The sequence below is a fragment of the Pelagibius litoralis genome (genome assembly GCF_011683915.1).
Taxonomy (GTDB): Bacteria; Pseudomonadota; Alphaproteobacteria; order Kiloniellales; family Kiloniellaceae; genus Pelagibius; species Pelagibius litoralis.
This window is the reverse complement of sequence record NZ_JAAQPH010000006.1, coordinates 226,463-280,231: the sequence shown is the minus strand read 5'-3', so window position 1 is coordinate 280,231 and position 53,769 is coordinate 226,463. Positions and strand designations below refer to the sequence as shown.

Here is a 53,769-nt window from a genome sequence, read left to right as displayed (position 1 = left end):
CGTCCCACTTCCAGCCGGCGCCCCCAAAAAAGTCAGGAGGCTACGGCCGAAAATCCCGTTTTGGCAGACCAGGCTTTAGGCCTGGATGCTGCCCAGTTCAACGCGCAGGCCCGGCCCCATGGTGGACGAAAGAGCAATGCGCTTGATGTAGGTACCCTTGGCGCCGCTTGGCTTGGCCCGCGAAATCGCCGCAACAAAGGCCTTCACGTTCTCAACCAGCGCGTCTTCGCCGAAGCTCGCCTTGCCGACGCCGGCATGGATGATCCCCGCCTTCTCGGCGCGGAACTCCACCTGACCGCCCTTGACGGCCTGGATGGCGGCGGCCACGTCGGCGGTCACGGTACCCAGCTTGGGGTTCGGCATCAGGCCGCGCGGGCCCAGCACCTTACCGAGACGACCGACCACCGGCATCATGTCCGGCGTCGCGATGCAGCGATCGAAATCCATCTCGCCGGCCTGGATCTTCTCCGCCAGGTCCTCGGCGCCGACGATATCGGCGCCGGCTTCGCGGGCCTCGTCCGCCTTGGCCGCACGGGCAAAGACCGCGACCTTCACGGACTTGCCGGTGCCATGGGGCAGCGAGACAACGCCACGGACGTTCTGGTCCGCGTGGCGCGGGTCAACGCCCAGGTTCATCGAGATCTCGATGGTCTCGTCGAACTTGGCCTTGGCACTGGCCTTGATCATCTTCACCGCTTCGTCGATGCCGTAAACCGCATTGCGGTCAATACCATCGTAGGCTGTTTTCAGCCTTTTTCCCTGAGATCCCATGGCCCTACTCCGTCACCTCGATACCCATCGAGCGCGCCGAGCCCATAATGATCTTGGCGGCAGCGTCGATGTCGTTCGCGTTCAGATCCTCCATCTTCGCTTCCGCGATTTCCCGGACCTGAGCCATGCTTACCTTACCGATCTTATCGCGGTTCGGTACGGCCGAGCCCTTGGCGACCTTGGCTGCCTTGCGCAGGTAATAACTGGCCGGTGCGGTCTTGGTCTCGAAGGAAAAAGAGCGATCCGAATAGGCGGTAATGACCACCGGCGTCGGGGCACCCTGCTCGATGTTCTGGGTCGCCGCATTGAAGGCCTTGCAGAACTCCATGATATTCAGACCACGCGCACCAAGCGCCGGCCCGACCGGCGGCGAGGGATTCGCCTGACCCGCCGGAATCTCCAGCTTGATGAAACCTGATACTTTCTTCGCCACTTTCTATCCCTTTCCAACATCTAGGGTTTTGCGGTACGGCGCGACCTGTGGACTTGGTGCGGCAGCGCCTCCCGCAGGTCCGGACAATTCGGCCCGGACGGTTAAAAATCGTTACAGCTTCTCGACCTGCGAGTACTCCAGTTCGACCGGCGTCGCCCGCCCGAAGATCGACACCGCCACCTTGAGGCGGGCGCGCTCCTCGTCGACCTCTTCCACCAGGCCGTTGAATGAGGTGAAGGGCCCATCGGCCACCCGCACCTGCTCGCCGATCTCGAAGATGATCGAGGGCTTGGGCCGCTCAACCCCTTCCTGAACCTGGCGCAGAATCCGCTCCGCCTCTTTCGAGGAGATCGGCGTCGGCCGCCGGTTGCCGAGGAACCCGGTCACCTTCGGTGTGTTTTTCACCAGATGCCAGGACTCATCGGTCAGTTCCATGCGCAGCAGTACATAACCGGGGAAGAACTTGCGCTCTGCATTGACCTTCTGGCCGCGGCGCAGTTCCACCACTTCTTCGGTCGGCACCAGCACCTGCTCGAAGAGGTCTTCCATGCCCTTCTGCCGCGCCTGCTCGGTAATCCCCTCGGCGACCTTCTTTTCGAAGCCGGAATAAACGTGCAGCACGTACCAATGCATCGCCATGGCCTTAACCCCCCAGCCCAAGAATCTGCTTCACCCCAAAGGAAAGCACCTGGTCGACCAGGAAGAAGAAAATCGCCGTCAGGAACACCATGATGAACACCATGATCGTGGTGACCACGGTTTCCTTCCGGGTCGGCCAGGTCACTTTCTTGACCTCGCCGATGACCTCGCGAACGAACTGTGCCGGGTTAATCATTGCCATCAGTTGGAACTGCTTCCTACTACGCCTAAACCGCGCCGATAGCGCGGTTGTAAAAATTCTGCCTGCCTGCCTGCCTTGCCGGGGCAAAGCCTGCGGGCGGCTGCTTATGACCCGTGCCGCCGCCTGCGCTGGCAGGAGTGGAGGGACTCGAACCCACAACCCCCGGTTTTGGAGACCGGTGCTCTGCCAATTGAGCTACACTCCTTCGCGCCGCCTGCCGGGCCTTGGGACCTGATGTCCGGCCGGCCTGGCCTCCGGAGTGTCGCCGGCGGGCCCCTTTTTCAAGGAAGCCCGCAAACGACCCGCTTACGCTACCGTCTCTCTTTACTTACTAATTCCGGCGACGACGCCGGCACCGACGGTTCGGCCGCCTTCGCGGATGGCAAAGCGCAGGCCTTCATCCATCGCGATCGGCGCAATCAGCTCTACCGTCATCGACACATTGTCGCCCGGCATCACCATCTCCGTGCCCTCAGGCAGCGTCACAACACCCGTCACGTCCGTCGTGCGGAAGTAGAACTGCGGCCGGTAGTTGGTGAAAAACGGCGTATGACGCCCGCCCTCTTCCTTCGTCAGGATGTAGGCCTCCGCCGTGAAGTTCGTGTGCGGCGTGATCGACCCCGGCTTGGCCAGAACCTGGCCGCGCTCAACGTCCTCACGGCCCACACCGCGCAGCAGCGCACCGATGTTGTCGCCCGCCTCGCCCGAATCAAGCAGCTTGCGGAACATCTCAACGCCCGTGCAGGTCGATTTCTGCGTATCGCGGATACCCACGATCTCAACTTCGTCGCCAACCTTCACGATCCCCGACTCAACACGGCCCGTAACCACCGTGCCGCGGCCCGAAATCGAGAATACGTCCTCGATCGGCATCAGGAACGCCTTGTCCTTGGGCCGGTCCGGCTGCGGGATGTAGCCGTCAACCTGCTCCATCAGCGCCAGGATCGAGTTCTTCCCGATCTCATCGTCCTTGCCCTCAAGCGCCGCAAGCGCTGAGCCCTTCACGATCGGAATGTCGTCGCCCGGGAAGTCGTAGGACGACAGAAGCTCGCGGATCTCCATCTCCACAAGCTCAATCAACTCCTCGTCGTCAACCTGGTCGACCTTGTTCATGTAGACCACCAGCGCCGGAACACCGACCTGACGCGCCAGCAGGATGTGCTCGCGCGTCTGCGGCATCGGACCATCGGCCGCCGAAACAACCAGGACCGCGCCGTCCATCTGCGCCGCACCCGTGATCATGTTCTTCACATAGTCAGCATGGCCCGGGCAATCAACGTGCGCGTAGTGACGGTTCGCCGTCTCGTACTCAACGTGCGCCGTCGAAATCGTGATCCCACGCGCCTTTTCCTCAGGCGCCTTGTCAATCTGGTCGTAGGCCGAAAACTCAGCACCCCCAGACTCCGCAAGAACCTTCGTGATCGCCGCCGTCAGCGTCGTCTTTCCATGATCAACGTGGCCAATCGTACCTACGTTGCAGTGCGGCTTCGTCCGCTCAAACTTTGCCTTCGCCATTACCTTACCGTTCCTGTCGTCGTCTCAGGCGCATAAATGCATCTGCGTTCTACACCGGACCGACCGAGGCCGGATTCCGTTCGCTCTTGGAGCGGGTGGCGGGAATCGAACCCGCGTAGCCAGCTTGGAAGGCTGGAGCTCTACCATTGAGCTACACCCGCAACGATCTCTCGCACCCGCCCTATTGCGCGCTCCGCATCCCGCCAGAAGGGATCTTGGTGGAGGGGGTTGGATTCGAACCAACGTAGGCATAGCCAACGGGTTTACAGCCCGTCCCCTTTAGCCACTCGGGCACCCCTCCAGCCGACGCAACCGGCGGTGCGATGGAGTTGCGAAATATGTTGATTTAATTCAGCCTGTCAACTTCTAAACACGGCAAAAGCGCCCCTTTCGACCATTTTGACCGGGTGGTCGAGAGGAACGCAGATGGATGTCGCTGCTCGTTCTTATGATATTAGGTCTCCAAATGACGAAACGCAAGACCAAGCACTCTGGAAGCCAACAGGGGAAACAACCCGTCCGGACGGGCCGAAACGACCGAAATCCGCGGCATTCCGCGCCCAGCGCCGGCCTTTGGCTCTACGGCGTTCACCCGGTTCTGGCGGCCCTGGCCAACCCGCGCCGCCGGATCCGGCGGCTGCTGCTCAGCCCCGAGGCGGCCCAGACCTGGGGCCAGCGGCTGCGTCAGGAACGCGATCCGCACCACGACAAGATCAATCCCGAAACCCTCAGCCGGCGGGAAATCGACGATTTACTGCCGGAAGGCGCGGTTCATCAGGGGCTCGCCCTCCTGTCACAGCCCCTGGACCAGCCGGCGATCGAGGACATCATTGCCGATAAAACGCACCATGAGCTGGCCGAGTCGCCGCCGGGCCGCCGGGTCATCCTGCTGCTCGATCAGGTGACCGATCCGCACAACGTGGGGGCGGTTCTGCGCTCCGCCGCCGCGTTCGGCGCCCAGGCAGTGGTCGCCCTGGACGCCGGAGCCCCGGAGGAAAGCGGCAGCCTGGCGAAATCCGCCTCCGGCGCGCTCGAGGTCATGCCCTATGTCACCGTCACCAACCTGGCGCGGACCCTCGATAGCCTTAAGGAAGCCGGTTACTGGTGCCTGGGCCTGGCTGGAGAGGCCGATCACAGCCTCGCCCAAAGCAATCCGGCAGAGGCCGTCGCCCTGGTGCTGGGCGCCGAGGGCAGCGGCCTGCGCCGCCTGACCCGGGAGCGCTGCGACCTGCTGGTGAAGCTGCCGACCCGCCCGCCGATTCAGGCCCTCAATATCTCCAACGCCGCCGCCGTGGCTCTCTACGAGCTGCTCGGCCGCGGCTGAAATCCCTACTTCCCCGGGCTTTTCCGGCCGTTCCCGCCGCCGGCCGGCTAACTCAGCCGCCTTGCCAGCCGCGCGAACGGCGTGTTAGCGGTTTGCCCACATCAACACGCAGGTGATTATGAGCTCCGCCATCGAAGCCTTTCTGAAGGAAAACAGGATCGACGAGGTCGAATGCCTCGTCCCCGACATGGCGGGCATCGCCCGCGGCAAGATCCTGCCGGCCAAGAAGTTTCTGGAGGGCATGCGCCAGCGCGGCCTGCGCATACCGGAGGATGTTTTTGTCCAGACCGTGAACGGCGATTATCCGGAAGACCCCACCCCGGTGGTCAGCGCCGCCGCCAGGGATGTCTATCTGACCCCCGATGCAGAGACCATCCGAATTGTACCCTGGTATTCAGAACCGACGGCGCAGGTCATCTGCGATGCCTTTCAGTTCAGTCATGAGCCGGTGGAGATCGCCCCAAGACGAATCCTGAAAAAGGTGCTGGAGCTGTACGCCGAGCAGGGCTGGACGCCGACCGTGGCGCCGGAGCTGGAGTTCTTCCTGGTCGATGTGAACACCGATCCCGATTACCCGCTGGAACCGCCGATCGGCCGCTCGGGCCGGCGCGAAACCAGCCGCCAGGCCTACGGGCTGGACGCGGTGAACGAGTTCGATCCGATCTTCGAAGAGGTCTATGACTTCTGCGAGGCCATGAACATCGACATCGACACCCTGACCCACGAGGGCGGGGCCGCCCAGATGGAGATGAACTTCAATCACGGCGACGCCCTGCTGCTGGCCGACCAGGCCTTCCTCTTCAAGCGCGCCGTGCGCGAGGCCGGGCTGCGTCACAAGGTCTATGCGACCTTCATGGCCAAGCCCATGCAGGGGGAGCCGGGCAGCTCCATGCACATCCACCAGAGCGTGCTCGACGCCAAGACCGGCCGCAATCTCTTCGCCACCAAGGGCGGCAAGGATACCGCCCTGTTCCGCAACCATATCGCCGGGCTGCAGCGCTACCTGCCCGCGGTGATGCCGCTGCTGGCCCCCAACGTGAACAGCTATCGCCGGCTGGTGCCGGACTACGACGCGCCGATCAACACCCACTGGGGCTACGACAACCGCACCGTGGGCCTGCGCGTTCCCAATTCCGGGCCGGAGAACCGCCGGGTGGAAAACCGTCTGGCCGGCGCCGACGCCAATCCCTATCTGGCCATTGCCACCTCTCTGGCATGCGGTTACCTGGGCATGATGGAGAAACTGAAACCGCGCCAACCGGTCGATGGCAGCGCCTACCGCCTGGCCCGCACCCTGCCGCGCACGCTTTACGATGCGCTGGAGCGCTTCAACGGCGCCAAAGCGCTGAAACCCGTCCTCGGCGCCCTCTTCATCCAGGCGGTCACCCTGGTGAAATACGCGGAGCTGGATGCCTACCAGCAGGTGATCTCGTCTTGGGAACGCGAGCACCTTCTGCTAAATGTATAGGCCTTGATCGACTTCTTGGATCCATTTGGAACGGAATCGAACAGCCGGCATGCACAAGACCGCCAATACCATCGCAGAAGACTTCGCGGCCGCCGACGCGGCAAGCCGCCGGGTTTCGCTGCGTTGCCGCCTGGCTGAGCTGCTGCTGAACTGCGCCAGAATCGGCTTCAATCCCTAGTTCGCGGGGCCCTTCACAAGGCAAAGGAAACCCTTCCTTCCCCCAGCGAAACCGACAGGATTGAAGCCATGACCACACAAACCATCCGCAATTCCACGGCCGTTTGGCGCGCCGCCGACACCCGCCACCACCTGCACCCCTTCACCGACTTTCAGGGCCTCGCCGCCGAGGGCGGCAGCCGTATCATCACCAAGGCCGAGGGCGTCTGGCTGGAAGATTCGGAAGGCGCCCGCATCCTGGACGGCATGTCCGGGCTGTGGTGCGTGAACGTCGGCTACGGGCGCGAGCGCCTGGCCAAAGCCGCCTATGAGCAGATGTTGGCGCTGCCCTACTACAACACCTTTTTCAAGACGGCGACGCCGCCCTCGATCGAGCTGTCCGAAAAGCTCGCCGCCCTTACGCCCGAGGGCTTGAGCCGGGTGTTCTATGCCTCCTCCGGCTCCGAGGCCAACGACACCATCGCCCGCATGGTCCGGCGCTACTGGCAGTTGGCCGGCCAGCCGGCGCGGCGCAACATCATCAGCCGTCACAACGGCTATCACGGCAGCACCATGGCCGCCGCCAGCCTGGGCGGCATGCAGCCGATGCATGAACTCGACGGCCTGCCCCTGCCCGGCTTTCATCATGTCCGCCAACCCTATTGGTTCGGTGAAGGCGGCGACATGTCCCCGGCGGATTTCGGCATCGCCGCGGCAAAAGCGATCGAAGACAAGATCCTGGAGCTGGGGCCGGAGACGGTCGCGGCCTTCATCGGCGAACCGATCCAGGGCGCCGGCGGCGTCATCATCCCGCCGGAGAGCTACTGGCCGGAGGTGCAGCGCATCTGTAAGGCCCACGACATCCTGCTGATCGCCGATGAGGTGATCTGCGGCTTCGGGCGCACCGGCCATTGGTTCGGCAGCAATCTCTATGACATAAAGCCCGACATGATGACCCTGGCCAAGGGCATCACCTCCGGCTACCTGCCGCTTTCCGCGGTCATGGTCGGCGACCGGGTGGCCGATCTGCTGTGGTCGGAGGGCGGAGAATTCGCTCATGGCTTCACCTACTCCGGCCATCCCGTGGCCTGCGCCGTGGCGTTGGAAAACATCGCCATCATCGAGGAAGAAAAGCTGGTTGAGCGGGTGCATGACGACACCGGCCCCTACCTGCAGCAACAACTGGCAAGCCTGGCCGAGCACCCGCTGGTGGGCGAGGTGCGCGGGGTTGGCTTCATCGGCGCGATCGAGCTGGTGACCGACAAAGCCAGCCGCGGCCGCTTCAATCCCAAGGGACGCGCCGGCACCCTCTGCCGCGATCACTGCGTGAAGATCGGCGTGGTCTCGCGCGCCGTCGGCGACACCATGGTGGTGGCGCCGCCGCTGACACTGACCCGCGAAGAGGCCGACGAGCTGGTGAAACGCCTGCGCCTGGCCCTCGACGGGGCGGCGGCAGACCTGAATATCAAGTGACCTGAACGGGAGGCATGCCGCAATGCGCCAGGTGACCGTCGCCGCCAGCCAGATGGCCTGCAGTTGGGACCGCGAGGCCAATGTCGCCGGGGCCGAGGCCCTGGTGCGCGAAGCGGCCGGTCAGGGCGCGCAGATAGCGCTGATCCAGGAGCTGTTCGAGACACCTTACTTCTGCGTCGACCAGAAGCAGGAGTACTTCGCCCTTGCCCACCCGGTAAGGAACCATCCGGTGCTGGCGAAGATGTCGGCGCTGGCGGCGGAGCTCGGCGTGGTGCTCCCGGTCAGCTTTTTTGAGCGGGCGAACAATGCCCACTACAATTCCCTGGCCATGATCGACGCCGACGGGACCAACCTGGGCGTCTACCGCAAATCCCACATCCCCGACGGGCCGGGCTATCAGGAGAAGTTCTACTTCAATCCCGGCGACAGCGGCTTTCGCGTCTGGCAGACCCGCTACGGCACTCTGGGTGCCGGCATCTGCTGGGATCAGTGGTTTCCGGAATGCGCCCGGGCCATGGCGGTGATGGGGGCGGAGATCCTGTTCTATCCGACCGCCATCGGCAGTGAGCCACAGGACCCGGCGATCAACTCCCGGGACCATTGGCAGCGCACCATGCAGGGCCATGCCGCCGCCAACCTGACTCCCCTTGTCGCCTCCAACCGCATCGGGCGGGAAGAAGGCGAGGCCGCGGGCATCACCTTCTATGGGTCCTCCTTCATCGCCGATCCGACCGGCGCCAAGGTGGCGGAAGCAAACGAGACCGACCGGGCGGTGATCACCGCCACCTTCGACCTGGATGCCGTTCAGGCGCAGCGGGCTTCCTGGGGCCTGTTCCGGGACCGGCGGCCGGAACTCTACGGCCCGCTGCTGACCTCCGACGGCCGGACTTTTCCCGCCTGATCGCCATGCCCCGCCCGCAAATCCGTCTCGCCGAGGAAGCCGACAAGGCACAGATCGAGGCCATCGTCGCGGCCGCCTATACCCCCTACCTGCAGCGCATGGACCGGCCGCCGGGGCCGATGGTCGACGACTATGCAAAGCGCATTGCGGCCGGCCAGACCCATGTGCTTGAAAGCAACGGCAGGATCGTCGGGATTCTGGTGCTGGAGCCGGGCGAAGACTTCCTGCTGCTGGACAACATCGCGGTCGACCCGGCCGCCCAGGGCGGTGGCTATGGAAAGATCCTGATGGCTTTTGCCGAGGCGGAAGCGCGGCGCCAGGGCTACGCCGCCATCGTGCTCTATACCAATGAGGTGATGGTGGAAAATATCGCCATCTATGCGCGTCTCGGCTATGTGGGGATCGAACGCAAAGCGGTAGCCGGCTACGACCGCGTCTATATGAGAAAGCTACTTTAGCGCCGCCTTAATCCCGACCGCGCCGGCCCTCCCCTAGTCGAAGTCCTCGCCTTCGGTCAGAACCAGATAACCCTCGGTATCGACCTCGAGCCCCAACTCCTCGCTGCCGCGCAAAACCAGATCGTCCAGATCAAGACGAACGGCCGGCGCGCGATGCTGTATCGCGGCCGCCTGGAAATCAATAACAGTCATGTCCCTCAGCCCTTCTTGTACCCGCCGTGCTGCCGCAGGTCGACGGCACGACCGGAACCTTTGCCCATCGTGGCGTTAAACTTAGGGCCGGAGACAAGCTCCGCGTGCGTCAATGCTAAGGCAATTTCAGCCCAAAAGGGGCCCGGCGATAGAAAGGATCAGGCGGCAAATTCGCGCATGGATAGGCGGCGCGGGCAGCGGGAGAGAGCCTTGCAAATTCCATAAAAAACGGCGGGGTCCGGTAAGACCCCGCCGCAGCAACGAAAGCTGTTTTAGTGCTTACTGAAGATCGATCCAGATGGTCTTCACTTCCGTGTATTTCTCCATGGCATGCAGCGACTTGTCGCGGCCGAAACCGGACTGCTTGAAGCCGCCGAAGGGGGTGGAGATTTCCCCGGCGTCGAAGCAGTTCACCCAGACCACACCGGCACGCAGCGCCTTGGCGGTCTTGTGGGCCTTTTTGATGTCGCTGGTCCAGACCGCACTGGCCAGACCGTAGATCGTATCGTTGCCGATCCGGATCGCTTCTTCCGGATCGGAAAAGCTGATGGTAGAGAGCACCGGCCCGAAGATCTCCTCCTGGGCGATGGCCATGTCGTTCTTCACGTTGTCGAAGATCGTCGGCTCGATGTAGTAGCCACCGGTCTCGGCCATGATGCGTTCGCCGCCCATCGCCAGCTTGGCCCCTTCGGCCTGACCCTTTTCGATGTAGCCCAGCACCCGCTCCATCTGGGTATCGTCGACCATGGCGCCCATCTGGGTCGCCGGGTCGAGGGGGTCGCCGACCCGCATCTGCCGGCCGACCTTCATGATGCGCTCCAGCAGCTCGTCCTTGATGGTCTCCTCGACCAGCAGGCGGGAGCCGGCGTTGCAGACCTCACCCTGGTTGAAGAAGATCGCCCAGGCGGCGGCGGTCGCCGCGGCGTCCAGGTCCGGCGCATCGGCCATGACGATGTTCGGGGTCTTGCCGCCGCATTCCAGCGACACCCGCTTCATGTTGGACTCGCCGGAGTACTTCAGGAACAGCTTGCCCACCTCGCCGGAGCCGGTGAAGGCGATACCGTCGACATCCATGTGGCGGCCCAGGGCCTGACCCGCCGTCTCGCCGAAACCGGGAACGACGTTCAGCACGCCCTCCGGCAGACCCGCCTCGACCGCCAGTTCGGCGACGCGGATAACGGTGAGCGGCGACTGCTCGGCCGGCTTCACGATCATCGAATTGCCGGTGGCCAGCGCCGGGCCCATTTTCCAGGCCGCCATCATCAGCGGGAAATTCCAGGGCACCACGGCGGCGACAACGCCCACCGGCTCGCGCACCATCATGGCGACCGCATCCGGGCCGGTCGGGGCAATCTCGTCGTACATCTTATCGATGGCCTCGCCGTACCAGCGGATGCAGTTGGCGACGCCGGGAATGTCGATGCGCGTGGAATCGCCGATCGGCTTGCCCATATCCAGGGTCTCGAGCAGCGCCAGTTCGGTGGTATGGGCATCGATCAGGTCAGCCCAGCGCTGCAGCACCTTCTTTCGCTTGGCCGGATGCATGTTACGCCAGCGGCCATCCTCGAAGGCGGCGCGGGCGGCCTTTACGGCACGGTCGACGTCTTCCTGATCGCCGGCGGCAACCTGGGTCAGAACCTTGCCGTCGACCGGCGAGACGCAGTCGAAGGTCTTGCCCGAGGCGGCATCGGCGAACTTGCCGTCGATGAAAGCCTGGTTGCGGAACGACAGGCCCTGGACCTGATTTTTGAGGGTTTCGATGGAGAGGGCCGCTGACATGGCGTTTGTGCTCCCTGGGCCAAATTGCTTGTGTTGGCGTCTTGAGGTTGGCGTTTTCCCGGGCCGGAACGCCGCCAGAGACCAGGGAAACAGGTCTTCAGGGGCGAACCGCCGTTTCCCGGACCTTAAGCCCGCCCGGACAGGCAAAGCAAGCCTTGGCGACAAGGCGCATAACCGCCCCGCAGCCCCCGCATAGGCAGGCCCGAAGCCCAAACTTGCAGCGCGCCACCAGCCGCCCTATCTTGCGCCCTGATACCCCTTGGCGCCCAGGCCGATTGCCTGCCGCCGCCGGGCGCACGGTATCCAGGGCCGGCTTAGCTCAGTTGGTAGAGCACCTGATTTGTAATCAGGGGGTCGCGGGTTCGAATCCTGCAGCCGGCACCATATCCTCCACGGTATTCTTCGCAGCGGTGTCATCGGCCCGTTTGGCGAGGCCTCTGTCCATCAGCCGGAGGCTTTCCGGACTTCAGTCGATCAGCGCAGAGTCTGGGGCTCCCAGTCTGGAGCGCCCTACCTCAGCGATAGAAGCTGATTCCACAGAGCGACAGGTCAGCCTGAAAAGCGCGGCCGATGGCGACAAGGCCTACGCGCCGCAACCGGGTCACGTCCAAAGCCGTTTCCAGGCGATGGGGAGCAAAATCGGCAAACGGCAGATCGATGGTCTGCAGCGCCTCTTTGGCAAGGAACGAGGCGCGATAAGATTGCCAGGGCTTGTTGATGTCGGCGCTGCGCAGATGCAGCGCATAGACCTCGCCATTGCCGCGTACCGTTATCCGCAGGCCGGCATAGGCCGATGCATCGAGCACTTCCTCAGAGGGCGACAGGTCAAGCGCCGCCTGGATGAAACCGCCGTTGTTGTCCAATCGCACCGGGCCGCCGAGATGCAGGCAGTCGCTTTGCCCGATCTGCCGACGCTCGACCGAGACCTCGGAAACACCCCCCATCACCTGATCGCTGACGGCCCGCCAGCGGGTACCCAGCGCAGAGGTCAGGTCCGGTCTGGAGAAGTCGTCAATCAGCATCTGGCTATCCGCCGTTTTTCCAATAGCGGCATCCTGAAGCAAGAACAGGAGAGACGCCAAGCCAAGCGGATACCATAGCAAGCGGCAAGGCGATGCGACGCCGGACGCAGGAACGCAGGCGCCTATCCAGCGCCACCAACCGCCATACCGCACATCTGCCTTACGAGCCACCAGAGGGTGACTTCCGAAGTTTTTCCGGACTGGTCTCGACGACAGCCTTGGACGAAACGGGATTGCTTGAGCAAGGCCCCGTTTCTTCACAGACCTCTCGGCCTTTGCCACCAAAGGCGCCGGCCAGGCGCTGAAGCCGGGGGCGAAACCGCAAGAAGTAATCGTAAGACCCATTGATCAGCCAGGTCAAAGGCCAGAGGCTGAAGAGCCTGCCGACTGGGCGAAAGCCGGGCAGTGCCTGCCACAGCCGGGCAAAAGCTTCGCCCCCCGACACGATATCTCCTGCTTCATCGCGCACATGAAAGCGTGCCATCGCCTCATCTCTGAACAGTCCCGGCGCGACTTCACCGTCATCAGCCTCGCTCACGTCGACCCAATGCAGCGCTGCTGCACCTTTGCGGCGGCGGTAAAACCCGATCTCGCGTTCACAGAGGGGACAGGCGCCGTCGTAAAAGACGGTGAGCGATTTTGCGGGAGGCAATGAACAGCCTGTCAGCTTTGTGCGGCAGGGCGCGTGGTTGATTCCGACCGAGGCCCAGACAAGCTGTTCTCCCGTTTTTTGGTGCATGACCGCGCAGCGCCGACGGCCAGCGCACCGAAGGCGACACCGGCCAACAGGTGGACGCCGAAACTCAATCCAAGACGAACGATCAAGACGGACTCCTTTCGCCCCGGCATTTCCTGCAGCGCTTTGCCAGCGCCGCCATGGTGCCGCCGACCGCAATGCCGAGAACAAAGCCCTTTGCTGCGACAGAATATCCGATTACTGCAAACACGATCTCATTCTCCAGCGTCGGTGGTATAGCCCGCGCAGCAGACCCATAGGGGACTGTTCCTGCCCGGAGCATTGTTACCTTAATTCGCAAGTATACCGACGCCGCCAGATTTCAAGTCGCGCGGCCCTTTGGATGGCAGGGCCTGTCCTCCGGCTTATTGAACGCTGCTCAGATGACCGCCATTCGAAAGCGGAAGGAGCAGTGCCAGCACGACCGCGCAGGCAAAGCCCGTCATCATGGTTCGCTTCGCCGCTGCCCTGGCCCGGCCACCCCTGGAGGCAAGCGCCGAAACCACCGCGCTCAAAAGGGCCGTTATCAGACTGATGATATTGGCCAGCGGTATGGTCATAGCGGTCGCGTAGTTGGGGTCCAGCTGATTGTGCAGGACGGCAGCGGCCATCAGGCCCACGGATCCGGCCAGCAGAACAATACCCGATATCACGCCAAACATGGCACCTCTCCCAAAGCTGAGCGACTTCACCGAAAAGGAAACACCTTGGCCGTGCCGCAGGCCCGGACCAAGGTGTCCCATTTCCAAGGCGTCCCGATTCAATGACGGTGAGTCGTCTTTCACCGCCCTGTTTGCGGATCGCCGCTTCTTAGTTCGACGTCGTCGCCGGGGCGCTGGCATCGGGGGTGCTGGCAGCCGTGCTGCCGGCGGCCGGGCCGTCCACAAACGAAATCGAATGCGGGCTGCCGGAACCGTCAACCGTCTCGATACCGTTGCGGATGCTGCCGACCAGCTTCTTGATGCCGGGGTTCATCTGAACGGTTACCAGGCCACCGTCCGTCGTGGTGATCTTGCCGGCATGAACGGCCGCCAGACAGATGATGGCCTTCTGGGCATAAGAGTCCGTGCCGATCACGCGCCGCGGCTTCATGTCGGCGGGGGCGGCAGGGCAGTTGAAGGTGAACTGCTGGCCGACCAGCTGCTTGTGGGCGAAGCCGCTGCGGGAAAACCTGCTGTCCCATTTCAGGCGCTCGATATAGGGCGCCCGGGCCTCATCGGCCGCGGAGGAACCGGCGGCATCAACGAAGACCATGCTGCGTTTGGTGCCCGGCAAGCTGCCGCTATCGACATCATTACGGCTGCTTCCCTCGTAGGATTCCAGGCCGGGATTCAGCTGAACCGTGACCTTGCCGCCGTCGGTCGTAACTTTGCCGGCATGCAGCGCGGCAACGCAGATCGGATTGTTGCTGGGATAAACGTCCGTTCCGTAGATCGCGTCGGCTTTGTCTTTGATTGAAAGCGGCGGGCATACGGCGCTGAACCGCTGTCCGATAAACTTGTCGCTATCGAACTGGTAGTTCCCGAGGGTGGTGTTCAACTCGATTTCAGGAATCTGCTGGGCAGCGTCCTGGGCCGCAGCCTGATTGATCGCCACCCCACCCAGAGAAAAACCCGCAGCCGCAACCGCGGCGAGAAAGGTAATGTTGCGCTTAGTCATGTCTAGGTCTCCTAATATTTTGATTGGTTATGCTGTCGCTGCCCGGACGCCCGCAGGGACAGGACCGTGAAATTCCGGCCCTTTTTTGTCCGCAACGGACATGCAGCTGTCTCCGCAGATTCGGCTACACGAATTGCAAAGTCGCAGTGGTACGTGAATACGAAACTGAATGGTGATCGGCACGTGCCTCCTGTCCGGCCGCTCACGCGGAAACGCCGCGCAGCTACCTTCTGGTCGCTGCTGCCCGGGTAGAGGTTCAAAAGAAAATGATTTTCGTGCGTTTGCACGTCCGCAAAAGGTTGCGGATTGCCGTCGCCAAGCAGGCTCGATCTGCATGCGTTTCTCAGATAAGCTTATGCGCGGTCAGGCACGCGCATGATCCAGGCGACCGCGCTCTGCGTAATAAATTGCGTGTCCTCGGTCAAGAGGCGTCTTATGACTATTTGTGGGCAGGCTGGTGACGCGATGGTATATGGCCGTAGATATACGAGGATATGGGCTCCCCTACTCTTTTGTGCCTTCGCTGGCGGCGTAGCGGCGGCGGAAGAACCTTCAGCAGAGCAACGGCCGATAACCGCGACCTACGAGGTCTTCTTCGGCGGCTTCCATGTGTTGAACGCCGAAGCCCGGCTTGAAAACGGCGGTGAGCGCTACCGGGTCGCTGCGGCGGCGGAAACCCAGGGCATGCTCGGCTGGTTCAATCCCTGGAAAGGCGAAACCGAAAGCCGGGGCCTAGTCGCCGCCGACAAGATCATTCCCCAGCGCCATGACAACCGCGGCACGGCCGAGGAAGGCGAGCGCATCGTTGCCCTGCGCTACGACAATGCCGGCAACATCATCGAGGCGGACGTTATGCCGGAACAGGACTGGGAGGATCGCCACCCCCTGCCCGCCGATGCCGGCAAGGGCACGCTCGACCCCCTGAGCATTATCGCCGGGCTCGCACAACTGTTGCAGTCAGGCGGCGCCTGCGAGGGGCGCTTTGCCGTCTTCGACGGCCGCAAGCGTTATGACCTGACGGTCGCCGACGCCGGCACACGCAAACTGGAGCCCAACGACTACTCGATCTTCGACGGCGAAGCCCGGGGCTGCCGCCTGGACTATGAAATGCTGGGCGGTCACCGTGTCGAGCGCAGCAAGTACGCCGCGACGGCGCGCGAGCGCGTGATCTGGGTCGCCCGCCCGGCCGAGGACGCCCCGCTGATTCCGGTGCGCCTGCAGATCGAAACCGCCTACGGTACCGTCATGGGCCATCTGACCGGCTACAGCCTTGGCGATAAGGCCGAAGCCCTGCTGACCGACTGAACACTCGGTCGAAGCCATCGATAGGAAGCCTTCATTGCCGGTGTTAAAGCAGCTGGCCGGTGTTAAAACAGGCGTATGCTGCGCAAATCGATCACACCGCCTGCCCTGCAGTCCTACTATGACGACTGGTGCTTTTCACCGGCCATTGAATCCGATGGCCTTGTCTTCTTGTCCGGCTTCACCGGTGTCGCAGCGGATGGGTCGCTTCCGAACGACCCTGAGGGCCAATTCATTCAAGCCTTTGAAACCGTCAAGCTGGTCCTGACAGAAGCGGCGCTCGACTTTCGCCACGTGATCGAAATGACGAGCTACCATGTCGGCCTTCGGGATCACCTGGCGCTCTTTCGGCAGGTCAGAGAGCGTTACGTTACCGAACCCTATCCCGCCTGGACCGCCATCGGCGTCGCTGAACTGGCCGTCGAAGGCGCTTTGGTCGAAGTCAGGATAACCGCCTCTCGGACCGCCCTGGACTAAACAATCGCGGCCTAAACAATACTGATCTAAACAATACGGTTGGCAAAACCCTGGTATCGGAGGAGGATCGTTCCGGGACGGGGGAGCCGGGGATGGCCGTAGCGACGCAGGAACAAAAACCCTTTCAGGGCGTGGATCGTCTGGAAGCGGGTGACCGCATACGGCCCTTCAGCCTGCCGGACCCCGACGGCAAACTCATCAACCCACTCTTCGATCACCTTGCGGGCAAGCCGTTGGTGCTGATCTTCGAATGCGCCGGCAGCGGCCCTTCCTACGGCGACGAACTGTCGGGGCTGACCGAGACGCTGGAGAGCAGTGAATTTGCCCCCGGCGGACAGCCCCGCACTGCGGTGGTGCTGGCCGTTACCCGGCGCAGCCTTGCCGCGAACCGCGCCTTGCAGAACAGCCAGACCCTGCCCTTTCCCATACTCGCCGATGCTAAAGCCGAGGTCTATCGTGCCTGTGGCCTGGACCCGCAGACCATCGGCCGTTCCGCCGTCACCTTCGTGCTGGACGCCAACCTGCGGATGGTGGCGGTGATCGACGGCGGCGGCGCCACGCGCGGCGCCAAGATCCTGACGGCCCTGGAATCCGCATCGGAAGATCCCGCTACGACAGCGATGGCCGGTCACCCGCCGGTGCTCGTCCTGCCGCGCACGCTAACCGCCCGGGACTGCGCCGACCTGATCGACTACTGGCACCGCCCGGCCCCGGTCTGGGAGGCGGAGGGCCTGAACAGCCGGGGCTTCGAGCAGGAAACCGGCGACTTCATGGTGCGCAACAAGGATTACGGCAAAGTTCTGCAGCGGGTGGTGCGCGACGGGCCGCTGCAGAAGTATCTCGACGCCAAGATCCACCGCCGGGTGATGCCGGAGATCCGGAAGGCCTTTCAGACCAAGGTTTCGCGGCGCGAGGAATACCGCATCGCCGGCTATGACGCGGCGGAGGACGGCAGCCTGGGCCCGCACCGCGACAACCCGACGAAGGAAACCCGGCACCGCCGCTTCACCCTCTCGGTCGCCCTGAACGCCGGCGACTTCGAGGGTGGGGCCTTGCGCTTCGGCGAATACAGCCAGCAGGGTTACAGGGTGCCCACCGGCACCGCCATCGTCTGGTCCTGCACCCTGCTGCACGACATCCTGCCGGTCACGGCGGGCCGCCGCTTCATCCTGGGTACCCATCTGTTCGGGAACTAATCACGGCTCTCGCCCGCCTGCCCCGCACCCGCCATGCTCGGGCTTTGTCCCGAGCATCCATGGTTCGGCCGGTTTCGAACCGTCACCATCAAGACCCAGAGGGTGGCGCGATGGACCCTCGGGACAAGCCCGAGGGTGACGAACGGAAAACACCCCCGTCATGCTCGGGCTTTGTCCCGAGCATCCAAGGTTCGGCCGGTTTCGAATCGTCACCACCAAGACCCCAGAGGGTGGCGCGATGGACCCTCGGGACAAGCCCGAGGGTGACGAACGGAAAACACCCCCGTCATACTCGGGACAAAGCCCGAGGGTGACTATAGAAGAGCGCGGCGGTGAGACCGGCTCAGCAAGGCGCGGACCGGAACCGCTTAGGCCACTGGCTTCGCAAGGCAGACGCCGGGGCCGCCGCTGCCGTCGGCGTCGATCAGCAGCACTCCGGCGGAAATGAAGGTCAGGCGCAGCAGGCGGGCACCGGCCGGCTTGAGGGCGCAGTGACCGAGTTCGAAGTTGCAGAGGGTGATGTAGTGGATGCCGCTGCGCTCGGCGAGGTCCTCGCGGCTCCACTCCAGCATGGCCCGGGCGGCGCGGCACTGATGGCCGGTGATCCGGGTGGGCTCCGCCGGGGGCGGCAGGGTTGCGGCGCCGTTGTTGGAGGGCCGTTTGCCTTGAGAATGCGAATCCGTGATAAGGCTAGGCTTAGCCATGGCCTGACTCCTTTACAGTCGGGTTGTGGTCAGGCGCGGGCGGGTGTTCCACCACCCGTCTGCGCCGTCTAGAGAATACAAAGTTTTATGTATCGTAAAACTTTGTATTTAATACCAAGACTGTGTTGGACCGTCAAACGCTTTGTCGTATCAGGAGCCCATGAGCCTAACCCTGGAACAATGCCGCGCCGGTCGCGCCCTCTTGAATTGGTCGCAGCCCAACCTCGCCGAAGCCACCGGCTTAACACGTGAGACCATTGCCAACTTCGAAACCGGCGCCCATACGCCCCATCCCAACAACCGCGCCGCCCTGCGTGCTGCCCTGGAGAACGCGGGCGTGATCTTCATCGACGAAGACGACACCGCCGGCCCCGGCGTGCGCCTGCGCAAAACCTGACGCCCCTCACCCTCGGCACCCCAAAACCGTCATGCTCGTGCTCGACACGAGCATCCATGCTCCGGCCCGACCCAGACCTTCGCCGCCAAGGTTCGCGCGGCGGCGCGATGGACCCTCGTGACAGGCACGAGGGTGACGAACGGAAAACACCCCGTCATACTCGGGCTTTGTCCCGAGTATCCATGCTTCGGCCCGTCCCGGGCATTGGCCGCCAAGGTTCGCGCGGTGGCGCGATGGACCCTCGTGACAGGCACGAGGGTGACGAACGGAAAACACCCCGTCATACTCGGGCTTTGTCCCGAGTATCCATGCTCCGGCCCGGCCCGGGCATTGGCCGCCAAGGTTCGCGCGGTGGCGCGATGGACCCTCGTGACAGGCACGAGGGTGACGATAGGAGAGGATGGCCGTCTTACATCAATTCCCAAGCACCTCGATCGCCTCGCGCCGGAAGGGCGTTACGTCGGGATCGATAACCTCGCCGAAGTCGCGGGCGTAGCGGTGGCCGGCGAAGACGGCGGCGGCGATGGTGCCGGGGGCGCGGCCGTCGCCGATGCTCCCCAGCGTTTCGATCCCGATGTCGGTCCCGTCGCTCTCGCGGGCTTTCAGATCGAGATAGAGTTTTTCATTCGGCAGCCGTGATGTCACCGCAACCAACAGCACGCAGGCGAGCCTGTCTGGCGCGCCGGTGTAGCTGCAGGCCAGATCGACGCTATCGGCGCCGCGCGCCGTCATCACTGCGTTCAGCCTGATGCTCACGCCGCTCTCCACCAGCCGGCGGTGGATGCGCGGCTGATCCAGGGCGTGCTGGGTCCAGGCGGACACCAGGGGCGCGGGCGTTACCAGCGTCACCGCCCGCCCTGCCCTGGCCAGCACCTCCGCCATCAGGCCGCCCATCACGTAGCCCTCGTCGTCATAGACCACCACAGGCCCGTCGGGCAGCGCCTGATCGTCGAAACCTTCGGCCATCACATCGTCGGGGGTCAGCAGCGGGCCCCTATCCAATCCAGGAATCTCAGAGTGACGCGTGCGCCCGATGCCGTCGCGCCGCCAGACAGCGCCGGTCGCCAGGGCGACATGGGCGATGCCGTAGCTCAGGATGTCGTCGGCCGTGAGGTCGCTTGCCAAATACATCTCGACGTTGGCCAGCTTGTGCAACTGGCCGAGGCGCCAGTCCCGCACCCGGCCCCAGGAGGCGAGGCCCGGCAACTTGCATTCACGCGCCACGCGGCCGCCCCAAACCTCTCCTGCTTCCGCCAGCACCACCTCCAGGCCACGCTGGCCGCAGGCGCGCGCCGCTTCCAGCCCGGCGGGGCCGCCACCGACGATCAGCACCCGCTCGCGCTGTTTGATCTCGGGGATCACCTCCGGGTGCCAGCCGCGGCGCCACTCCTCCCCCATGGTCGGGTTCTGGGTGCAGCGGATCGGCGCCGCGAAGTTGTCGCCGGTGACGCAGATGTTGCAGCCGATGCATTCGCGGATGTCGTCGATGCGCCCGGTCTCGATTTTCTTTGGCAGGAAGGGATCGGCGATGGAAGGCCGCGCCGCACCGAGCATGTCCATGATGCCCTGCTTCACCACCCGCACCATGGCATCGGGCGAGGTGTAGCGGCCGACCCCCACCACCGGCTTTGTCGTCAAGGATTTCACGAAGCGGGTGTAGGTTTCCTGATAGCCCTCTTCGGCGAAGCGGGCGGTCTGGCTGTCGTTATCCCAGCCCGAGACATTCACATCCCAGAGGTCCGGCAGTTCGGCCAACATCGCGACGGCATCGTGCCCCTCGCCCCCGGCGGTGATCCCGTCCGCGCCCAGCAGCTCGTCGACGGCGAAGCGAAAGGCGACGCCACAGCGGTCGCCGACCGCCTCCTTGGTGTCGATCAGGACCTCCCTGATCAGCCGGACACGGTTTTCCAGGCTGCCGCCGTATTCGTCCGTGCGGTCGTTGTGGCGCCGCGAGAGGAAGTGCTGCAGCAGCGACATATCATGACCGGCATAGACGTAGACGATGTCGAAGCCGGCCTCTCTGGCGCGCAGGGCCGCGTTACGGTGCCAGCGCCTGAGGTTGGCGATGTCCGCCTTGTCCATGGCCCGGGCCTGCAGCGGATCGCCGGAATCGACGGCCCGGTGGGACGGGCCCATGGGTACCTCGCGGCTGTAGTGATTGGGGCTGTGCAGGCCATTGTGAACCAGTTCGATCCCCGCCAGCCCGCCCTGGGCATGCACCGCCTCGGTCAGCGCCGTCAGGTGCGGCAGGTCCTGGGCATCCCAGATGCGGTTCTCGACATAGGGGCTGATCTCGGCGGAGGGATGAATCTCGGCTTCTTCGGTACAGACCACGGCCCAGCCGCCCTCGGCCTTCATGCCGCGCAGGGCGGCATTGGAGCTGGGATAGCGGTAGCCCATGCCGGCGCAGTGCGGCACCTGGTAAAAGCGGTTGCGGGCGGTCACCGGCCCGATGGCCACCGGCTCGAAAAGAATGTCGTAACGGGGATCGCGCATGAGGGTCCTTCAACGTCTGTCTCTTGACAAGCAGGCTAACCGCTGCGGCCTCTTTCGCAACTTTTCTGGGACGGTCTCTTCGCAGATTGCAGTGGCCGGCAGCAATGGACAGACTAAGGACAACCGAGGATCAAAGAAGGATGACCCCATGCGTCTCGACCGCTCAGCCCCCCGGGGCATGCTTCACCGTCTGGTTCTCGATTCCACGCTGCTGCGCAATAACCTGCTGGGTGACCCGCACGAACGCGATGTTGTGGTCTACATACCCCAGGGACACGACGGCAAGGATCTGCCGCTGCTGATCGACATCGTCGGCTTTACCGCCGGCGGCCCGGCCCATGTGAACTGGAAGAACTTCGGCGAGAACGTTCCCGAACGCCTCGACCGGCTGATCGGCCAGGGCGAGATGCCGCCGGCGGTGGTGGCCTTTCCAGACTGCTTCACCCGGCTGGGCGGCAATCAGTACATCAACTCGGAAGCCATGGGCCCCTGGGAAGACGTGCTGATCGACGAAGTTGTGCCCCTGGTGGAGCAGCACTTCGGCTGCGGCGGCGACGGACGCCGTGGCCTCTTCGGAAAGTCCTCAGGCGGCTACGGCTCCATCGTCCATGCCTTTCGCCGGCCGGACTGCTGGTCGGCGGCGGCCTGTCATTCGGGGGACATGGGCTTCGAGCTCTGCTATCTCGGCGATATGCCCGCCGTGCTGCGCGCCATCGCCAAAAAAGGTTCCATCGAAAAGTTCATCAAGGATTTCGAGGCCGGGCCGAAATGGAAGGGCGGCGACATTCATCTGCTCATGACCCTGGCCATGTGCGCCACCTACGACCCGGACCCCGCCGCCTTCTGCGGTGTCCGCCTGCCGGTCGATCTCGAGACCTGCGAGTTGATCGAAGAACGCTGGCGGAACTGGCGCCCCTGGGACCCGGTCAACATGGCCGACGACAAGACGGACAATCTGAAAAAACTGAAGGCCTTGTGGATCGACTGCGGCGACGTCGATCAATACCAGCTGGTTTACGGCGCCCGAAGGCTGCACCGCAAACTGAAAGCCGCCGGGGTCGATCATGTCTACGAGGAATTCGCCGACGACCACTCCGCGGTCGACTATCGGATGGACCGCAGCCTGCCCTTCCTGGCCAAGGCACTGAGCTGACAGCCCCTCGGTTCAGACAAAAAAAAGGCCACCGTAACCGGTGGCCCAAGTTTAGGGAGGAAACGCCCGAAGGGCGTCCGGAACGGCGCAAAGCACCGTTCGCAGGTCTAATATGGGTATTTCAGCAGCAATCTACAAAGCAATTTTTTCATTTGCTGAAAAATTGACCAAACGTTCTAAAATATAGGCAGGAATAGCGGCAATTCCGCAACAGTCACCAGCGGTTTATAGACTTCGCAGACTGGAAGTCATTCCATGCCGTCACTCTTCTTGCAACGGATACTGGTGTGGGGATCAGCCTCAACAAGCCGTTCCTGGGAACCAGTCGTGGATAGTTTGCCGGTCCCGCAACGCCTGGGACTAGAGGCCCGAAGCTAGAGACCTGTGGGGTCGCCCTGCGCCACCGGTGCCTGGCCGCCGGCCAGCGGCGGGTCGCCCTGCGCCTCGACCGCCGGCATCAGCTCGCCCTCCTTAAGGGCGTTGAACTCACGGGTCAGCGCCACCGCCGCCTCCAGATCGTATCTCTGCAGCAGGCCCCAGACCAAATCCAGATTGGGACGCACCCTTTTCTCGCCAGCCAGGAAGGCACGGCCATACCAGCGATAGGCCTCGGCATAATCTCGTTTCACCGACACTCCCTGCGCATAGAGATAACCGAGGATTTCCATGGCCTGCGTGTCGCGGCGATCCAAGGCGCGGCGCTTGATGAAGGCAACTTCCTTCAAAGAGAGATCGGCTGGGTCGGTCTGCTCCAGAAACGCCAGCCAGGCCGCATCCTCGGCTGTGAGGGGCGGCCCCTGTTCGTCGGGGAGCGGCACATTCGACGGCAGCACTTGCGTCTGCGCGCACCAGGTCGGCGCCCGGCGGGCATGGGCGCAGATATAGACGCGCATCATCGTCGTCGCGCCGTTCCAGAGATCGTGTTCCCAGGGCGATGTATCTGCGTTTGATTTATCGGCGTGTGGTTCGCCTGTTTCCCCGGCCGCTGAAGGTACAGCAGGGGACTCTGCCTGCGCAGCGGCAAGCAGAAAGACCGGCAACAGGAAAGCGGCGAGAACGGTTCGTATCGCCAAGGTACAGCGATCAGGCCGTACAGACCGGGCGGACACGATGATGTCCGTTCAGCAGGCGTTGGCCGCGGCGGGCCGATGGGCTTCCAGGGCGCCGGGCAGGACCGAAAGGACATCTTCGATCAACTGTCCCTGTGCCAGGGGCTGCCAAGCGGCATCCAGGGCGTAGTACCAGCCTTGGGCCTTGCCGAAAGCGCAAATCAGGCATTGATGATCGTAGTCGAGCAAAGCGACCACCAGTTCGCCGGCCTCGGTTTCCACCGGCACACAAGCGCCGGCCAAACCGCGATCGACCATCTCGCAACCTTTGTTCAGCAGGACATGAATATCGGCCCGCGTAAACTCTGCATGACCAATGGGCAAAACCGACATGGACCTCTCCACGGTTCGGACGTTGCCTTCAGCTTCCCTTGAAAATGTAACCATGAGGTAAATGTCGCCAGTTCTTTCAATGATTGGCTAAGACATTGATCCTCAATAGTTAATAACAAATTACCAAACTGGATTCAGGCCTGTCCAATCGTCCGAACCTGGGGTCCAGGCGCCATCACCCACCAGATGTAGTGGGGTGGTAGTCGGCAACCGGATATCAGTCGCGGAAGTTCTCGTATTGCAGGGGCTGGTCGATCCCCAGATCCTTGACGAAGGCAATGGCGTCCTGAAGGTCATCGCGCTTTTTGCCGGTCACCCGCAGGCTGTCGCCCTGGATCGAGACCTGAACCTTCAGTTTGCTGGACTTCAGTTCCTTCACGATCTTCTTGCCGAGATCCTGTGCGATCCCCTGCTTGATGGTCACGGTCTGGCGGATGGAGTTGCCCGAGGCCTTTTCCGGCGTGCCGAGGTCGCAAGCACCTGAATCGATCTTGCGCCGCGTCAGGTAGGTGCTGAGGAGGTCGTGCATCTGGCGCAGTTTCAGATCGTCATCGGCCAGAAGGGTCAGAACGCCCTCCTTCCGCTCGATCGAACACTTCGATCCTTTGAAGTCATAGCGCTGCTCGATTTCCCGGCGCATGCCGGCAAGCGCATTGTCGACCTCATTGAGGTCCGTTTCCGAGACGATATCAAACGACGGCATGCTTTGGTTCTCCTCCAGCCTCTGCCTGAACAAGGTAGGGGCGATTTGCGCTCCCAATTGCCTCAACCGGGAACATCGCGCCCTGATGCGACCGACCTTCGGCACCGCGGACGGTTCCACCCTGCGGCCGATTCGACCAGCACATTATAGTCGCTCGGCAGGGTCGCCCGGATCGTTTCTTCCGGGAAGCGCGTCAGGGAAAGATCCCGACGATACGGTCTGCCAGCGTACCCCCTTCCCGTAAGATTCGAATCAAGTAATCGAGAATGTCCTGGCGCCCTATTCTACCAATAAGGCAGGCCGCCTTTTCTACGGAACATCAACCGGAAACCGGCCGCCGGAAGGTTCAAGCCGGCGTCGATCCTCGGCTCACCTGAGTACACCCTGCGTTTGCCACAGAATAATCACGCGCGATTTAAGGCTAATTACACGCAGGAAACCAATGAACCTGCGAAGTAACTTCTCCTTAACCGGTTTTATTCTGAAATCGCCTTTGTCGATTAGTATCTTGTTAATATCTTACCGATTACGATTAGAAAGGTTCCGTTAGTAAGTTTTTTTGGAGTTCCTATGAGCTCAAAAGTTGGCCCAGAGCATCTGCGTGATTTCGAGCGGCGACGCTCGTTACGCTTCGTGTTGCCGCGGCAGGAAACGATCACCTTGACCGCCGCAGGCAAATGCTACCAAGGCATTCTAGAGGATGTCTCGATCGGCGGCGCCAAACTGCGCTTTGCCGACGAAACGCCACCGCCGGTGGACGTAAGCGTCGAGCATGCCGAGGCGGGTGAGATCCTGGGAACCTGCATGTGGCATGACGGGGAATGCATGGGTATTGCGTTCACGCTGACCGATTCGGCCCTGCGGCTGATTTCCCACTGCCTGCGTCAGGGAATCCCCAACAACCGCGTCAGCGCCGCCTGACCCTGTCGCGCGGCGCCCGGTAAGCGGCCAGGTCAGCCAGAGATCAGCTGCCTTCGCGCTTGACGATATCCGTAATCTCAATGGCGATACGGTCTTCGACCACCACAACCTCGCCCTTGGCGACAAGCTGGTCGTTGATCCGCATTTCTATCTCGTCGCCCAGTCCGGTCTCCAACTCCACCACCGCGCCGCGGCCCATGCGCAAAAGCTGGCTGACCGGCATGGAAGCGGTGCCGAGGATCGCATAGGCCTCCAGCGAAACCTCGTGGATGGAGGGTATCATCTCAGAAGCGTCGTCGCCGGCGGCTGACCCGTCGTCACCACCCGCCGCGTCGTCTTCTTCACCCTCTTCGGCCATGGCCGCCCACTCAGCCATCATGGCCTCCTGGTCGGCGTCATCCGAACCGGCTTCTTCAGCAGATGCGTCCACTTCGCCCTCGGCGTCGGCGGAGGCCTCGGCGTTCTTCTCTTCGTCGTCGTCAGGCATTGCTCAATCCATGCCGGTTGTTCCGGGACCGCCCACCCAAACCCAGCCTTAGAGGGCACCTGGAGGTTACGTCGATCCTGTTGCTGCTCTTAGTCATATTTAACCATAATTGCTTAACGAAATGAGAGCAGCACGCAGCAATCCAGCGGCTTACCTTTCGGCGGTCCCTATGGCAAGTTCGGCGCATGAGCATCCACATCCTTCCCGCCGCAGGCTCGAACAGGCTTTTGTGGCGCTCCCTGTTGATGGCGGCCCTCACCCTCTGCCTTGCAGCGGCTGAGGCCGGGGCGCAGAAAAGCGCCCGCCAGGTATCGGGCCGCGGACCGGCCGTGATCGATTCCGCCAGCCTCGGCTTCGCCGGCCAGCGCCTCTCTCTTTACGGCCTGCGTGCCGTCGCACCGTCCCAAACCTGCGCAATCGGCGACCAAGTCTGGGCTTGCGGCCAGGAAGCGCGCTGGGCAACCCAGAACCGGGTCGGCAATCACTGGGTCGTCTGCGTCGAGCGTGCGCGCGGCGCCGGCGGGGACATCCTCGCGGTCTGCTATCTCGGCGGCGTCGGCGGGCCCGAGCTCAATGCCTGGCTGGTCGAACAGGGCTGGGCTCTGGCTGAACGAGACGACGTTACCGATTACCTGGCACAGGAAGAGACAGCCCGTGCGGCCGGCCGGGGGCTCTGGCGCGGCCGGTAACAAATCGGTCAACCGCCTAAACCCTGTTGTAATAAAAGACGCGATTATCCGATAGCAGTCGGTTAATTAACAAAACAATCTAGATAAACTAGGAAAAACAACTCCTATAAAACACACTGTAATTCATCAAAATTAATAGTTAACAGTTGTATTTATAAGAAATTCAAAATGAAAATAACGCCTATACATTAACATGAATAGTTAATTATTCGAATTTCAATTGATTCTAGCCCTTAGGGGTGATACCTTCTGATTACTGCTTTGCCAGTACTAGGTTCAATACGGCGTTAGCGACCTTGCCGTGGGACCTACCTTTAAGCCACGATTAGTCCTTACGGCCCCGGGTTCTTCCCGGGGCCGCTTTTCTTTGGACGGGCGTACGGCAATCAGCGATGCAGACCGGCGATATCAGGCAGGCTGCGCGAAAGCAGCGTCTCTTTCGCCAGCGCCTCTTCAAGCGCCAGGCCGAGGCGCAGCAGCTCCCGGTCCCGCCCCTTGCGGCCGACGAACTGCAGCCCGAAGGGCAGACCGTTTTCATCAAGACCGCAGGGCAACACAAGAACCGGGTGGCCGGTCAACGTCAGGACATAGGTAATCGCCACCCAGGAGATGTAGGTCGCCAAGGGCTGCCCGTCGATTTCCGTCGGGAAGAGCTGCGCCTTGTCGAAGGGCTGGACCGAAGCCACCGGGCAGACCAAGAGGTCGTAGTCTTCCATAAACGCCAGGAAGCGATGATAGAGCGCTGTCTGCGCGACCAGGGCCTCGGCCACATCCACCGCGGAAAACGTCAGACCGAGCTTCACATTGGCCGTGACATTGGGGCCGACCAGCGCCGGCGAGCGCTCGACCAGGCTTTTCAGTTCCCCCAGGAAGCCGACAGCCCGCAGCACCTCGAAACAGCGGTCCTGCTCGCCCAGTGCCGGGTTCGCTTCCCTGCAGTCGACAATCTCGCCCAGCGCCGCGCAGCGCTGGCGGAAGAGCCGGCGCACTGCCTGGCTGACCGGGGCCGCGCCGAGGTCTTCGGAGACGGCTACCTTGACGCCTTCAAGCGACGCAGGGCGCAGCCCGCCAAAGGCAGCGCCTTCGGTAAAGCCCGACAGCGGGTCGCGCCGGTCCTCACCGGCAATGGCGGAGAGGAACAGCAGGAGGTCGCCAAGGCTCCGCGCCATCGGCCCTTCGGTCCAGAGCGGCGACCAACCCATTGCCTTGCGCGCCGTCGGCACCAGGCCCGGGGTTGCCCGATAACCGACGATACCGCAGTAGGCCGCCGGCGTACGCAGCGACCCGCCGAGATCGGAGCCGCCGGCCAGGGGCAGCATCCCGGTCGCCAGGGCCACCGCCGAGCCGCCGGAGGAACCGCCGCAGGTCAGCGCGGTGTCATAAGGATTGGCCGTGGTCCCGTAGACCGCGTTGGTCGTATTGGCGCCGGCCCCGAACTCCGGTGTGTTGGTCTTGGCAGCGATGATCCCGCCGGCCGCCCGGACCGTCGCCACAAAGGCATCGTCCTTCGCGGGAACATGTTCGGCAAAGGCCGGCGAGCCGAAGGTCGTGCGCAGGCCCGCCGTCTCGTTCAGGTCCTTGATGCCGATCGGCAGGCCCAACAGCGGCGCTTGCGTTTCACCGCGCAGGATCGCCGCCTCCGCCTGCTTTGCCGCCGCCAGGGCCGCCGCACGATCTTCGGCAACGATGGCATTGACCGCCGGATTCACGGCATCGATGCGCTGGTGGCAGGCGGTCAGAAGCTCGACCGGCGAGACCTCCTTCGCCAGCAGCAGGCGCCGCAGCGACAGCGCGCTCATATCACAGAGGGAGGTCTCTTCGGTCATGTTTTCCTCTTTTGCCGAAGGCGCTCTCAGGCGACTTCCGGATAGCCCAGCGCCACCGCGCCGGCTTCCATCTCACAAATACAGTCATAGGCACTGGCAGGCTTCACCAGGATCTTGTGCAGCAGCAGCTCCGCCCGTAAGTCCTGCAAAGCCGGATCGGCAAAGGCGCTGCGCAGGCCGGCCCGCAGACGCTCCAGATCCGCCGCCGCGATGTCGCCGCGCGTGATGTAGGGCAAGGCCGGTGCCGCGGGACTGGCCACCAGGCGGCGCAGCCCCGCCACCGCAGCGGGCTGCGTTCCGGCCAGCAAACGATAGGTCACACAGTCGACGGCACAGACATCGGCCTCACCCGCGATCACAGCCGCCATCGATGCCCGGTGGCTGCCACTGAGACGCAGGGAGGCAAAGAATCTGCCATCCTCGGCCAGAGGCGCGACGGCCGCGCGCAGGACATTGTAGCCGCTCTGCGAACCCACCTCGTTCGCCACGGCACGCGCGCCCTTCAGTGCAGTGAGATCGCCATAGTCGGCGTCTTCGCGCACCAGGATCTCGCTGAAATAAAACCCACCCTCGCAACCCGGGCAGTCGTATTCCGGGGTCGCCAGCAGGGTTACCCTGCCCTTCAGCGCATGGGTCAGCGGATAGCCGCAGGTCTGGCTGAACAGCAGATCGGGAGACAGCCAAAGCGCCGCCGGATCGCCGCCGCGCTCCAGGATGTCGGGCACGTCCTGCAGCCCTTCGGCACGGAATGCCCGGGCCAGCGCCGCCCACCAGGCATCGGTCTGCGCCTGAAGGCCGGGCAGGTCGTACATCGGCAGGGATGCCCTCAGCATCAGGCCCCGTCCGGCCAGGGATCGTCCGGCCAAGGATCATTCTGGCCTGCGGACAGCCGCTCAAGACCGTCGCCGATCTCGTAGAAGTCGCCCTTGTCGGCGACATGGATATGACGATGAACGCGCAGGCCCGACGGTTGATCCAGAGCGCCTGCGGAGACCGAGACGAAATCGTTGTCCGCCTTGTCCCAAAACAGCGAGGCACCGCAGCCGCCGCAAAAGCCCCGGCGCACGCCGGGCGAAGAGCCGTACCAGACGACCGCCGCCTCGTTCACGATCGCAAGGCCGTCGCGCCGGACCGCCGAAAACGCCGCGAAGTTACTGTGTACCCGGCGGCACTGTCCGCAATGGCAGGCAATCACCGGGCGCAGCGGCCCGGTCACGCGAAAGCGTATCGCGCCGCAGAGGCAACCGCCTTCTCTTGTGTCGTCTTTCGTCATCCCCGTAATGCCCCTAATGCATTGCCGCTCCTAGCGCTTGGCGCCCTTCTCTTCCCGGCTCTCAAGCTCCGACAACAGGCCCGCCAGCAGCTTTGACACATCCGGCGGCTGCACCACGGCACCGCGGATCAGATTATCAAAGTGCTGGGTCAGCGCACGGATATGTTCGGTCGAATTGAAGACGAAATACATATTGCCGATATAGGCGGCGGCCCGCGTGGGCCCGAAGATGGTAACCGGCGCGGAGTAATGCTTCAGGCCATCGAAGAGAAACCAGCGGAAGGTCGGATAGAGTTCATCCAGCAGCGCGATCATCCAGGAGAGCTGCAGCTTGCGGTCGGACAGCGGCAGGGTCGACCAGATGCCCTGCCCGCGCGCAAACATCTCCAGCGATTGAAGGGAGGAACAGGCCTCCAGGTCGGTCTCCGGCCGCCGGCTGTAGGCCAGACGCGCCTCCGCCTGCTCCATGCGAAAGGCCGGCATCTCGCTGCCCTGCTGACGATACTCGAAGCGGATCACTTCCTCCCCCTTCAAGAGGTCCGGCAGGGTGGAGGGCACATAGCGGATCTTGTAGCCCACCGCCTCGGCCCGCCAGCGCGCCAGCCGCTCGTCAGCAAAGGTGGAAGAAGTCCCCTGGGCGATTTCCGGTGCCTCACTCAGAATGTTGGTGCCGACCTTCTCCTCCTGGATCAGCCCCAGCAGCCAGTCGGTGGAGACCTGCTCATGTTCGGCGATGGAAGCAATGGTCTCCGCCCGCGGCAGGCGGTCGTTTCCGTCGGACAGCAGCTGTGAGAGCGTCGAGCGGTCGAGACCGGCCTTGCGGGCGAAGGCCGAACGGCTGAGGCCCGAGCGGTCGATCACCTCGGTCAGGCGTTCGCGAAAGATTTCAACGGTTTGTCGGCGATCCATTAAGGTTTCCGTGATTATTAGCCACTTTGTTGATAATTCGCACATATTAGAGTGAATATGCGGCGATTGTAAACAATGCAGATAAGAAACTGCGATATGTGCGCAGTCCCGCATTGTTGTCCCCTACCCCTTTTTGGGAGAATGCCCTGGTCGTTATGTATCAGCCGTTATTCATCGGGGGATGAAACCACTTGAGTAATCGTTTTGTGTCGGGGCAGGCCTCTGCCCCCGTTCTGAGAAAACACGTTTCCAGAAAGTTCGAGTTCCCGACCCTGGCGGTCGTGGTTGTGATTTACGCTGCCTTCGGCGCCCTTACCTGGTTCCACGGCGCCCTGGCCTGGTGGGTCCTGCTGCCGGCCGGCACCTTTCTGGTGGCCTGGCACGGCTCACTGCAGCATGAGGTGGTGCACGGCCACCCGACGCCTTTCGCCTGGCTGAACGAAGCCCTGGTGCTGCCGAGCCTCTGGCTCTGGATCCCCTTCCGCCTCTATCGCGAAAGCCATCTGGCACACCACAACGACGACAGCCTCACCGATCCGCTGGACGATCCGGAATCCTTCTATCTTACCGCTGAGGCCTGGGCCACCGCCGGCCCCTTCGTCCGGACCTTCCTCTGGGTGCAGAACAGCCTTGCCGGGCGCCTGCTGTTGGGGCCGCTGCGCTGCTTCTGGCTGCTCTACGGTGCCGAAGGCAAGCGCCTGCTGCGGGGCGATTTCTCCCACGCCAAGGCCTGGGCGCTTCATGGGCTGGGTGTCGTTCTGGTGCTTACCTGGGTGCTCGCCGTCTGCGGCCTGCCGCTCTGGCAATACCTGCTGTTCTTCGTCTATCCCGGCATCGGCCTGACCCTGCTGCGCTCCTTCCTGGAGCATCGCGCGGAGCCGGTTCCGACCCACCGCTCGGCCATCGTCGAGGCCGGGCCGCTGATGTCGCTGCTGTTCCTCAACAACAACCTGCACATCGTCCACCACGCCAAGCCGGGCCTGCCCTGGTACCGCATCCCGGCGCTCTACCGCGAACAGCGCGCCCTCTTCCAGGCCGCCAACGGGGGCTACGTGTTCTCCGGTTACGGTACCATCTTCCGGCGCTATTTCTTCCGCGCCAAGGAAGCCCCGGTCCATCCGGGAACGGCATAACCACCCTAATCGGTTCTGATCGAAGAGGCACGGGAGCAGCTGCTCACCGTTCTACGCGATCGCCTAGGCGGACCAACACAGATAGCAGCATTTTTCGTTTTCTCTGGTCATTGAGAAGTCAGATTGGCTAACTAATCAGTGAACCAAAAAACTCAGGACACTGATGTCTACAATTGTATTCCATGGCCGCGTCATTCCCGAGAGAGCCGACTTTAATGCTACCGGTAGTGGGGGCAATCCCATCCAGAGGTCTATCGAAACACCGTTCGGTGAGATTGGCTGTCACTTCACGATTCTGAAATCGGTAATTTCGGTCCGATGCATAACCAACAACGTCGAAATCAATTTGGAAACGCTACGAAATCTTGTGGTCAACAGCCTAGTGTCAGTCTTCACTGATGCTCATGGAATTGCGAGCGGGATCGGCTACGATGTTGAGATCGTTTCAGCTCTCAACGTCGACTCTGGCTATTTACGAGTGTTTGGCGCTGACGAACGAATAGATACCACGGACCCGTTCCCGGAGCTTGCTCAGCTCGTTCAGCTAGCGGGATCAGATCTCCAGTTGCGATCAGCAATGGCCAATTTCCGGAGATCGATAAGAATGCCTATTGAAACAGCGTTTTATTGCTACCGAGCAATAGAGGCTGTGAAAGGATTCTTTCTTTCGATGACGTCTGGTAGAAAAGACATCGCAGCATGGAGAGAAATGCGCACTGCTCTGAATTTGCAGCAAAGCACCCTAGCAGAGTTCAAAGTAGCAGCCGATCAAATGAGACATGGCATTATCGTTGATCAGACATGGGGTCAGCGCAAAAGGCAGATGGAGATTGCGCGAGAGGTGGTCAGACGGTTCGCCCACTTTCTAGCTAACGACAAGACTAGACTCAGCAGCGAAAAGTTTCCCGAATATTAGGGTCTCATTGCGCCGCAGCCGCCTTCAACAGCCGCCGTTCGCGGTAGAAGGTGTAGATGCCCATACCGACCACGACGAGGCTGCCGACCAGGGTCCAGCCGTCGGGAACTTCGCCGAACAGCAGGAAGCCCAGGATCATCGCCCAGATGAGGACAGTGTAGCGGAAGGGTGAGATGAAGCTGACCTCGCCCATGCGCATGGTCCTGACACCGAAGATATAGGCAAAGAGCAGGAAGAAGGCGGCGCCCGCCGTCAGCGCGAGCGACGGTCCGCTGACCGGCGCCCAGTCCTCGGTCAGCGCCAGCACGCCGCCGACAACGGTAATCGCCAGGCCGGAGGTGAGCGCGGTGAACAGCGTGGGAACGCCGGCGGAAAGAAGCCGGGTTGAAAGATCGCGCAGCACGATGAAGGCGACAGCCGCCACGGCCCAGAGGGCGTAGGCGTTAAAGCCCTCCCCGCCCGGCCGGACGATAATCAGCACACCGATGAAGCCCACCGCGATGGCGCTGTAGCGCCGCCAGCCCACGGCCTCGTCCAGGAACAGGGCGGCCGCCAGGGTGACGGCCAGGGGCAACGCCTGAAGGATGGCGGTCGCGTTGGCGATCGGCATGTTGAAAAGCGCGGTCAGGAAACACAGCGTGCCACCGACCTCGCCCGTCGCCCTCAGGATCAGCACCATCGTGTCGCCGCGCGATGGCCGATAGAACAGGCTGCGGCGATGCCAGGCCAGCAGGGTGAGCAACAGGCAGGCGAAAACGCCGCGCAGCAGGATAATCTGAAACAGGCCGAGGTCCGCGGAAGCCAACTTGACGGTCGCGTCGTTCAGCGCAAAGCCCGCCATGGAGATGGACATGAAAAGGGCGCCGCGGAAGTTGTCGGATAAATTGTTCATGACGGGCCGAGACTAACCGACCCCGTGCAGAACCAGCTATGCTGCTTCTGCACCCCCCTCCGCCGTGCGGCGCGCGACGAAGTCGTCGAGCTCGTCCTTTATCGCCGGGTCGAGGGGCGGCGGCGTGAAGTCTTCCAGCACGGATTTGTACAGGCGGTTGGCGCGCTGGGTCGCGGTTTCGCTGCCGCCGTCCTGCCAGTTTTCGAAGTTGCGCCAGTCCGACAGGATAGGATCGTAGAAGGCAGTCTCATAGCGCTCCAGCGTATGGGCGGCGCCGAAGAAATGACCGCCGGGCCCGACCTCGCGGATCGCTTCCAGACCGATGGAGTCCTCGCTGACCTCCAGGGGCCGCAGGAACTCCGTCATCATCTGCAGCATCTCCACATCCAGCACGAATTTCTCGAAGGAGGCACAGAGACCGCCCTCCAGCCAGCCGGCGCCGTGCATCATGAAATTGGCGTGGCCCATGACCGCGCCCCAGATCGACATCTGGGATTCGTAAGCCGCCTGGGCATCGACGCAGTTGGCCGCGTTGGCGTTGGAGGAGCGATAGGGAATGCCCAGGTGCCGGGCCAGCTGTCCGCCGGCCAGGGCGGCGCGGCTGTATTCCGGCGTGCCGAAGGCCGGCGCGCCCGATTTCATATCGACGTTGGAGGTGAAGCCGCCGTAGATCACCGGCGCACCCGGGTTGACCATCTGGGTAAAGGCCATGCCCGCCATGGCCTCGGCATGCTGCTGGGCCAGGGCCCCGGCCACCGTCGCCGGGCTCATGGCACCCGACAGCGTGAACGGCGTGATGATCACCACCTGATTGCGCCGCGCCATTTCGATGATGCCTTCGATCATCGGTCCGTCGAGGCGCAGCGGCGAGGAGGTGTTGACGATGGTGAACAGGCAGGGTTTGGCGGCCAGTTCAGTCTCCGTCATGCCGTGACCGATACGCACGATCTCCAGGCCGTCGAGAATGCGGGCCCGGCCGAGGGAATAGGCATGGAAAGCCTTGTCGGTCAGCGTCAGACAATCCCGCAGCGCATCCAGGTGCCGGGTCGCAGGGTGCAGGTCGACCGGCTCCACCGGATAGCCGGCCACGAAGTGCACGATGTTGAAGGCCTGGGTCAGGCGCAGGAAGTTCTTGTAGTCCCGGTAGTTGCCGGGACGGCGCCCGCCGTCCATATCGGATGAATTGGGGGCCGAGCCGACGCTGCCGAACACGATCCTGCGCCCGCCGATCTCCAGATTGTGGGCCGGGTTGCGGGCATGCAGGGTGAAACTGGAAGGGGCCGAGGCCAGCGCCTCCTTCACCAGACCGCGGTCGAGGTAAACACGCTGGCTGCCCGGCTCCACCCTGGCGCCGGCCTTGGCGAGGATTTCCCGGGCTTCGGAGTGGAGGAAGTCCATGCCGACCTCTTCCAGAATGCGGAAGGCGGTGTCGGTGATCATTTCAACCTGATCGTCGCGCAGCACTTTTATGGGGTCGTAGGGGTTTTCCGGCAACACCCAGTCGAGCTGCTTCAGGCCGGCTGCCGGCCTGCGTTCCCCCTGCCCGCGCCGTCCGCCGCGGCGCCCCGTATCCCGTGCCATGGTACCTCCTCGGCCTTCATGGTGAGGCCTTTATGTTTGTGCGACAGGACAGCCTGCCCGGCGGCGTGCATCACGGGCTCCCGGCCCCGTTGCGCCAGAATCGTGGCGGGCCGCCGCGGCTGATCTGCTTCCCTATCAAATTGTATATACAAGTCCGGAAAGTCTCGTGTATAGACGACAGGTGGTGTCGTTTCCGGCCTAAACGCGCAGGGTTCTGGCGGTCAACAACCGCCCCGGCGGCACCCGAAAAGGGTCGGATCGATTCCGCCCGGCGCAGACGGGAAGACAGACGCGGTCTTCCTAGCGGGCCATACGGTCAAGGTGGGCGCCAGGGGGGAACGATCCGTCGATCAGACCTGACAAGGATACCACCACCATGACCGTACTTCCGGATTCAAAAACCTATGTCATCGCCGGGGCCGGCATCCACGGCCTCTCCACTGCCTGGCACCTGGCCATGGAGCTGGAGGCTCGCGGCAAGGGGTCCGGCAAAGACATCGTCGTCCTCGACAAGACAGCACCCGGCGCCGGGGCCAGCGGCATCGCCTGCGGCTGCGTGCGCAACTTCTACATGACCGAAGCGCTGCATCCGATCCTGCGTCATTCCGTCGACGTCTGGATGGAAGACCCGGTGCGCTTCGGCTTCCAGCAGGTCGGCTACATCTCCGTCGGCGAGGAAAACCAGATCGCCGACTACGAGCGCATGACCAAGAGTCAGAACGCCGCCGACTACCGCTCCGACGTTTATGTCGGCAAGGAGGCCAAGTCTTTCCTGAAAGGATACTGGCCCGACTTCAACACCGAGAACGTCGGTGTCGTGCTGCACGAAAAACCCTCGGGCTATGCCGGCACCCGCCAGGCCGTCGCCGGCCTGGCCGAGAAGTGCGTTCAGCACGGCGTGCAGATCCTCTCCGGCATCGAGGTTACCGGCTACGACGTCACCAACGGACGCATCTCCAAGCTGCACACCAACGAGGGCGACATCGCCTGCGACGTCGCCGTGCTCTGCTACGGCGCCTGGATCGGCAAGCACTGGGAGATGCTGGGCAAGCCCGACACCATCGAGGCCAAGTATCCCGACGGCGGCACCAACAGCCTGGACATGTGGACCTACTGGCGGCTGCTGGAGGGCGAGGTCTATGTCGATGAGCCCTACCGCGATAACCGCGACCTGGACCCGCCGGTACTCCACGTCGAGATGATGAACACCCCGGTGATGAACGAGGAAACCGGTGCCGAGATCTCCGACCATCTCTATGTCTACTGGAAGAACGGCGCCGAGCGGATGGAGCGCGCCGGCGTGCAGGGCGGCACCATCCCCATCAAGATCGGCCCCAAGGCCGCGGTCGATCCCTACGGCTGGGACAACAAGGACTACCAGGCCGACGACTGGTTCGCCGACTACCTGACCGCCGCCATGGGCTATCTGATGCCGCGCTTCAAAGGACACCGGAAGAACTTCAAGGACCGGCCCAACGGCGGCATCGGCGCCTTCACGCCGGACAACGTGCCGATCTTCGACTGGATCCTGCCCAACGCCTACATGATCGCCGATTCAAACCACGGCTTCAAAATGACCGGGGTCGGCAAGCTGGTGGCAAAGATCCTGGCCGGCGACAACCGGGTGGCGGAGCTGGAGCCCTTCGCCTTCACCCGCTTCGCCCAAGGCCGCACCTTCGGCGCCTCCAACAGCCACTGCCCCTGGGTTTAGCAAACGGCACGCTGGAGTAAACGAAAAGGCGGAGCTTTATGTGGCTCCGCCTTTTTTGCGTGCTGGTTAAGCTGTCAATATGTCAGCCACTAGCTGGCGGGCTGCGATTGAAAGAACTAACATTATTCCTCTGGAGGCTCTTCGTGAGGATTTGGCTCAATCGTCAGTCACCTCTCCTCCTACGCATGAACCAAGCCGCCCGCCGCCATCAGTGATACTTGATCAGCAGAACCAAAGGCACAGCGGAACCATCATCCCATTCAGAGGCAACATAGAAGTAGGCGCCCCGGAAGCCGCCCAGGGAGCAGCCCTCCGGCTTATCGCAAAGATGGTCCGCGACATCGCGCTTCCAAAAGTCGTAGCAGTCTCCGAGCGGTATGGCCTGCAACGGATGGCCAACGTCGGCGACGACGAAGCGCAGCCGGCCCTGGCGGATCAGATCTTTCACAACCGCCGTCGTGAGGTCCCGTTTTTCGACGGCATCGCCCAGAAGCGCCGCAATCTCATCATTGGGCCAGCGGGTGAGAGGCTTTGTTGTATTAATCAAAGCTCTTCCTAGAGCAGATCCCGGTCGGATGGAATCGTCGGAGGCGATCCATCGACCGGGTGAATCTGCTCTAACTGTTTGATGGCGATCGGATTCACATGTTTTGGCGCAACTACGAAGTGGTTCCGTCAAAACATGATCCGATCTAGGACAGCAGCGACTTCAATACGACGCGGTAGTTTTCCAGCACCTTGCGCTCGTCCCTGTGCGACCCTTCGCAGACGACCCAGTCGCCGCCGACCATGACGTCGCGCACGGGATTGCAGTTGCCGGCGAAGATCGTCGCGTCGAGCAGGCGCTCGACGGGCATCTGCGAGAGTGCCGGCGTCGCCGGGTCGAGGACCACGAGGTCGGCGCGGCGGCCCGCCTCCAGTGCGCCGATGGGACGGCCGAGGGCCTGGGCGCCGCCGGCGAGCGCTTCGCTGTAGAGGCGGTGGCCGAGCGCGGCAGCCGCGCCCTCTCCCGCCAGCACGTTGCGCCGCCGGGTGGCAAGGCGCTGGCCGTACTCGAACCAGCGCAGTTCCTCCACAGGGCTGACCGAGATGTGGCTGTCGGAACCGATGCCCCAGGCGCCGCCGGCATCCAGAAAGTCTGCCGCCGGGAACAGGCCGTCGCCCAGGTTTGCCTCCGTCGTCGGACAGAGCCCGACGACCGCGCCGGAGGCCGCCAACCCCTTCGTCTCTGCCGCACTCATGTGGGTCGCATGCACCAGACACCAGCGGCGGTCGGGCGGGCGGTTCTCCAGCAGCCATTCGACCGGGCGCCTGCCGGACCAGGCCAGACAATCCTCCACCTCCTTCACCTGCTCGGCGATATGGAGATGGATCGGCGCCCCGGGATCGAGTGCAGTCAGGCCCGTCACCGCTTCATCCAATGTCTCAAGCGTAACCGCCCGCAGGGAGTGCGGCGCCAGACCGACCCGAATCTGAGGATCGCCCTCATGCGATATCTTAAGCGCCTCAACAATGCCCAACAAGCGATTGGGATTATTGAGAAAACGCCGCTGCCCTTCACCGGCTTGCTGAGCTCCGAAACCGCCGTAACCATAGAGCACCGGAAGCTGGGTAATGCCGATCCCGGTGGCCTTGGCCGCCGCGATGGTCCGGTGCGACATCTCTGCGATATCGTCGTAAGGCTGCCCATCAGGGCCATGATGCAGATAGTGAAATTCACCGACCGCCGTGTAGCCGGACTTCAGCATCTCGACATAGAGCTGGGCGGCGATGGCCTGCACCTGTTCGGGGGTCAGGGTGCCGACGAAGCGGTACATTACCTCCCGCCAGGTCCAGAAGGAATCGTCGCCTGCTCCGCCCGGCTCCACATGTTCGGCCAGGCCCGCCATGGCCCGCTGGAAGGCATGGCTGTGCAGGTTCGCCATGCCGGGCAGCACCGGCCCGGCCAGCCGCGTGGCGTCGCCCGCCGCGGCATCTCGCGTCACCTGACGAAGGTCACCCCGCGCATCAACCTCCAGCAGCACATTTTCCGCCCAGCCGTCTGAAAGAAAGGCCTGCTCTGCAAAAAGCTTATGGCTCGTCATGATGTCCTGCTATGAGAAGAGGCGACTTGCGCTTGCGTGTTGGGAGAGCCGAGCGTAAGCCAAGCAGGTTGTATATACAACTGACGCCGCAGTGGCGCTGCAATGGCGACGTCGTGAACAGGGGAAACGGCACTCATGTGGGATGAGCTCTGGACCGGCGCGCGCCTGGCCACCATGGTGGCCGACCCGGCGCACGCCAAACCTTACGGCGCCGTCGAAGCGGCGGCGCTTGCCGTGGCCGGCGGCAGGATTGCCTGGCTGGGGCCGCAAAGCGCGCTGCCCGGCGCGCCGGCGGATCTGGCCGGCGCGGTACACGACTGCGCGGGCCGCTGGATCACCCCCGGCCTGATCGACTGTCACACCCATCTGGTCTATGGCGGCGATCGGGCGCGGGAGTTCGAACTGCGCCTGGAGGGGGCTTCCTACGAGGAAATCGCGCGGGCCGGCGGCGGCATCCGCTTCACCGTCGCCCAGACCCGCGAAGCCGACGAGGAGACCCTCTACAACGCCGCCCTGCCCCGCCTGCGCGCCTTCCTGGCCGAGGGGGTGACGACCATCGAGATCAAGTCCGGTTACGGCCTGTCGCTGGAACACGAGTTGAAGATGCTGCGCGTTGCCCGGCGCCTGGGCGCGAACGAAGCGCTGACGGTGAAGACCACCTTCCTGGGCGCCCACGCGCTGCCGCCGGAATTCGACGGCCGGCCGGAAGACTATATCGATGCCGTGATCGCCATGATGCCGGAGGTCGCCGCCTCCGGCCTGGCCGATGCCGTCGACGCGTTTTGCGAGCACATCGCCTTTTACCCGGAACAGGTGGCCCGCGTCTTCGAGGCGGCCCGGGCCGCCGGCCTGCCTGTGAAACTGCACGCCGATCAACTCTCCGACCTCAAGGGCGCCGCGCTTGCCGCCCGCTTCGGCGCACTCTCCGCCGATCATCTGGAATACACCAGCGACGAGGGCGTGCGCGCCATGGCCGCCAGCGGCGCGGTTGCGGTGCTGCTGCCCGGCGCGTTTTACTTCCTGCGCGAAACCCAACAGCCGCCGGTGGAGGTTTTCCGCCAGGCCAGAGTGCCCATCGCGCTGGCCAGCGACTGCAACCCGGGTTCGGCCCCGGCCACCTCACTGCTGCTGATGCTGAATATGGCCTGCACCCTGTTCCGCCTGACACCGGAGGAGGCCTTGGCCGGAATCACCCGCAACGGCGCCCGCGCCCTCGGCCTGCAGGACAGCCACGGCACCCTGGAAACCGGTAAGGCCGCCGACTTCGTGCTCTGGGATATCGATCACCCGGCCGAGCTCGCCTACCGCATCGGCTTCAACCCCTGCCATCAGGTGGTGAAGGACGGGAAGGTCGTTCAGGGCGGCTGACGAAACTCCCCTCACCCTCCCGCTAACGCGGGCCCCTCCCTCTCCCACAAGGGGAGAGGGAACGACAGCGACCCTTTTTTGGGTTCCCCCTCTCCCCTCGTGGGAGAGGGTCGGGGTGAGGGGGCTTCCCGCGTAGCGGGAGGGTGAGGGGGATTCTTTCTTCGCGCTAGCCTTGACTGACCGGCTCCCAGAGTTCGACTTTGCGGCCGTCCGGGTCCATCAGCCAGGCGAAACGGCCGTAGTCGTAGTCCTCGCCGGGCTGGACCGGCTCGACTCCCCCGGCCTTGGCACGCGCCAACATGCCGTCGAGGTCGTCGACCATCAGGTTCAACATGAAGGGCAGCGTCGAGGGGGCGAAGTAATCGCTCTTGGCGTCGAAGGGCGCGAAGACGGTGCGCGCCGCGCCCGGAAAGGCTTCCACCGCCTGTTGCTGAAGGAAATCGAAACCGCCGTAGTCGTTCGCCTGAAGCCCCAGCACCCGAGCATACCAGGCCTTCGTCGCCTCCGGATCGGCGCAAGCCATGAACAGACCGCCAAGTCCCAGAACCTTCGCCATCGGTGCCTCCCCCTGTTCGCCATTGCTCACAACACTGTCGGCGACTTCGACTCAGAGATCCACCTCCATCTCCGCCCAGGCCAGCATGGTCTGAACGAGGCCGGAGAGCACCGGGCGCACCTTGGCCGCCAAGTCTTCACGGAAAGCAAAGGGCGGATCCTCGTCCATGTAGGTGATCCAGGAAAGCTCCAACTGCACCGCGTGAATACCGGCGTCGGGCTTGCCATATTGGCGCGTGATGTAGCCGCCCTTGAAGCGCCCGTTGGCGGCATGGCTGTAACCGATCGCCTCGGCCTCGCGGGCCACCGCCGTTAGGATACCCAGCAGGTCCGGGGCCGCCGCCGCCCCCTCCGCCGTACCCAGGTTGAGATCCGGCAGGCGCCCCTCGAAGAAGCGCGGCACCTCGCTGCGGATCGAATGGGCATCCCACAGCAGGGCGATGCCGTGACGCTCTTTCATCGTTGCCAACGCAGCGGCGATGCGGTCGTGATAGGGCTGCCAGTAATCCGACCGCCGCTGCGCCACCTCCGCTTCCGCCGGCGCCTGCCCGTCGCGATAGATCGGCCGGCGGCCGAAGGTCGAGATCGGGCAGAGTTCCGTATTGTCGGCCCCGGCGTAGAGCGCCGCACCGTCCGGCGCACGGTTCAGGTCGGCGACGTAACGCGAATGGGTCGCCCGGATGACCGAGACGTCGAGATCTCCGAGAAAGTCGTAGAGCCGGGGGATATGCCAATCCGTATCCGGCACCGCCAGACCCTCTTCGGTCATCCGCGCCGCCAGTTCGGGCGGAATGTGGGTGCCGCTGTGAGGCATGGAAACCAGCAGCGGCAGGGAGCCTTGTGAAAATTCAAAGAGGTCCATCGACGATCCTTTTGAGGGCCGGCGCAAGCGGCGTCAGGCTGGCCAGAACACCCCATCTTGTATATACAAGTTTCTGCCGTAAAGCTTGTCTCATGGCAGGCAAAGGCAGTTGCTTGGAACAGTTCAGGCCGCAAGCAAACCCAACCCAGGAAACCACCCTACCCTATGGCCCCTTCCACCCCCGCCCCCACCGCGCAGGACGACCCGCCCCTCTATCAGCAGGTGAAGGACTACATCGTCAGCCGCATCCTGGCGGGTGACTGGCCGGAGGGCGGGCGCGTGCCTTCGGAGAACGAACTGACCCGCGAACAGGGCGTCAGCCGGATGACGGTGAACCGCGCCCTGCGGGAGCTGACCGGCGAAGGCTGGCTGGACCGGGTCCAGGGCGCCGGCACCTTTGTGGCGCAGACCAAGCCGCAGTCCGAAATCCTCTCGATCCACAACATCGCCGACGAGATTCGCGCGCGTGGCCACGACCACAGCGCCGAGATCTGCCTGCTGCGCCGCGAGAAGGCCCGCGCCTTCGAGGCCAAGCTGCTAGGCCTGAAACGCGGCGACACGCTGTTTCATTCTATCATCGTTCACCGGGAAAACGGCCAGCCGATCCAGTTGGAAGACCGCTACGTCAGCCCGGCGGCGGCACCGGCCTACATGGACCAGGACTTCACCAGGATCACACCCAACCACTATCTGATGCAGGCCGCTCCCTTAAGCGAAGCCGAGCACATGGTGATGGCGGTGCTGCCCAGCGATGAGGAACGGCGCCTGCTGGAGATCGACGCCGGCACCCCCTGCCTGCTGCTGCGCCGCCACACCTGGTCCGGCAAGCGACCGGTCACCTGGGCCCGCCTGCTCCACCCCGGCGACCGCTACCGCCTGGGCGGGCGCTTTTCGGCGGAAGACCGGGACCGGGACTAACGGGCCCGCCAACAAACCGCGAAACGCCCGGGACAACAACAAACACCATGGCGGGCACCACAACGGCGGTCAGCAACAGGGTTTGCAGGGCCAGGGGAAGCTGCAGGCCGAGCCATTCCAAAGCGGACAGCAGCAGGGTGACCAGCGGATAGACGCAGACCCAGACCGCGAGCATGAAGACCAGACGCTTGTTCACCTTGGCATAACCCGCGTTCGCTCAGTCTTCGGCCATGAAGGTCTGGATCGTTTCGAAATAGCCCGGCAACAGCGCCTGCAGTCTCGCCCGGCCCTTGCGGGTCAAAGTGATCCAACGGGCCCGGCGGTCTTCCTCGTTGTCGGTGACCCGGATAAAACCTTCGCGGGCCAGGGCCTTCAGCGTGTTGGTGACGATGGGCTTGGAGATATCCAGCTTCTCCGAAATCTCCGTCGCCGAGAGGCCGTCCACCGTCGGGTCGCGGTCCAGCAGAACCAGGATCAAAAAGCGCGTCTGAGAGAGACCGTGCTCGGCGAAGTAAGTCTCAAGAGCGCGCAGCAAAAGGCTGGCCCGGCGTAGCAGCTTCAGGGCCGCCTCTACCGTCGGCGCATCCATCTCGGTAAAGCGTGCCTGATAACCCCGCAGCATGTCCTGGGTCGGCAGGTCTTTCAGGAAAAACATAGAGAGGCCGCCCTCACAGCCGCGTCAGCTTGGTGATCTGCACCGGTTCGGCCAGCCAGTCCCGATAACGCTCGAAAACCGACAGCGTGTAAGGCTGAGCGTAGTGCGCCTCCAACGCCGCATCGTCGTCCCAGGTCTCATAGAGGAAGAGGTGCCCGGCGCCGTCGCGGGCCTCGTGCAGAACGAATTCGCGGCAGCCCGCTTCCCGGCGCGTCGCCGGGATGATCTCCTGAATCGCCTGGCGGGCATCTTCAAGGTGCTCGGGCTTCGGGACGATCCGGGCGAAGAGAGAAAAGGTTTCCGGCATGACGGGCTCCATTTAGTTATCATGATAACTATATAAACAAAAGAACCTTACCTTCAAGTCGTTTTTGCCGCCCTTAGCTTGGCGGCCCAGCGCAGCGAAAGCCGACCATGTCCAGGCTGATGTCCGGCGGGTTGCCGTGGCGGTAGGCGGCGCGCAGACAGTAGGGGTTGTTGCCCCAGCCGCCGCCGCGGATCACCCGCTCCGCCGGCTTGCCGGGAAACGGGCTGGCCGTCCACTCCCAGACATTGCCGGCCATGTCGTCGAGCGCGAAGGGCGAGCGCCCGGCGGGATAGCTGCCGACCGGGGCCGTGCGCGCATAGCCGTCGCTGTCATCCGCTGCGCAGCAGGGCTCGGTCCCGAAGTTGGCGACAAGCTGTTTGCCGTCCTGCACCGGCGGGACGTCGCCCCAGGCGTAGCGCAGCGACTGCGGCCCCCGGGCGGCGAAGGCCCACTCGTTTTCGCTGGGCAGACGCAGGCCGTGGTGGGCGCAGAAAGCTTCGGCATCGCGGACGGAGACCTGCACCACAGGATGCGCGTCCAGGCCGTCGATGGAAGAACCCTGACCCTGTGGACGCCGCCAGTCGGCCCCAGCGGCCAACCGCCAGCGGTCTGTCCAGACATAGCCGCTGCCCCGCAATTCAGCCTCCGTCCTATGGTTCTTCAGCGCGGCGAAGGCGGCGAACTGGGCATTGGTCACTTCACGCCGCATCAGGCTGAAGGGCGCAACGCTAACGCGCCGCCGCACCTCGTTGGCATCGCCGCCCGCGTCACCGGTCACGAAACTGCCGCCGGGAATGGCGACCAGGTCAAGTCCGGGATCGGCTGCTGTTGCATTGCCGGACAGCATCAAGATCGCCAAGGCCGCCACCGGAGAGATTTTTTGCAAGAGACAGCGCATCGGCAAAGTCCACCATTGCAAGGTGACCGGCGCCAATCACGTTTGAGTGCGGTCCGGGCAACGATTTCCGCAGGATCACTGGACGCCCCCGCCTGAAAACCCTACAAGACTGAAGCTGAGTCGCCGATGAACCGTCACTTGGAGCCCTGATCGTGCGACCCGGAACCCTCCTTCAGTCCGCCATCCCGGTCCTCGCGGCCGCCCTGTTCCTGGGCAATCCATGGGCCAAAGCCGAGGCCGCACCGCTGGCGGAAAGGCTGGTCGGCCAGTGGTCCTGTCAGGCCCAGGAAAACGACGCCGCCATCGCCATGACCCTGAACTACCGCCTCAGCAACGGCTGGCTGATCGGCGAGATCACCGAGGACAACGGCGCCACCCTGCTCGACGTCTGGCTGGACGACGGTTCGACGCCGCTCGCCCTGCGCCGGGTCCTCTCCTACGACGCCACGGTGGAGATGAAACTGGTGGAGGAAACCGCCGAGCGCATAAAGCTTGAGGGCGAGATGCGCCACGTCCTCGCCAGCGGCGGGCCGGTGCGCGAAGAATTCCGCTTCACCGGCAACGACCGCTTCGACGCCCTCTGGGAAGCCGACCTGGGTGAAGAATGGGTCCCGATCCTCGCGCGCAGTTGCGGGCGGAGCGGCTAGGCCGGAGCGCGCCTGCCCTTCCCCGTCGACTCTCCGGCGAAAGTTGTATATACAACTTCGGTCCAGATCCGGAGTTTGCCTGCCATGTCCGATACTCCCACCAACTCAAGGCGTGACAACGCCCGCGTCATCCGCAGCCCCCATGGCGCGGAACTCTCCGCCAAGTCCTGGCTGACCGAAGCGCCGCTTCGCATGCTGATGAACAACCTCGACCCGGAGGTGGCGGAGAAGCCGGAAGAGCTTGTGGTCTACGGCGGTATCGGCCGGGCGGCACGGGACTGGAAGTCCTTCGACACCATCGTTTCCTGCCTGCAGAACCTGAACGACGACGAGACCCTGCTGGTGCAGTCCGGCAAGCCGGTCGGCATCTTCCCAACCCATGCCGATGCGCCGCGGGTGCTGATCGCCAATTCCAACCTGGTGCCGCACTGGGCCGACTGGGAACACTTCAACGAGCTCGATAAGGCCGGGCTCATGATGTACGGCCAGATGACCGCCGGATCCTGGATCTACATCGGCAGCCAGGGCATCGTGCAGGGCACCTACGAGACCTTCGTCGAGGTCGGGCGCCAGCACTATGGCGGCGACCTGAAGGGCCGCTGGATTTTGACCGGCGGCCTGGGTGGCATGGGCGGCGCCCAGCCGCTGGCGGCGACCATGGCCGGCGCCTCCATGCTGGCGGTCGAATGCCAGCCCAGCCGTATCGAGATGCGCCTGAAGACCGGCTACCTCGACCGTCAGGCCGCAACCCTGGAAGAAGCGATGGCGATCATCGAGGACGCCAAGGCCAAAGACGAAGCCGTCTCCGTCGGGCTGCTCGGCAACGCCGCAGAGATTTTTCCGGAGATGGTGGAGCAGGGCATCCGGCCCGATGCCGTAACCGACCAGACCTCCGCCCACGATCCGCTGAACGGCTACCTGCCGGCGGGTTGGACCTTGCAGCGCTGGGAGGACGAGAAGACCAGGAATCCCGACGCCGTGGTGCAGGCGGCCAAGGAATCCATGGCCGTGCAGGTGCGCGCCATGCTGGACTTCCATGCCCAGGGCGTCCCCACCTTCGACTACGGCAACAACATCCGCCAGATGGCCCAGGATATGGGCGTCGAGCATGCCTTCGACTTCCCCGGTTTTGTGCCGGCCTACATCCGCCCCCTCTTCTGCCGCGGCATCGGACCCTTCCGCTGGGCCGCGCTGTCAGGCGACCCGAAGGACATCTACAAGACCGACGCCAAGGTAAAAGAACTGATCCCCGACGACACCCATCTGCACAACTGGCTGGACATGGCGCGTGAGCGCATTCAGTTCCAGGGCCTGCCGGCGCGGATCTGCTGGGTCGGCCTGGGCCAGCGCGCCAAGCTGGGCCTCGCCTTCAACGAGATGGTCGCCAGCAGCGAGCTCTCCGCACCTATCGTCATCGGCCGCGATCACCTGGACTCCGGCTCCGTCGCCAGCCCCAACCGGGAGACCGAGGGCATGCTGGACGGCTCCGACGCCGTCTCCGACTGGCCGCTGCTGAACGCCTTGCTGAACACCGCCAGCGGCGCCACCTGGGTGTCGCTGCATCACGGCGGCGGGGTCGGCATGGGCTACTCGCAACACTCCGGCATGGTGATCGTCTGCGACGGCACCGAAGCCGCGGCCCGGCGCATCGCCCGGGTGCTGCACAACGATCCGGCCACCGGCGTCATGCGCCACGCCGATGCCGGCTACGAAATCGCAAAAGACTGTGCCAGAGAGCAGGGACTCAACCTGCCGATGCTGGACTGAGGCGACGGTCCTAAGGGAAACTAAAACAAAGCTTTTTGGGTTGCTAACTTGGGAGACGAGACATGAAGAGACGTGCATTTTTGAAAGCCGGCGGCGCCGGTGCCGCGGTCGCTGCGAGTTCCGCTCTGGCCGCCCCGGCCATCGCGCAAGGCAAGATGCAGTGGAAGATGGTCACGGCCTGGCCGAAAAACCTGCCCGGACCGGGCGTCGCCGCACAGTTGCTGGCCGACCGCATCACCGCCCTCTCCGGCGGTCGCATCGAGGTGAAGCTGTTTGCCGCCGGTGAACTGGTTCCCGGTCGCGGCGTCTTCGACGCGGTTTCCGAAGGCACCGCCGAGCTCTATCACGCCGTCCCTGCCTACTGGGGTTCCAAGTCCAAGGGCATCCTGCTGTTCGGCTCCCAGCCCTTCGGCCTGCGCGCCGACGAGCAGGTCGGCTGGCTGACCCACGGCGGCGGCCAGGCGCTTTACGACGAAATGTACGGACGCTTCGGCCTGAAGCCCTTCCTCTGCGGCAACTCCGGGCCGCAGTGGGCCGGCTGGTTCAGCAAGGACATCAACTCGGTCGACGACCTGAAGGGCCTGCGCTATCGCACCACCGGCCTGGCCTCTGAGATGTGCGCCAAGCTCGGCATGGCGGTGCAGGCCATGGGCGGGCGCGACATGTTCCAGGCGTTGCAGTCCGGCGCGCTGGACGCCGGCGAGTTCATCGGCCCCTGGACCGATTCCGCCCTCGGCTTCTATCAGGTCGCCAAGAACTACTACTGGCCCGGCGTGGGTGAGCCCTCTTCGGCGGAGGAATGCGGCGTCAACCTGGAAGCCTACAACGCCCTGCCCGACGACCTGAAGCAGGCGGTCGCCCTGGCCTGCGAGTCGCTCTACAACCCGGTCTGGACCGAGTACACCACCAAGCATGCCGCCGCTCTGCAGAAGCTGGTGGCCGAGCAAGGCGTGCAGGTGAAGATGCTGCCGGAGAGCGTCATCGTCGCCATGGGCAACGCCGCCGGCGAAGTGATGACCGAGTTGCGGGAGGACGACGACGAACTGGTGAAACGGACCGTCGAGAGTTTCCTCGCCTACCGCTCTTCGATCGCCGACTACATGGTCTACGCCGACAACGGGCAGATGAACGCCCGCGCACTCGACTATAAATACTAGCAGGCTGGCGCAACGACGTTGTTGCAGTCATTCTCCTTCCGTCACCCTCGGGCTTGTTCCGAGGGTCCATGACGCCGTGGCGAGGCGGCTGAACCATGGATGCTCGGGACAAGCCCGAGCATGACGGCGGAGAATGATCAGGGACCATTGCGTCACTAATTCGGCGCTTCGGGGAAACCAACCATGCAGCTTTGGATCGCCCGGCTCGATGCCGTGAACCATACTGTCGGCATGGGCGTGCGCTGGTTCGCCTTGCTGATGGTGCTGTTACAGTTCGCCGTGGTGCTGCTGCGCTACGTCTTCGGCATCTCCTTCATCTTCCTGAACGAGGGCGTGCTCTACATGCATGCCGCCCTTTTCATGCTGGGCGCCGGCTACACCCTGCTGGCCGATGCCCATGTGCGCGTCGATATCTTCTACAGCCGCTTTGCAAAGCGCGGCCGCGCGGTCATTGACCTGGCCGCCGCCCTTGGTTTCCTGCTGCCCTCCCTGCTGATGCTGCTGTGGTTCACCTGGCCGTCGGTGCGCAATTCCTGGGCGGTGCTGGAGGGGCCGATCTCGGTCGGCGGCATACCCGCTTCCTTCCTGCTCAAGTCCCTGATCCCGGCCTTCTGCATCCTGCTGATCGTGCAGGGCCTGGCCGGGATGCTGCGTGACCTGCTGTCCCTTCTCGAGAAACGGAAATCGGCGTGATCGAATACCTCGACCTGCTGATGTTCGCGGTGCTGATCGGCGCCATCCTGCTCGGCTATCCCGTGGCCTTCACGCTGACCGGCGTCGCGGTGATCTTTGCCGCGCTGGGCTGGGCCTTCGGCGTCTTCGATGTCGGGCTGCTGGGCGCGCTTTCCCAACGTATCTTCGGCCTGCTGACCAACAACGTGCTGATCGCCATTCCGCTTTTCGTCTTCATGGGCGTGGTGCTGCAGCAGAGCCGCATCGCCGAAGACCTGCTGGAAACCATGGGGCGCCTCTTCGGCAGTCTGCGCGGCGGCCTCGGCGTTTCGGTGATCCTGGTCGGCGCGCTGCTGGCCGCCTCCACCGGCATCGTCGGCGCCACCGTGGTGGCCATGGGCATGATCGCTCTGCCCACCATGCTGCGCAACGGCTACAACCCGCGCCTTGCCTCCGGCGTGGTCTGTACCGCCGGCACCCTGGGCCAGATCATTCCGCCCTCGACCCTGCTGATCATCCTCTCCGACGTCATGTCGAACGCCTATCAGCAGGCCCAGTTCCGCCAGGGCCTGTTCACCATCGACACCATCTCCGTCGGCCAGACCTTCGCCGCGGCCCTGCTGCCCGGCCTGCTGCTGGTGGCCATCTACATCGCCTACATGCTGGCCAAGGCCTGGCTGTCTCCGACCGATGCTCCGGCGCTGGTTCAGCCCGAAGAGCAGCCGTCGCGCAGCAGGGTTTTCGGTGCCCTGATCCCGCCGGTAGTTCTCATCGTCGCGGTGCTCGGCTCTATCCTGGGCGGTGTCGCCACCCCCACCGAAGCGGCCTCGGTCGGCGCTGTCGGCGCGCTGATGCTGGCCGCCCTGCGACAGGGCGGCTCACCGCACCTGATCTATGCCGGGGGCGCGGCGCTGCTGGGCCTCGGCATTCTCGCCCGTCTCGCACCGGTGCGTCTGCAACGCGCCGATACCGGCGCACTCGACTGGCTGCTGGGCGTCTTTGCAATGGTGCTGGTGGCCGTGGCTCTGGCCGCCGTCGGCCAGGCGCTGCGGCGGGCCTGGCGTGCCGAGATCCTGAAACCGGTGATGACCAGCACCATGACGGTCACGGCGATGATCTTCGCCACCATCCTCACCGCCAGCGTTTTCTCGCTGGTGTTCCGCGGCCTGGGCGGCGATGCCCATGTCGAAGAGATCATCGCCGCCATGCCCGGCGGCGCCGACGGCGCCCTGCTCTTCGTCATGGCCCTTATTTTCGTTTTGGGCTTCTTCCTCGATTTCGTCGAGATCTCGGTCATCCTGCTGCCGTTGGTGGCGCCGGTGCTGATCCTCATGGGGCACGATCCGGTCTGGCTGTCGATCCTGATCGCCATCAACCTGCAGACCTCCTTCCTGACCCCGCCCTTCGGGTTTTCGCTGTTCTACCTGCGCGGCGCGGCCCCGAAAGAGGTCACCACCGGCCAGATTTACCTGGGCGTCCTGCCTTTCATCCTGCTGCAGCTTTTCGGCATGCTGCTCCTCTGGTTGTGGCAGCCGCTTGCGACGGTACTGCCCAAGCTGCTGTTCTAGAAAAGATTTCCCGGCAGTAGCCGTTCGACCAAAGATTTATTAGCCTTTTCTGAATTCTCGGCCTCTTTCTGGAATCGTTCAAAATCACAGAAATGTCATGTGCAATGTGGCTGAGCACCCCCAATTATCCTGGCATCGGGAGAACGCCTGTTTCGCAGGTGTCCATGAGGGAGTGGGGTAACATCATGAATCGCAAGATCGCCATTGCCGGCGCTATCGCCGCCCTGGTGGCAGTTGTCGCCATCAGCCAGACCAACGAAGGCCAGAGCACCCTGGCCTGGATCTCCGGGGAAGACCCGCAGGACAAAGTACTGACCAATCCGAACAACGGTCAGCCGGTCACCCTGGAAGCGGTGCAAAAAGAAGCGGAGTGGCGCAAGGACACCGCCGAGCAGCTGCGCAAGCTCGACTAGATCGGATCATGTTTTGACGGAACCACTTTGTGGTTGCGCCAAAACATGTGAATCCGATCAACATCAAACAGTTAGAGCAGATTCACCCGGTCGCCAGATATCCCAGGGGATCGCCTTCGGCGATTCCATCCGACCGGGATCTGCTCTAGGGTCTTTCACAGTTTGACGGCACCGGCCCACTCCCCCTCCCGGCCACCCAACGCCAGTATCCTATGGGTGGCCGGGAGGGGGAGTGGGCTGGAACCGATTCGACGTCAGTCGAAAACGCTATAGCGCAGACTCTTCACGCGCCTACTTCAACTCGACGGAAATACTGCGCTCATTGCCCGAGCGCACTTCGAAGTTGGCCCGGCCGTTCCACTGGCCTTGCCGAGCCAGCACGATGTAGCGCCCTTCGCGCAGCCAGAAGCGTCCACTGGCGGCACTGCGTGTGGTCACGGGTTTGCTGAGCGACGCATCGCTTGCCTTGAAGACCTGCCAGTCCACGGTCTCCTCGATCGTCGGGCCGCCGCCGCCACGCACCGCCGAAAAGGCGACCGCGCCAGCGTTCAGGTCCAGGGTGTACTTATAGGTATGGCCGGCCGTGATCTCAATGGTGTGTTTCGCCAGGGAATCACGCGTCTTCGCCTGGACCACATAGTGACCGGCCGGCAACACCACCCGCGGGTTGGGGCTCTTCACAGCGGCCACCCGGTGACGCTGGCCGGTCGCGTCGCGGCCATAGGTCAGGACTTCCCAATCGATCGCCGACGTCAGTGGCAAGGCCCCCCGGTGCGGAATGACCCGCAGGTGCGCCCAGCCCGCATTCAACGATATCCGATGGGTCAAAGCCTTGCCGGCGACGTCGAAGGTCGAGGTCACCGAGGTATCGCCGTAGCTTGCCTCGACTTGGTAACGCCCCTGCGGCAGAGCGATTTTGAGCGGCGCGCCGATCTTCGTATCCACCGGCTCCAGCCGCCCGCCCGGCGCGACACGCGCGATATTGAAGGTGACGGATTCGCGCATCGGCTTGGCGCCTTCGGCGATCACCACCTGCAGGGTTACCTGCTGGGCCTTGGTATCGGCAGCCGCAGCATCGAGCATCGCAATACCGGGGGCCCCTGTCAGGAGCCCGCAGATCAGCAAGGAAAAAAGATGTCGTGGGAAAAGCCTAGCGGCAGGCATGGTCGTTGACCCTCTTTCGTCACCCAGATCCGAAGAAAAGCACTATGCCGCCCTCTCCGTTTAAAAGCGATGAACGTTTGCGCCGAGTTGTCACAAATCCCCGGCAGCGCGCCTGCAGGACTGGTGAACCTTCTGCGCAAAGATGCCAGCTTCGGTTCGTCGCAAAGGTTGCGCTATCGGCGGCAGAAGACCGCGGCTAGACTGTTGCAATGCCGAGTCTTGCAACGCCCGTCTTCTCCGCCTGGCTGATTGTCTTCTTCTGCTTCCGGGTATCGGCCGCAGCGGCGGAACCGCAAAGCGTTCGCCTCGAGCTGTTGCTGGCGGTCGACTGCTCGTCGAGCGTCACCGAACAGGAATTTCGCCTTCAGATGCTGGGGATCGCCAGCGCCTTTGAAGATCCGGCCGTTCTGGCCGCCATCGAAGACAGCCGGCCGCAGGGTATCGCCGTCAGCCTGCTGCAATGGTCCAGCGTCCATGCCCAGAGCCTGACCATCGGTTGGACCCATATCGCCAGCGCTGAGGATGCCCTCTGGTTTGCCCAACTGGTGCGCCGCAGCGAACGCCAGATCAAGGGCGGCGCCACCGGGATGAACACAGCCATGCTCGAAGCCATTCGGGCGATCCGGCGGAATGACTTTGAGGGCGAACGCAAGGCGATCGACGTCTCCGGCGACGGCCGCGCCAACGAGGGCGAATCACCGGCGCTGGCCCGGGCCCTGGCGAACCAGGCCGGTATCACCGTCAATGGCCTGGCAATTCTGAACGAAGAACCGAACCTCACTGACTACTATGCGGCCTGGGTCGTCGGCGGCCCCGGAAGCTTCCTGATGACAGCCGACAATTTCGAAGACTTTGCCGAGGCGATGCAGCGCAAGATCTACTTTGAAATCACCGGTGCCCCCATCGCGGCGGCACCAGGCACAGGGCTTAGCGCGCAAGCGAACAGCAGCATCCCGCCTAAACGTCAGCCGGTTCTACGTGAGCGGCGGTGACCAGAAAGTCGCGAAAAGCTTTCACCTTCGGGCTCTCCAGGGCCCCGGGCAGATAGACCAGGTGATAGGCCAGGTCACTCAGGACCGTGAGGTCGAAGGGCTTCACCAGGCGGCCCGTCTCCAGGTCTTCGGCGATCAGCGAGGTCCGCCCCAGGGCGACACCCTGACCTTCCGCCGCGGCATGCAGAATGACCGTCGCATCGTCGATGATGGGGCCGCGGCGCGGATCGATGTCGGTCACCCCGGCAACAGCCAGCCATTGAATCCAGCCGTCGTGGTCGTCCTCGTGCAGCAGCGTATGATGACGAAGATCGCTTGGCCGCCGCAGCGCATTCTTGCCGTCTAAAAGTGCGGGGCTGCAGACCGGAATGTAGTCGACCCTCAGAAGAAATTCCGAAATCAGACCCTCCCAGCGGCCGGCGCCAAAGCGTATCGCAACGTCGACATCGTCGTGGCGCAGATCGGTCGTCTGGATGGAGTGATGGATCCGCAGATCGATCTCCGGGTGCTGCGCCCAAAATCGCGGCAGGTGATGGATCAGCCACTTCGCCCCAAAGGCCGGCGTGATCGAAACGGTCAGTATGCGCGACTCACCATCGTGCCGCAGCTTGCCGGCAACCTCTGCAATACGCCCGAAGCTCTCGTTTACCACCGGATAGAGTGCCCTGCCCTGATCGGTCAGGATCAGCCTGCGGATCAGACGCTTGAACAGCGGAAACCCAAGATGGGTTTCCAGCGCCTTTACCTGATGGCTCACCGCCGCCTGGGTAACATGCAGTTCCTCCGCCGCCTTGGTGAAACTGAGA

General features: G+C 63.4%; 58 protein-coding genes and 4 tRNA genes (1 of these 62 running past the window's edge). 26 read left to right on the top strand and 36 right to left on the bottom strand.

The features are described from left to right. Window positions 1–75: 75 nt before the first annotated feature. From rplA to HBA54_RS10380, 8 genes are all read right to left on the bottom strand, one after another. A complete protein-coding gene (rplA, locus tag HBA54_RS10415) occupies window positions 76–771 on the bottom strand; it encodes a 50S ribosomal protein L1 (RefSeq protein WP_167224135.1) in 696 nt (231 codons plus the stop codon). A gap of 4 nt (window positions 772–775) precedes the next feature. Further along, a complete protein-coding gene (rplK, locus tag HBA54_RS10410) occupies window positions 776–1,204 on the bottom strand; it encodes a 50S ribosomal protein L11 (RefSeq protein WP_167224132.1) in 429 nt (142 codons plus the stop codon). A gap of 111 nt (window positions 1,205–1,315) precedes the next feature. Beyond that, entirely contained in the window at window positions 1,316–1,843 is a 528-nt protein-coding gene (gene nusG, locus HBA54_RS10405) for a transcription termination/antitermination protein NusG (RefSeq protein ID WP_167224130.1), read from the bottom strand. A 4-nt stretch (window positions 1,844–1,847) separates the two neighbouring features. After that, window positions 1,848–2,045 carry a preprotein translocase subunit SecE gene (secE, locus tag HBA54_RS10400; RefSeq protein WP_167224128.1) on the bottom strand — a complete coding sequence of 66 codons (198 nt, stop codon included), beginning with the start codon at window positions 2,043–2,045 and terminating at the stop codon, window positions 1,848–1,850. Window positions 2,046–2,174: 129 nt separating this feature from the next. Next, window positions 2,175–2,250: transfer RNA gene (locus HBA54_RS10395), tRNA-Trp, on the bottom strand. A 119-nt stretch (window positions 2,251–2,369) separates the two neighbouring features. Further along, entirely contained in the window at window positions 2,370–3,560 is a 1,191-nt protein-coding gene (gene tuf, locus HBA54_RS10390; RefSeq protein ID WP_167224126.1) for an elongation factor Tu, read from the bottom strand. Window positions 3,561–3,647: 87 nt separating this feature from the next. Further along, window positions 3,648–3,721, bottom strand: a tRNA-Gly gene (locus HBA54_RS10385). 55 nt (window positions 3,722–3,776) lie between these two features. Next, window positions 3,777–3,861: transfer RNA gene (locus HBA54_RS10380), tRNA-Tyr, on the bottom strand. Window positions 3,862–4,026: 165 nt separating this feature from the next. On the opposite strand from HBA54_RS10380, the gene rlmB reads away from it, so the two are divergent. The 6 genes from rlmB to HBA54_RS10355 all read left to right on the top strand — a co-directional run bounded on the left by rlmB (window position 4,027) and on the right by HBA54_RS10355 (window position 9,340). Next, the gene (gene rlmB, locus HBA54_RS10375) at window positions 4,027–4,884 is read left to right on the top strand and encodes a 23S rRNA (guanosine(2251)-2'-O)-methyltransferase RlmB (protein ID WP_167224124.1); all 858 of its coding nucleotides are present in this window, start codon (window positions 4,027–4,029) and stop codon (window positions 4,882–4,884) included. A 118-nt stretch (window positions 4,885–5,002) separates the two neighbouring features. Then, complete coding sequence (locus HBA54_RS10370; RefSeq protein WP_167224122.1) at window positions 5,003–6,352, top strand: glutamine synthetase family protein; 1,350 nt, start codon at window positions 5,003–5,005, stop codon at window positions 6,350–6,352. A 49-nt stretch (window positions 6,353–6,401) separates the two neighbouring features. Further along, on the top strand, window positions 6,402–6,530 hold the full coding sequence (locus HBA54_RS29435) for a hypothetical protein (RefSeq protein WP_277345353.1): 129 nt from the start codon (window positions 6,402–6,404) through the stop codon (window positions 6,528–6,530). Window positions 6,531–6,598: 68 nt separating this feature from the next. After that, window positions 6,599–7,981: an aspartate aminotransferase family protein gene (locus HBA54_RS10365; protein ID WP_167224120.1), complete on the top strand. Its 1,383-nt coding sequence runs from the start codon at window positions 6,599–6,601 to the stop codon at window positions 7,979–7,981. A gap of 22 nt (window positions 7,982–8,003) precedes the next feature. After that, window positions 8,004–8,882 (top strand): N-carbamoylputrescine amidase, encoded by an 879-nt coding sequence (gene aguB, locus HBA54_RS10360; protein WP_167224118.1) that lies wholly within the window; start codon window positions 8,004–8,006, stop codon window positions 8,880–8,882. Window positions 8,883–8,887: 5 nt separating this feature from the next. After that, complete coding sequence (locus HBA54_RS10355; protein WP_167224116.1) at window positions 8,888–9,340, top strand: GNAT family N-acetyltransferase; 453 nt, start codon at window positions 8,888–8,890, stop codon at window positions 9,338–9,340. A 33-nt stretch (window positions 9,341–9,373) separates the two neighbouring features. Here HBA54_RS10355 and HBA54_RS10350 read toward each other — a convergent pair whose 3' ends face one another. Both HBA54_RS10350 and HBA54_RS10345 read right to left on the bottom strand, forming a co-directional pair. Continuing rightward, on the bottom strand, window positions 9,374–9,532 hold the full coding sequence (locus HBA54_RS10350) for a hypothetical protein (protein WP_167224114.1): 159 nt from the start codon (window positions 9,530–9,532) through the stop codon (window positions 9,374–9,376). 279 nt (window positions 9,533–9,811) lie between these two features. Beyond that, window positions 9,812–11,311 carry an aldehyde dehydrogenase gene (locus HBA54_RS10345; protein WP_167224112.1) on the bottom strand — a complete coding sequence of 500 codons (1,500 nt, stop codon included), beginning with the start codon at window positions 11,309–11,311 and terminating at the stop codon, window positions 9,812–9,814. A 308-nt stretch (window positions 11,312–11,619) separates the two neighbouring features. Here HBA54_RS10345 and HBA54_RS10340 point away from each other — a divergent pair. Then, window positions 11,620–11,695 (top strand) — tRNA-Thr (locus HBA54_RS10340). Between the two features lie 131 nt (window positions 11,696–11,826). Here the strand turns inward: HBA54_RS10340 and HBA54_RS10335 are convergent. From HBA54_RS10335 to HBA54_RS10320, 4 genes are all read right to left on the bottom strand, one after another. Further along, on the bottom strand, window positions 11,827–12,333 hold the full coding sequence (locus HBA54_RS10335) for a CIA30 family protein (RefSeq protein ID WP_167224110.1): 507 nt from the start codon (window positions 12,331–12,333) through the stop codon (window positions 11,827–11,829). A gap of 160 nt (window positions 12,334–12,493) precedes the next feature. Further along, on the bottom strand, window positions 12,494–12,985 hold the full coding sequence (locus tag HBA54_RS10330; RefSeq protein ID WP_205944546.1) for a thiol-disulfide oxidoreductase DCC family protein: 492 nt from the start codon (window positions 12,983–12,985) through the stop codon (window positions 12,494–12,496). 449 nt (window positions 12,986–13,434) lie between these two features. After that, on the bottom strand, window positions 13,435–13,731 hold the full coding sequence (locus HBA54_RS10325; RefSeq protein WP_167224106.1) for a hypothetical protein: 297 nt from the start codon (window positions 13,729–13,731) through the stop codon (window positions 13,435–13,437). Window positions 13,732–13,879: 148 nt separating this feature from the next. Then, on the bottom strand, window positions 13,880–14,728 hold the full coding sequence (locus HBA54_RS10320; protein ID WP_167224104.1) for an LCCL domain-containing protein: 849 nt from the start codon (window positions 14,726–14,728) through the stop codon (window positions 13,880–13,882). A gap of 375 nt (window positions 14,729–15,103) precedes the next feature. Between HBA54_RS10320 and HBA54_RS10315 the strand changes: the two genes are divergently transcribed. From HBA54_RS10315 to HBA54_RS10305, 3 genes are all read left to right on the top strand, one after another. Beyond that, the gene (locus tag HBA54_RS10315) at window positions 15,104–16,033 is read left to right on the top strand and encodes a DUF3108 domain-containing protein (protein WP_322096012.1); all 930 of its coding nucleotides are present in this window, start codon (window positions 15,104–15,106) and stop codon (window positions 16,031–16,033) included. A gap of 75 nt (window positions 16,034–16,108) precedes the next feature. Further along, a complete protein-coding gene (locus tag HBA54_RS10310; protein WP_167224100.1) occupies window positions 16,109–16,507 on the top strand; it encodes a RidA family protein in 399 nt (132 codons plus the stop codon). A 92-nt stretch (window positions 16,508–16,599) separates the two neighbouring features. After that, on the top strand, window positions 16,600–17,703 hold the full coding sequence (locus tag HBA54_RS10305) for a 2OG-Fe(II) oxygenase (protein WP_167224098.1): 1,104 nt from the start codon (window positions 16,600–16,602) through the stop codon (window positions 17,701–17,703). 368 nt (window positions 17,704–18,071) lie between these two features. Here HBA54_RS10305 and HBA54_RS28680 read toward each other — a convergent pair whose 3' ends face one another. Further along, window positions 18,072–18,407 carry a helix-turn-helix domain-containing protein gene (locus HBA54_RS28680; RefSeq protein ID WP_205944545.1) on the bottom strand — a complete coding sequence of 112 codons (336 nt, stop codon included), beginning with the start codon at window positions 18,405–18,407 and terminating at the stop codon, window positions 18,072–18,074. Between the two features lie 160 nt (window positions 18,408–18,567). Here HBA54_RS28680 and HBA54_RS10295 point away from each other — a divergent pair, with 160 nt between their 5' ends. After that, entirely contained in the window at window positions 18,568–18,804 is a 237-nt protein-coding gene (locus HBA54_RS10295) for a helix-turn-helix transcriptional regulator (protein ID WP_167224096.1), read from the top strand. Window positions 18,805–19,218: 414 nt separating this feature from the next. Here HBA54_RS10295 and HBA54_RS10290 read toward each other — a convergent pair whose 3' ends face one another. Next, window positions 19,219–21,300, bottom strand: coding sequence for an oxidoreductase (locus tag HBA54_RS10290; RefSeq protein WP_167224094.1), 2,082 nt, complete (start codon window positions 21,298–21,300; stop codon window positions 19,219–19,221). Between the two features lie 148 nt (window positions 21,301–21,448). On the opposite strand from HBA54_RS10290, the gene HBA54_RS10285 reads away from it, so the two are divergent. Continuing rightward, a complete protein-coding gene (locus HBA54_RS10285; protein WP_167224092.1) occupies window positions 21,449–22,453 on the top strand; it encodes an alpha/beta hydrolase in 1,005 nt (334 codons plus the stop codon). A gap of 374 nt (window positions 22,454–22,827) precedes the next feature. On the opposite strand, the gene HBA54_RS10280 is transcribed toward HBA54_RS10285, so the two are convergent. From HBA54_RS10280 to HBA54_RS10270, 3 genes are all read right to left on the bottom strand, one after another. Further along, window positions 22,828–23,526 (bottom strand): SEL1-like repeat protein, encoded by a 699-nt coding sequence (locus HBA54_RS10280; RefSeq protein WP_167224090.1) that lies wholly within the window; start codon window positions 23,524–23,526, stop codon window positions 22,828–22,830. A gap of 48 nt (window positions 23,527–23,574) precedes the next feature. Next, window positions 23,575–23,895 (bottom strand): hypothetical protein, encoded by a 321-nt coding sequence (locus HBA54_RS10275; RefSeq protein WP_167224088.1) that lies wholly within the window; start codon window positions 23,893–23,895, stop codon window positions 23,575–23,577. Between the two features lie 217 nt (window positions 23,896–24,112). Then, window positions 24,113–24,598 carry a YajQ family cyclic di-GMP-binding protein gene (locus HBA54_RS10270; protein WP_167224087.1) on the bottom strand — a complete coding sequence of 162 codons (486 nt, stop codon included), beginning with the start codon at window positions 24,596–24,598 and terminating at the stop codon, window positions 24,113–24,115. A gap of 570 nt (window positions 24,599–25,168) precedes the next feature. Between HBA54_RS10270 and HBA54_RS10265 the strand changes: the two genes are divergently transcribed. After that, the gene (locus HBA54_RS10265; protein WP_167224086.1) at window positions 25,169–25,519 is read left to right on the top strand and encodes a PilZ domain-containing protein; all 351 of its coding nucleotides are present in this window, start codon (window positions 25,169–25,171) and stop codon (window positions 25,517–25,519) included. A gap of 43 nt (window positions 25,520–25,562) precedes the next feature. Here HBA54_RS10265 and HBA54_RS10260 read toward each other — a convergent pair whose 3' ends face one another. Continuing rightward, complete coding sequence (locus HBA54_RS10260; RefSeq protein WP_167224084.1) at window positions 25,563–26,006, bottom strand: FliM/FliN family flagellar motor switch protein; 444 nt, start codon at window positions 26,004–26,006, stop codon at window positions 25,563–25,565. 185 nt (window positions 26,007–26,191) lie between these two features. Here HBA54_RS10260 and HBA54_RS10255 point away from each other — a divergent pair, with 185 nt between their 5' ends. Then, window positions 26,192–26,695, top strand: a complete 504-nt coding sequence (locus tag HBA54_RS10255; RefSeq protein WP_167224082.1) for a thermonuclease family protein — start codon at window positions 26,192–26,194, stop codon at window positions 26,693–26,695. A gap of 386 nt (window positions 26,696–27,081) precedes the next feature. On the opposite strand, the gene HBA54_RS10250 is transcribed toward HBA54_RS10255, so the two are convergent. Genes HBA54_RS10250 through HBA54_RS10235 form a run of 4 tightly spaced genes read right to left on the bottom strand, consistent with a single transcriptional unit; the run spans window position 27,082 to window position 30,703 of the window. Continuing rightward, the gene (locus tag HBA54_RS10250) at window positions 27,082–28,521 is read right to left on the bottom strand and encodes an amidase (RefSeq protein WP_167224080.1); all 1,440 of its coding nucleotides are present in this window, start codon (window positions 28,519–28,521) and stop codon (window positions 27,082–27,084) included. 26 nt (window positions 28,522–28,547) lie between these two features. Then, window positions 28,548–29,354, bottom strand: coding sequence for a phosphate/phosphite/phosphonate ABC transporter substrate-binding protein (locus tag HBA54_RS10245; protein WP_167224079.1), 807 nt, complete (start codon window positions 29,352–29,354; stop codon window positions 28,548–28,550). Next, the gene (locus tag HBA54_RS10240) at window positions 29,354–29,794 is read right to left on the bottom strand and encodes a GFA family protein (RefSeq protein WP_167224078.1); all 441 of its coding nucleotides are present in this window, start codon (window positions 29,792–29,794) and stop codon (window positions 29,354–29,356) included. The genes HBA54_RS10245 and HBA54_RS10240 overlap by 1 nt, the downstream gene beginning before the upstream one ends. Window positions 29,795–29,824: 30 nt before the next feature. Then, window positions 29,825–30,703 carry a helix-turn-helix domain-containing protein gene (locus HBA54_RS10235; protein WP_167224077.1) on the bottom strand — a complete coding sequence of 293 codons (879 nt, stop codon included), beginning with the start codon at window positions 30,701–30,703 and terminating at the stop codon, window positions 29,825–29,827. A gap of 191 nt (window positions 30,704–30,894) precedes the next feature. Between HBA54_RS10235 and HBA54_RS10230 the strand changes: the two genes are divergently transcribed. Further along, a complete protein-coding gene (locus HBA54_RS10230) occupies window positions 30,895–31,836 on the top strand; it encodes a fatty acid desaturase (protein WP_167224076.1) in 942 nt (313 codons plus the stop codon). Window positions 31,837–31,999: 163 nt separating this feature from the next. Continuing rightward, window positions 32,000–32,752, top strand: a complete 753-nt coding sequence (locus tag HBA54_RS10225) for a DUF8168 domain-containing protein (protein WP_167224075.1) — start codon at window positions 32,000–32,002, stop codon at window positions 32,750–32,752. Between the two features lie 4 nt (window positions 32,753–32,756). Here HBA54_RS10225 and HBA54_RS10220 read toward each other — a convergent pair whose 3' ends face one another. Continuing rightward, window positions 32,757–33,644, bottom strand: coding sequence for a DMT family transporter (locus HBA54_RS10220; protein WP_167224074.1), 888 nt, complete (start codon window positions 33,642–33,644; stop codon window positions 32,757–32,759). 36 nt (window positions 33,645–33,680) lie between these two features. Next, window positions 33,681–35,225, bottom strand: coding sequence for a trimethylamine methyltransferase family protein (locus tag HBA54_RS10215; protein WP_167224073.1), 1,545 nt, complete (start codon window positions 35,223–35,225; stop codon window positions 33,681–33,683). 376 nt (window positions 35,226–35,601) lie between these two features. Between HBA54_RS10215 and HBA54_RS10210 the strand changes: the two genes are divergently transcribed. Then, window positions 35,602–36,936 (top strand): NAD(P)/FAD-dependent oxidoreductase, encoded by a 1,335-nt coding sequence (locus tag HBA54_RS10210; protein ID WP_167224072.1) that lies wholly within the window; start codon window positions 35,602–35,604, stop codon window positions 36,934–36,936. Window positions 36,937–37,144: 208 nt separating this feature from the next. Here HBA54_RS10210 and HBA54_RS10205 read toward each other — a convergent pair whose 3' ends face one another. Further along, window positions 37,145–37,483, bottom strand: coding sequence for a hypothetical protein (locus HBA54_RS10205; protein WP_167224071.1), 339 nt, complete (start codon window positions 37,481–37,483; stop codon window positions 37,145–37,147). 145 nt (window positions 37,484–37,628) lie between these two features. Further along, window positions 37,629–39,020, bottom strand: coding sequence for a formimidoylglutamate deiminase (locus tag HBA54_RS10200; RefSeq protein WP_167224070.1), 1,392 nt, complete (start codon window positions 39,018–39,020; stop codon window positions 37,629–37,631). Window positions 39,021–39,155: 135 nt separating this feature from the next. Between HBA54_RS10200 and hutI the strand changes: the two genes are divergently transcribed. Beyond that, window positions 39,156–40,388, top strand: coding sequence for an imidazolonepropionase (gene hutI / locus HBA54_RS10195; protein ID WP_167224069.1), 1,233 nt, complete (start codon window positions 39,156–39,158; stop codon window positions 40,386–40,388). Between the two features lie 166 nt (window positions 40,389–40,554). Here the strand turns inward: hutI and HBA54_RS10190 are convergent, their stop codons facing one another. Both HBA54_RS10190 and hutG read right to left on the bottom strand, forming a co-directional pair. Continuing rightward, on the bottom strand, window positions 40,555–40,944 hold the full coding sequence (locus HBA54_RS10190; protein ID WP_167224068.1) for a VOC family protein: 390 nt from the start codon (window positions 40,942–40,944) through the stop codon (window positions 40,555–40,557). Window positions 40,945–40,995: 51 nt separating this feature from the next. Further along, window positions 40,996–41,805, bottom strand: a complete 810-nt coding sequence (gene hutG / locus HBA54_RS10185) for an N-formylglutamate deformylase (RefSeq protein ID WP_167224067.1) — start codon at window positions 41,803–41,805, stop codon at window positions 40,996–40,998. A 165-nt stretch (window positions 41,806–41,970) separates the two neighbouring features. Here hutG and hutC point away from each other — a divergent pair, with 165 nt between their 5' ends. Next, the gene (gene hutC, locus HBA54_RS10180; protein ID WP_167224066.1) at window positions 41,971–42,723 is read left to right on the top strand and encodes a histidine utilization transcriptional repressor HutC; all 753 of its coding nucleotides are present in this window, start codon (window positions 41,971–41,973) and stop codon (window positions 42,721–42,723) included. Here hutC and HBA54_RS30045 read toward each other — a convergent pair. From HBA54_RS30045 to HBA54_RS10165, 4 genes are all read right to left on the bottom strand, one after another. Beyond that, window positions 42,641–42,898, bottom strand: coding sequence for a hypothetical protein (locus HBA54_RS30045; protein ID WP_496196542.1), 258 nt, complete (start codon window positions 42,896–42,898; stop codon window positions 42,641–42,643). The two genes, hutC and HBA54_RS30045, sit on opposite strands and share 83 nt — an antisense overlap. A 42-nt stretch (window positions 42,899–42,940) precedes the next feature. After that, complete coding sequence (locus HBA54_RS10175; RefSeq protein WP_167224065.1) at window positions 42,941–43,378, bottom strand: MarR family transcriptional regulator; 438 nt, start codon at window positions 43,376–43,378, stop codon at window positions 42,941–42,943. A 13-nt stretch (window positions 43,379–43,391) separates the two neighbouring features. Then, a complete protein-coding gene (locus tag HBA54_RS10170; protein WP_167224064.1) occupies window positions 43,392–43,685 on the bottom strand; it encodes a putative quinol monooxygenase in 294 nt (97 codons plus the stop codon). Between the two features lie 73 nt (window positions 43,686–43,758). Continuing rightward, window positions 43,759–44,571 (bottom strand): formylglycine-generating enzyme family protein, encoded by an 813-nt coding sequence (locus HBA54_RS10165; protein WP_167224063.1) that lies wholly within the window; start codon window positions 44,569–44,571, stop codon window positions 43,759–43,761. A gap of 164 nt (window positions 44,572–44,735) precedes the next feature. On the opposite strand from HBA54_RS10165, the gene HBA54_RS10160 reads away from it, so the two are divergent. The 6 genes from HBA54_RS10160 (at window position 44,736) to HBA54_RS10135 (ending at window position 50,807) form a co-directional block, all read left to right on the top strand. After that, window positions 44,736–45,230, top strand: a complete 495-nt coding sequence (locus tag HBA54_RS10160; protein WP_167224061.1) for a hypothetical protein — start codon at window positions 44,736–44,738, stop codon at window positions 45,228–45,230. Window positions 45,231–45,314: 84 nt separating this feature from the next. Then, window positions 45,315–46,997, top strand: a complete 1,683-nt coding sequence (gene hutU / locus HBA54_RS10155; protein WP_167224059.1) for a urocanate hydratase — start codon at window positions 45,315–45,317, stop codon at window positions 46,995–46,997. 62 nt (window positions 46,998–47,059) lie between these two features. Continuing rightward, complete coding sequence (locus tag HBA54_RS10150; RefSeq protein WP_167224057.1) at window positions 47,060–48,154, top strand: TRAP transporter substrate-binding protein; 1,095 nt, start codon at window positions 47,060–47,062, stop codon at window positions 48,152–48,154. 183 nt (window positions 48,155–48,337) lie between these two features. After that, the gene (locus HBA54_RS10145) at window positions 48,338–48,847 is read left to right on the top strand and encodes a TRAP transporter small permease subunit (protein WP_167224054.1); all 510 of its coding nucleotides are present in this window, start codon (window positions 48,338–48,340) and stop codon (window positions 48,845–48,847) included. Next, window positions 48,847–50,394 carry a TRAP transporter large permease gene (locus HBA54_RS10140; RefSeq protein ID WP_167224200.1) on the top strand — a complete coding sequence of 516 codons (1,548 nt, stop codon included), beginning with the start codon at window positions 48,847–48,849 and terminating at the stop codon, window positions 50,392–50,394. The genes HBA54_RS10145 and HBA54_RS10140 overlap by 1 nt, the downstream gene beginning before the upstream one ends. Window positions 50,395–50,579: 185 nt before the next feature. After that, window positions 50,580–50,807 (top strand): hypothetical protein, encoded by a 228-nt coding sequence (locus HBA54_RS10135; RefSeq protein ID WP_167224052.1) that lies wholly within the window; start codon window positions 50,580–50,582, stop codon window positions 50,805–50,807. A 291-nt stretch (window positions 50,808–51,098) separates the two neighbouring features. Here HBA54_RS10135 and HBA54_RS10130 read toward each other — a convergent pair whose 3' ends face one another. Then, a complete protein-coding gene (locus HBA54_RS10130) occupies window positions 51,099–51,890 on the bottom strand; it encodes an RgsD C-terminal domain-containing protein (protein ID WP_167224050.1) in 792 nt (263 codons plus the stop codon). Between the two features lie 290 nt (window positions 51,891–52,180). Here HBA54_RS10130 and HBA54_RS10125 point away from each other — a divergent pair, with 290 nt between their 5' ends. Next, complete coding sequence (locus HBA54_RS10125; protein ID WP_167224048.1) at window positions 52,181–52,963, top strand: DUF1194 domain-containing protein; 783 nt, start codon at window positions 52,181–52,183, stop codon at window positions 52,961–52,963. Here HBA54_RS10125 and HBA54_RS10120 read toward each other — a convergent pair. Further along, window positions 52,929–53,769 carry the 3' portion of a transcriptional regulator GcvA gene (locus HBA54_RS10120; protein WP_167224046.1) on the bottom strand. It continues 56 nt past the right edge of the window, so only the last 841 of its 897 coding nucleotides appear in the window; the start codon falls outside the window, past its right edge — the gene reads right to left on this strand; its stop codon occupies window positions 52,929–52,931. The genes HBA54_RS10125 and HBA54_RS10120 overlap by 35 nt on opposite strands.

What these genes read in the sequence shown, in the direction of transcription:
- HBA54_RS10370 (WP_167224122.1), top strand. Translation starts at nt 5,003, where the DNA reads ATGAGCTCCGCCATCGAAGCCTTTCTGAAGGAAAACAGGATCGACGAG.
- HBA54_RS10215 (WP_167224073.1), bottom strand. Translation starts at nt 35,225, where the DNA reads ATGGCACGGGATACGGGGCGCCGCGGCGGACGGCGCGGGCAGGGGGAA.
- HBA54_RS10260 (WP_167224084.1), bottom strand. Translation starts at nt 26,006, where the DNA reads ATGCCTGACGACGACGAAGAGAAGAACGCCGAGGCCTCCGCCGACGCC.
- HBA54_RS10290 (WP_167224094.1), bottom strand. Translation starts at nt 21,300, where the DNA reads ATGCGCGATCCCCGTTACGACATTCTTTTCGAGCCGGTGGCCATCGGG.
- HBA54_RS10175 (WP_167224065.1), bottom strand. Translation starts at nt 43,378, where the DNA reads ATGTTTTTCCTGAAAGACCTGCCGACCCAGGACATGCTGCGGGGTTAT.
- HBA54_RS10220 (WP_167224074.1), bottom strand. Translation starts at nt 33,644, where the DNA reads ATGAACAATTTATCCGACAACTTCCGCGGCGCCCTTTTCATGTCCATC.
- HBA54_RS10315 (WP_322096012.1), top strand. Translation starts at nt 15,104, where the DNA reads ATGATCCAGGCGACCGCGCTCTGCGTAATAAATTGCGTGTCCTCGGTC.
- HBA54_RS10355 (WP_167224116.1), top strand. Translation starts at nt 8,888, where the DNA reads ATGCCCCGCCCGCAAATCCGTCTCGCCGAGGAAGCCGACAAGGCACAG.
- HBA54_RS10365 (WP_167224120.1), top strand. Translation starts at nt 6,599, where the DNA reads ATGACCACACAAACCATCCGCAATTCCACGGCCGTTTGGCGCGCCGCC.
- HBA54_RS10305 (WP_167224098.1), top strand. Translation starts at nt 16,600, where the DNA reads ATGGCCGTAGCGACGCAGGAACAAAAACCCTTTCAGGGCGTGGATCGT.
- hutG (WP_167224067.1), bottom strand. Translation starts at nt 41,805, where the DNA reads ATGGACCTCTTTGAATTTTCACAAGGCTCCCTGCCGCTGCTGGTTTCC.
- HBA54_RS10125 (WP_167224048.1), top strand. Translation starts at nt 52,181, where the DNA reads ATGCCGAGTCTTGCAACGCCCGTCTTCTCCGCCTGGCTGATTGTCTTC.
- HBA54_RS10250 (WP_167224080.1), bottom strand. Translation starts at nt 28,521, where the DNA reads ATGACCGAAGAGACCTCCCTCTGTGATATGAGCGCGCTGTCGCTGCGG.
- HBA54_RS10255 (WP_167224082.1), top strand. Translation starts at nt 26,192, where the DNA reads ATGAGCATCCACATCCTTCCCGCCGCAGGCTCGAACAGGCTTTTGTGG.
- HBA54_RS10345 (WP_167224112.1), bottom strand. Translation starts at nt 11,311, where the DNA reads ATGTCAGCGGCCCTCTCCATCGAAACCCTCAAAAATCAGGTCCAGGGC.
- aguB (WP_167224118.1), top strand. Translation starts at nt 8,004, where the DNA reads ATGCGCCAGGTGACCGTCGCCGCCAGCCAGATGGCCTGCAGTTGGGAC.
- HBA54_RS10335 (WP_167224110.1), bottom strand. Translation starts at nt 12,333, where the DNA reads ATGCTGATTGACGACTTCTCCAGACCGGACCTGACCTCTGCGCTGGGT.
- HBA54_RS28680 (WP_205944545.1), bottom strand. Translation starts at nt 18,407, where the DNA reads ATGGCTAAGCCTAGCCTTATCACGGATTCGCATTCTCAAGGCAAACGG.
- HBA54_RS10245 (WP_167224079.1), bottom strand. Translation starts at nt 29,354, where the DNA reads ATGCTGAGGGCATCCCTGCCGATGTACGACCTGCCCGGCCTTCAGGCG.
- hutI (WP_167224069.1), top strand. Translation starts at nt 39,156, where the DNA reads ATGTGGGATGAGCTCTGGACCGGCGCGCGCCTGGCCACCATGGTGGCC.
- HBA54_RS10210 (WP_167224072.1), top strand. Translation starts at nt 35,602, where the DNA reads ATGACCGTACTTCCGGATTCAAAAACCTATGTCATCGCCGGGGCCGGC.
- HBA54_RS10225 (WP_167224075.1), top strand. Translation starts at nt 32,000, where the DNA reads ATGTCTACAATTGTATTCCATGGCCGCGTCATTCCCGAGAGAGCCGAC.
- HBA54_RS10310 (WP_167224100.1), top strand. Translation starts at nt 16,109, where the DNA reads ATGCTGCGCAAATCGATCACACCGCCTGCCCTGCAGTCCTACTATGAC.
- HBA54_RS10285 (WP_167224092.1), top strand. Translation starts at nt 21,449, where the DNA reads ATGCGTCTCGACCGCTCAGCCCCCCGGGGCATGCTTCACCGTCTGGTT.
- HBA54_RS10130 (WP_167224050.1), bottom strand. Translation starts at nt 51,890, where the DNA reads ATGCTCGATGCTGCGGCTGCCGATACCAAGGCCCAGCAGGTAACCCTG.
- HBA54_RS30045 (WP_496196542.1), bottom strand. Translation starts at nt 42,898, where the DNA reads ATGCTCGCGGTCTGGGTCTGCGTCTATCCGCTGGTCACCCTGCTGCTG.
- HBA54_RS10295 (WP_167224096.1), top strand. Translation starts at nt 18,568, where the DNA reads ATGAGCCTAACCCTGGAACAATGCCGCGCCGGTCGCGCCCTCTTGAAT.
- HBA54_RS29435 (WP_277345353.1), top strand. Translation starts at nt 6,402, where the DNA reads ATGCACAAGACCGCCAATACCATCGCAGAAGACTTCGCGGCCGCCGAC.
- HBA54_RS10145 (WP_167224054.1), top strand. Translation starts at nt 48,338, where the DNA reads ATGCAGCTTTGGATCGCCCGGCTCGATGCCGTGAACCATACTGTCGGC.
- tuf (WP_167224126.1), bottom strand. Translation starts at nt 3,560, where the DNA reads ATGGCGAAGGCAAAGTTTGAGCGGACGAAGCCGCACTGCAACGTAGGT.
- HBA54_RS10150 (WP_167224057.1), top strand. Translation starts at nt 47,060, where the DNA reads ATGAAGAGACGTGCATTTTTGAAAGCCGGCGGCGCCGGTGCCGCGGTC.
- rplA (WP_167224135.1), bottom strand. Translation starts at nt 771, where the DNA reads ATGGGATCTCAGGGAAAAAGGCTGAAAACAGCCTACGATGGTATTGAC.
- HBA54_RS10270 (WP_167224087.1), bottom strand. Translation starts at nt 24,598, where the DNA reads ATGCCGTCGTTTGATATCGTCTCGGAAACGGACCTCAATGAGGTCGAC.
- HBA54_RS10350 (WP_167224114.1), bottom strand. Translation starts at nt 9,532, where the DNA reads ATGACTGTTATTGATTTCCAGGCGGCCGCGATACAGCATCGCGCGCCG.
- HBA54_RS10265 (WP_167224086.1), top strand. Translation starts at nt 25,169, where the DNA reads ATGAGCTCAAAAGTTGGCCCAGAGCATCTGCGTGATTTCGAGCGGCGA.
- HBA54_RS10235 (WP_167224077.1), bottom strand. Translation starts at nt 30,703, where the DNA reads ATGGATCGCCGACAAACCGTTGAAATCTTTCGCGAACGCCTGACCGAG.
- secE (WP_167224128.1), bottom strand. Translation starts at nt 2,045, where the DNA reads ATGGCAATGATTAACCCGGCACAGTTCGTTCGCGAGGTCATCGGCGAG.
- nusG (WP_167224130.1), bottom strand. Translation starts at nt 1,843, where the DNA reads ATGGCGATGCATTGGTACGTGCTGCACGTTTATTCCGGCTTCGAAAAG.
- HBA54_RS10240 (WP_167224078.1), bottom strand. Translation starts at nt 29,794, where the DNA reads ATGACGAAAGACGACACAAGAGAAGGCGGTTGCCTCTGCGGCGCGATA.
- HBA54_RS10320 (WP_167224104.1), bottom strand. Translation starts at nt 14,728, where the DNA reads ATGACTAAGCGCAACATTACCTTTCTCGCCGCGGTTGCGGCTGCGGGT.
- HBA54_RS10190 (WP_167224068.1), bottom strand. Translation starts at nt 40,944, where the DNA reads ATGGCGAAGGTTCTGGGACTTGGCGGTCTGTTCATGGCTTGCGCCGAT.
- HBA54_RS10275 (WP_167224088.1), bottom strand. Translation starts at nt 23,895, where the DNA reads ATGTCGGTTTTGCCCATTGGTCATGCAGAGTTTACGCGGGCCGATATT.
- HBA54_RS10200 (WP_167224070.1), bottom strand. Translation starts at nt 39,020, where the DNA reads ATGACGAGCCATAAGCTTTTTGCAGAGCAGGCCTTTCTTTCAGACGGC.
- HBA54_RS10170 (WP_167224064.1), bottom strand. Translation starts at nt 43,685, where the DNA reads ATGCCGGAAACCTTTTCTCTCTTCGCCCGGATCGTCCCGAAGCCCGAG.
- hutU (WP_167224059.1), top strand. Translation starts at nt 45,315, where the DNA reads ATGTCCGATACTCCCACCAACTCAAGGCGTGACAACGCCCGCGTCATC.
- HBA54_RS10325 (WP_167224106.1), bottom strand. Translation starts at nt 13,731, where the DNA reads ATGTTTGGCGTGATATCGGGTATTGTTCTGCTGGCCGGATCCGTGGGC.
- HBA54_RS10135 (WP_167224052.1), top strand. Translation starts at nt 50,580, where the DNA reads ATGAATCGCAAGATCGCCATTGCCGGCGCTATCGCCGCCCTGGTGGCA.
- rlmB (WP_167224124.1), top strand. Translation starts at nt 4,027, where the DNA reads ATGACGAAACGCAAGACCAAGCACTCTGGAAGCCAACAGGGGAAACAA.
- hutC (WP_167224066.1), top strand. Translation starts at nt 41,971, where the DNA reads ATGGCCCCTTCCACCCCCGCCCCCACCGCGCAGGACGACCCGCCCCTC.